54 protein-coding genes and 1 pseudogene (1 of these 55 only partly in view) are annotated in these 57,081 nt (G+C 61.2%); 33 read left to right on the top strand and 22 right to left on the bottom strand.

The features are described from left to right. From BFQ03_RS24040 to BFQ03_RS24025, 4 genes are all read right to left on the bottom strand, one after another. On the bottom strand, nt 1-217 hold the start of the coding sequence (locus BFQ03_RS24040; protein WP_065944174.1) for a DUF1120 domain-containing protein. Its footprint begins 407 nt before the window's first position; the window shows 217 of its 624 coding nt (coding positions 1-217); its start codon is at nt 215-217; its stop codon lies off the left edge, out of view. 89 nt (nt 218-306) lie between these two features. Further along, on the bottom strand, nt 307-927 hold the full coding sequence (locus tag BFQ03_RS24035) for a DUF1120 domain-containing protein (RefSeq protein ID WP_065944173.1): 621 nt from the start codon (nt 925-927) through the stop codon (nt 307-309). A 38-nt stretch (nt 928-965) separates the two neighbouring features. Further along, nucleotides 966-1,586, bottom strand: a complete 621-nt coding sequence (locus BFQ03_RS24030) for a DUF1120 domain-containing protein (RefSeq protein WP_032859982.1) — start codon at nt 1,584-1,586, stop codon at nt 966-968. A 32-nt stretch (nt 1,587-1,618) separates the two neighbouring features. Next, nucleotides 1,619-2,239 carry a DUF1120 domain-containing protein gene (locus tag BFQ03_RS24025; protein ID WP_032859981.1) on the bottom strand — a complete coding sequence of 207 codons (621 nt, stop codon included), beginning with the start codon at nt 2,237-2,239 and terminating at the stop codon, nt 1,619-1,621. 413 nt (nt 2,240-2,652) lie between these two features. Between BFQ03_RS24025 and BFQ03_RS24020 the strand changes: the two genes are divergently transcribed. The 4 genes from BFQ03_RS24020 to BFQ03_RS24005 all read left to right on the top strand — a co-directional run bounded on the left by BFQ03_RS24020 (nt 2,653) and on the right by BFQ03_RS24005 (nt 5,186). Continuing rightward, nucleotides 2,653-3,462 (top strand): response regulator, encoded by an 810-nt coding sequence (locus tag BFQ03_RS24020; protein ID WP_065944172.1) that lies wholly within the window; start codon nt 2,653-2,655, stop codon nt 3,460-3,462. 202 nt (nt 3,463-3,664) lie between these two features. Continuing rightward, nucleotides 3,665-4,300: a response regulator gene (locus BFQ03_RS24015; protein WP_032859979.1), complete on the top strand. Its 636-nt coding sequence runs from the start codon at nt 3,665-3,667 to the stop codon at nt 4,298-4,300. Nucleotides 4,301-4,394: 94 nt separating this feature from the next. Beyond that, complete coding sequence (locus tag BFQ03_RS24010; protein WP_032859978.1) at nt 4,395-4,865, top strand: nuclear transport factor 2 family protein; 471 nt, start codon at nt 4,395-4,397, stop codon at nt 4,863-4,865. 36 nt (nt 4,866-4,901) lie between these two features. Further along, nucleotides 4,902-5,186, top strand: coding sequence for a GIY-YIG nuclease family protein (locus BFQ03_RS24005; RefSeq protein WP_065944171.1), 285 nt, complete (start codon nt 4,902-4,904; stop codon nt 5,184-5,186). A gap of 205 nt (nt 5,187-5,391) precedes the next feature. Here the strand turns inward: BFQ03_RS24005 and BFQ03_RS24000 are convergent, their stop codons facing one another. Beyond that, the gene (locus BFQ03_RS24000) at nt 5,392-5,745 is read right to left on the bottom strand and encodes a glutaredoxin family protein (RefSeq protein WP_032859976.1); all 354 of its coding nucleotides are present in this window, start codon (nt 5,743-5,745) and stop codon (nt 5,392-5,394) included. Next, entirely contained in the window at nt 5,745-6,749 is a 1,005-nt protein-coding gene (gene yejK / locus BFQ03_RS23995; protein ID WP_065944170.1) for a nucleoid-associated protein YejK, read from the bottom strand. Before yejK ends, BFQ03_RS24000 begins: the two co-directional genes overlap by 1 nt. A gap of 396 nt (nt 6,750-7,145) precedes the next feature. Here yejK and BFQ03_RS23990 point away from each other — a divergent pair, with 396 nt between their 5' ends. Further along, entirely contained in the window at nt 7,146-7,427 is a 282-nt protein-coding gene (locus BFQ03_RS23990; protein WP_032859974.1) for an HU family DNA-binding protein, read from the top strand. Between the two features lie 196 nt (nt 7,428-7,623). Here BFQ03_RS23990 and rlmF read toward each other — a convergent pair whose 3' ends face one another. From rlmF to BFQ03_RS23965, 5 genes are all read right to left on the bottom strand, one after another. Continuing rightward, complete coding sequence (rlmF, locus tag BFQ03_RS23985) at nt 7,624-8,640, bottom strand: 23S rRNA (adenine(1618)-N(6))-methyltransferase RlmF (RefSeq protein ID WP_032859973.1); 1,017 nt, start codon at nt 8,638-8,640, stop codon at nt 7,624-7,626. A 227-nt stretch (nt 8,641-8,867) separates the two neighbouring features. Next, the gene (locus BFQ03_RS23980; RefSeq protein WP_032859972.1) at nt 8,868-11,714 is read right to left on the bottom strand and encodes a valine--tRNA ligase; all 2,847 of its coding nucleotides are present in this window, start codon (nt 11,712-11,714) and stop codon (nt 8,868-8,870) included. 147 nt (nt 11,715-11,861) lie between these two features. Next, nucleotides 11,862-12,245: a hypothetical protein gene (locus BFQ03_RS23975; protein WP_032859971.1), complete on the bottom strand. Its 384-nt coding sequence runs from the start codon at nt 12,243-12,245 to the stop codon at nt 11,862-11,864. A 7-nt stretch (nt 12,246-12,252) separates the two neighbouring features. Further along, a complete protein-coding gene (locus BFQ03_RS23970) occupies nt 12,253-12,681 on the bottom strand; it encodes a DNA polymerase III subunit chi (protein WP_032859970.1) in 429 nt (142 codons plus the stop codon). Between the two features lie 157 nt (nt 12,682-12,838). Further along, nucleotides 12,839-14,329: a leucyl aminopeptidase gene (locus BFQ03_RS23965; protein ID WP_032859969.1), complete on the bottom strand. Its 1,491-nt coding sequence runs from the start codon at nt 14,327-14,329 to the stop codon at nt 12,839-12,841. Nucleotides 14,330-14,611: 282 nt separating this feature from the next. On the opposite strand from BFQ03_RS23965, the gene lptF reads away from it, so the two are divergent. The 11 genes and pseudogenes from lptF (at nt 14,612) to tadA (ending at nt 25,091) form a co-directional block, all read left to right on the top strand. Continuing rightward, entirely contained in the window at nt 14,612-15,730 is a 1,119-nt protein-coding gene (gene lptF, locus BFQ03_RS23960; protein ID WP_032859968.1) for an LPS export ABC transporter permease LptF, read from the top strand. Continuing rightward, nucleotides 15,723-16,802 carry an LPS export ABC transporter permease LptG gene (gene lptG / locus BFQ03_RS23955; protein WP_032859967.1) on the top strand — a complete coding sequence of 360 codons (1,080 nt, stop codon included), beginning with the start codon at nt 15,723-15,725 and terminating at the stop codon, nt 16,800-16,802. The genes lptF and lptG overlap by 8 nt, the downstream gene beginning before the upstream one ends. Before the next feature lie 152 nt (nt 16,803-16,954). Beyond that, nucleotides 16,955-18,754, top strand: a complete 1,800-nt coding sequence (gene lepA, locus BFQ03_RS23950; RefSeq protein ID WP_032859966.1) for a translation elongation factor 4 — start codon at nt 16,955-16,957, stop codon at nt 18,752-18,754. A gap of 5 nt (nt 18,755-18,759) precedes the next feature. Further along, complete coding sequence (lepB, locus tag BFQ03_RS23945; protein WP_032859965.1) at nt 18,760-19,614, top strand: signal peptidase I; 855 nt, start codon at nt 18,760-18,762, stop codon at nt 19,612-19,614. A gap of 154 nt (nt 19,615-19,768) precedes the next feature. Next, a complete protein-coding gene (gene rnc / locus BFQ03_RS23940) occupies nt 19,769-20,458 on the top strand; it encodes a ribonuclease III (protein ID WP_029297476.1) in 690 nt (229 codons plus the stop codon). Beyond that, entirely contained in the window at nt 20,451-21,353 is a 903-nt protein-coding gene (gene era, locus BFQ03_RS23935; protein WP_029297473.1) for a GTPase Era, read from the top strand. Before rnc ends, era begins: the two co-directional genes overlap by 8 nt. A gap of 166 nt (nt 21,354-21,519) precedes the next feature. Beyond that, nucleotides 21,520-22,209, top strand: a complete 690-nt coding sequence (recO, locus tag BFQ03_RS23930; protein WP_032859964.1) for a DNA repair protein RecO — start codon at nt 21,520-21,522, stop codon at nt 22,207-22,209. Between the two features lie 51 nt (nt 22,210-22,260). Continuing rightward, nucleotides 22,261-23,004: a pyridoxine 5'-phosphate synthase gene (pdxJ, locus tag BFQ03_RS23925; protein ID WP_032859963.1), complete on the top strand. Its 744-nt coding sequence runs from the start codon at nt 22,261-22,263 to the stop codon at nt 23,002-23,004. Continuing rightward, nucleotides 23,001-23,123 (top strand): annotated as a pseudogene (locus BFQ03_RS30860) (outer membrane lipoprotein carrier protein LolA); the annotation flags it as partial. The gene pdxJ and the pseudogene BFQ03_RS30860, both read left to right, overlap by 4 nt. A gap of 94 nt (nt 23,124-23,217) precedes the next feature. Further along, on the top strand, nt 23,218-24,600 hold the full coding sequence (locus BFQ03_RS23920; RefSeq protein WP_065944169.1) for a multicopper oxidase family protein: 1,383 nt from the start codon (nt 23,218-23,220) through the stop codon (nt 24,598-24,600). Next, the gene (gene tadA / locus BFQ03_RS23915; RefSeq protein ID WP_032859961.1) at nt 24,600-25,091 is read left to right on the top strand and encodes a tRNA adenosine(34) deaminase TadA; all 492 of its coding nucleotides are present in this window, start codon (nt 24,600-24,602) and stop codon (nt 25,089-25,091) included. Before BFQ03_RS23920 ends, tadA begins: the two co-directional genes overlap by 1 nt. 58 nt (nt 25,092-25,149) lie before the next feature. Here the strand turns inward: tadA and cmoB are convergent, their stop codons facing one another. The 6 genes from cmoB to BFQ03_RS23885 form a co-directional block, all read right to left on the bottom strand. Further along, the gene (gene cmoB, locus BFQ03_RS23910) at nt 25,150-26,106 is read right to left on the bottom strand and encodes a tRNA 5-methoxyuridine(34)/uridine 5-oxyacetic acid(34) synthase CmoB (RefSeq protein ID WP_032859960.1); all 957 of its coding nucleotides are present in this window, start codon (nt 26,104-26,106) and stop codon (nt 25,150-25,152) included. Next, entirely contained in the window at nt 26,103-26,846 is a 744-nt protein-coding gene (gene cmoA, locus BFQ03_RS23905; RefSeq protein ID WP_029297461.1) for a carboxy-S-adenosyl-L-methionine synthase CmoA, read from the bottom strand. Before cmoA ends, cmoB begins: the two co-directional genes overlap by 4 nt. Before the next feature lie 35 nt (nt 26,847-26,881). Further along, on the bottom strand, nt 26,882-27,538 hold the full coding sequence (locus BFQ03_RS23900; RefSeq protein ID WP_032859959.1) for a lysoplasmalogenase: 657 nt from the start codon (nt 27,536-27,538) through the stop codon (nt 26,882-26,884). 1 nt (nt 27,539) lies between these two features. Then, nucleotides 27,540-27,932, bottom strand: a complete 393-nt coding sequence (locus BFQ03_RS23895) for a protease inhibitor I42 family protein (protein WP_032859958.1) — start codon at nt 27,930-27,932, stop codon at nt 27,540-27,542. Nucleotides 27,933-28,115: 183 nt separating this feature from the next. Beyond that, a complete protein-coding gene (gene lon / locus BFQ03_RS23890; RefSeq protein WP_065944168.1) occupies nt 28,116-30,536 on the bottom strand; it encodes an endopeptidase La in 2,421 nt (806 codons plus the stop codon). A 108-nt stretch (nt 30,537-30,644) separates the two neighbouring features. Then, complete coding sequence (locus tag BFQ03_RS23885) at nt 30,645-31,634, bottom strand: GntR family transcriptional regulator (RefSeq protein WP_032859956.1); 990 nt, start codon at nt 31,632-31,634, stop codon at nt 30,645-30,647. Nucleotides 31,635-32,011: 377 nt separating this feature from the next. On the opposite strand from BFQ03_RS23885, the gene BFQ03_RS23880 reads away from it, so the two are divergent. The 8 genes from BFQ03_RS23880 to BFQ03_RS23845 all read left to right on the top strand — a co-directional run bounded on the left by BFQ03_RS23880 (nt 32,012) and on the right by BFQ03_RS23845 (nt 40,985). Further along, entirely contained in the window at nt 32,012-32,890 is an 879-nt protein-coding gene (locus tag BFQ03_RS23880) for a polysaccharide deacetylase family protein (protein ID WP_032859955.1), read from the top strand. A 159-nt stretch (nt 32,891-33,049) separates the two neighbouring features. Then, nucleotides 33,050-34,390 carry an MFS transporter gene (locus BFQ03_RS23875; protein ID WP_032859954.1) on the top strand — a complete coding sequence of 447 codons (1,341 nt, stop codon included), beginning with the start codon at nt 33,050-33,052 and terminating at the stop codon, nt 34,388-34,390. An 11-nt stretch (nt 34,391-34,401) separates the two neighbouring features. Further along, a complete protein-coding gene (locus BFQ03_RS23870) occupies nt 34,402-35,163 on the top strand; it encodes an SDR family NAD(P)-dependent oxidoreductase (RefSeq protein WP_065944167.1) in 762 nt (253 codons plus the stop codon). A 42-nt stretch (nt 35,164-35,205) separates the two neighbouring features. After that, a complete protein-coding gene (locus BFQ03_RS23865; protein WP_032859952.1) occupies nt 35,206-35,955 on the top strand; it encodes an SDR family NAD(P)-dependent oxidoreductase in 750 nt (249 codons plus the stop codon). 13 nt (nt 35,956-35,968) lie between these two features. Next, nucleotides 35,969-36,277 carry a hypothetical protein gene (locus BFQ03_RS23860; RefSeq protein WP_032859951.1) on the top strand — a complete coding sequence of 103 codons (309 nt, stop codon included), beginning with the start codon at nt 35,969-35,971 and terminating at the stop codon, nt 36,275-36,277. 15 nt (nt 36,278-36,292) lie between these two features. Further along, nucleotides 36,293-37,273: a CobW family GTP-binding protein gene (locus BFQ03_RS23855; RefSeq protein ID WP_065944253.1), complete on the top strand. Its 981-nt coding sequence runs from the start codon at nt 36,293-36,295 to the stop codon at nt 37,271-37,273. Further along, a complete protein-coding gene (locus BFQ03_RS23850) occupies nt 37,270-38,469 on the top strand; it encodes an ABC transporter substrate-binding protein (protein ID WP_032859950.1) in 1,200 nt (399 codons plus the stop codon). Before BFQ03_RS23855 ends, BFQ03_RS23850 begins: the two co-directional genes overlap by 4 nt. A gap of 179 nt (nt 38,470-38,648) precedes the next feature. Continuing rightward, nucleotides 38,649-40,985 carry a putative bifunctional diguanylate cyclase/phosphodiesterase gene (locus BFQ03_RS23845; RefSeq protein ID WP_065944252.1) on the top strand — a complete coding sequence of 779 codons (2,337 nt, stop codon included), beginning with the start codon at nt 38,649-38,651 and terminating at the stop codon, nt 40,983-40,985. A 199-nt stretch (nt 40,986-41,184) separates the two neighbouring features. On the opposite strand, the gene BFQ03_RS23840 is transcribed toward BFQ03_RS23845, so the two are convergent. The 3 genes from BFQ03_RS23840 to BFQ03_RS23830 form a co-directional block, all read right to left on the bottom strand. Beyond that, nucleotides 41,185-43,596, bottom strand: coding sequence for a glucose/quinate/shikimate family membrane-bound PQQ-dependent dehydrogenase (locus BFQ03_RS23840; protein ID WP_032859949.1), 2,412 nt, complete (start codon nt 43,594-43,596; stop codon nt 41,185-41,187). A 100-nt stretch (nt 43,597-43,696) separates the two neighbouring features. After that, nucleotides 43,697-45,034 carry a carbohydrate porin gene (locus BFQ03_RS23835; protein WP_065944166.1) on the bottom strand — a complete coding sequence of 446 codons (1,338 nt, stop codon included), beginning with the start codon at nt 45,032-45,034 and terminating at the stop codon, nt 43,697-43,699. Nucleotides 45,035-45,257: 223 nt separating this feature from the next. After that, nucleotides 45,258-47,276 carry a TonB-dependent receptor gene (locus BFQ03_RS23830; protein ID WP_032859947.1) on the bottom strand — a complete coding sequence of 673 codons (2,019 nt, stop codon included), beginning with the start codon at nt 47,274-47,276 and terminating at the stop codon, nt 45,258-45,260. 295 nt (nt 47,277-47,571) lie between these two features. Here BFQ03_RS23830 and BFQ03_RS23825 point away from each other — a divergent pair, with 295 nt between their 5' ends. Continuing rightward, entirely contained in the window at nt 47,572-47,805 is a 234-nt protein-coding gene (locus tag BFQ03_RS23825) for a VF530 family protein (protein WP_032859946.1), read from the top strand. Then, nucleotides 47,802-48,425 carry a Pr6Pr family membrane protein gene (locus BFQ03_RS23820; protein WP_065944165.1) on the top strand — a complete coding sequence of 208 codons (624 nt, stop codon included), beginning with the start codon at nt 47,802-47,804 and terminating at the stop codon, nt 48,423-48,425. The genes BFQ03_RS23825 and BFQ03_RS23820 overlap by 4 nt, the downstream gene beginning before the upstream one ends. Nucleotides 48,426-48,461: 36 nt before the next feature. Here the strand turns inward: BFQ03_RS23820 and BFQ03_RS23815 are convergent, their stop codons facing one another. Together BFQ03_RS23815 and BFQ03_RS23810 are read right to left on the bottom strand one after the other, a co-directional pair. Continuing rightward, nucleotides 48,462-49,229, bottom strand: a complete 768-nt coding sequence (locus BFQ03_RS23815) for a siderophore-interacting protein (protein ID WP_065944164.1) — start codon at nt 49,227-49,229, stop codon at nt 48,462-48,464. Next, nucleotides 49,226-49,798 (bottom strand): PadR family transcriptional regulator, encoded by a 573-nt coding sequence (locus tag BFQ03_RS23810; protein WP_065944163.1) that lies wholly within the window; start codon nt 49,796-49,798, stop codon nt 49,226-49,228. Before BFQ03_RS23810 ends, BFQ03_RS23815 begins: the two co-directional genes overlap by 4 nt. Before the next feature lie 500 nt (nt 49,799-50,298). Here BFQ03_RS23810 and BFQ03_RS23805 point away from each other — a divergent pair, with 500 nt between their 5' ends. The 7 genes from BFQ03_RS23805 to BFQ03_RS23780 all read left to right on the top strand — a co-directional run. Continuing rightward, nucleotides 50,299-50,799, top strand: a complete 501-nt coding sequence (locus BFQ03_RS23805) for a CS1 type fimbrial major subunit (protein ID WP_065944162.1) — start codon at nt 50,299-50,301, stop codon at nt 50,797-50,799. A 118-nt stretch (nt 50,800-50,917) separates the two neighbouring features. Beyond that, nucleotides 50,918-53,437, top strand: coding sequence for a CS1-pili formation C-terminal domain-containing protein (locus tag BFQ03_RS23800; RefSeq protein ID WP_065944161.1), 2,520 nt, complete (start codon nt 50,918-50,920; stop codon nt 53,435-53,437). Nucleotides 53,438-53,931: 494 nt separating this feature from the next. Then, nucleotides 53,932-54,684 carry a hypothetical protein gene (locus BFQ03_RS31115; protein ID WP_345788467.1) on the top strand — a complete coding sequence of 251 codons (753 nt, stop codon included), beginning with the start codon at nt 53,932-53,934 and terminating at the stop codon, nt 54,682-54,684. A 74-nt stretch (nt 54,685-54,758) separates the two neighbouring features. Then, a complete protein-coding gene (locus BFQ03_RS23790; RefSeq protein ID WP_032859939.1) occupies nt 54,759-55,520 on the top strand; it encodes a pilus assembly protein in 762 nt (253 codons plus the stop codon). Between the two features lie 5 nt (nt 55,521-55,525). Further along, entirely contained in the window at nt 55,526-56,011 is a 486-nt protein-coding gene (locus BFQ03_RS23785) for a CS1 type fimbrial major subunit (RefSeq protein WP_032860151.1), read from the top strand. Nucleotides 56,012-56,042: 31 nt separating this feature from the next. After that, nucleotides 56,043-56,171, top strand: coding sequence for a hypothetical protein (locus BFQ03_RS31040; RefSeq protein ID WP_262975312.1), 129 nt, complete (start codon nt 56,043-56,045; stop codon nt 56,169-56,171). Nucleotides 56,172-56,194: 23 nt separating this feature from the next. Beyond that, a partial coding sequence (locus BFQ03_RS23780; protein ID WP_239695279.1) for a hypothetical protein occupies nt 56,195-57,081 on the top strand: 887 nt, incomplete at its 3' end.

Here is a 57,081-nt window from a genome sequence, read left to right as displayed (position 1 = left end):
CCAGTAAGCGGCTGGGCAGCATGGTGAACTCATTGGGGTTGAGGGTATGAGCAGGAATTTTTCCGTAATCGACCATACCCTCGTCTGATAGCTCGACGTGACAGGCATCCGGCGTCAGCCGCCCGGTCACGGTGATTTCGACAAAAGATGCGGCGAAGGCCGTAGTGACGTTGCTCAGCAAAAGCACTATCGCCAGGAGGCGAGGGTAGGTATTCATCGGTTGGCGCCACTGGCCGAGGTGCAGACGGCCGCTACGGAAAAAATACCCATGCCTGCCTGTTCCAGCCAGGCATGGGCGCCCAAGGCTTACAGGTACTTCACTTCAAGGGTGGCCGAGCCGTCGAGCGTGACCTCGTTGCTCAGGTCCAGGCCATCGGTGCGGGCGATGGAGGTGTCTACCACCAACTCGGTTACCAGTTCCTTGATGGCGGCCGGTTGGGTGGCATCGTCCAGAGTGGCCAGCGCCATGTACAAGCCGGCGTCCCAGAGCTTTTCGCTGTACCAGGTATTGCCGCCATCGGACGAAGCGATTGTTTGCATCTGTGCCCCATCGGCAACGGCGTTGCGTAGCATCAGTTGGAACCAGCCCAGCTTCTGGGTGCCGTTGATCAGGCCCAGGCCATAGTCGGAAGACATGATGGATGAACCGGCACGGTTATCGATGGAGTGCAGGGCAAACTGGATGGGGGCTTCGCATACCACCACCAGGGTCATGACGTGTGTACCGATCAATGTGGGATTGTCCGGACGCAGGTCTTTTGCGGAGATCTTGCCGTGGTCGATGATCCCGCCACTGCTCATGTTCGGTGTGCAGGCGCTGGGCACGATCAGCCCCTTGACGGTCAGGTCCACGGTGGAGGCAGCATAAGCGGTGGTGGAACCGAGGAACATCAGGCCGGTGGCGATGGCCGTAAACAGGGGCTTCATGGCGGCGAATTCCTTTTGATAGCGTTTATGTGTGGCGCTTAGAGGTAGTTGACCTGGACCGTGGCGTGCCCGTCGACGGGGACTTCATCGGTCAGGGTCAGGTCGTCGGCGGGGGCGATATGGGCGTACAGGCGGATCTCGGCGTCGAAATTCTGTACCGCGATGGGTACCAGTTGGTTACCTATTGCGACGGCCGTCAGCATGGTGTGGGTGAGCAGGCTGGTCGGCAGCCACGTCACGCCGCCGTCTTGTGAGGTGATGGTGCGTACAGCGACACCATCAGCCACAGGGGCATACAGATGAAAGGCGGTACCGCCGAGCTTTTCGCCTTCCGGTGTCATCCCCAGTCCATGCCAGAAGTCGTGATTGGCGGAGGAGCCTGCGCGGTTATCGATGGTGGTCAGGGTGAAAAACGTCGGTGCTTCACAGCGCACGCTCAATTGTATGGATTGGTTGGGCAGTGAGGTGTACTGCTCGGCGTTCAGGTCTTTGACCGCCAATTTTCCGAAGTCGACCATGCCTCCTCCGGAGATCAGTGGGGCACAGGCGCTGGGGGTGATACTGCCTTTGACCGTGAGGTCGGTATTGCTGGCGGCCATTGCGATTGACGATACGCCGGCTAGGCAGGCAACCAAGGGGATGCTGCGAAGAAAGTGCATTGTGTGAGCCCTCCTGGCGTTCTGGTTTGGCATTACAGGTACATCACTTCCAGCGTTCCGGAACCGTCGATAGGCTGCTCTTCGCTGAAATCAAACTGATCCGCGCGAGCGATTTGGGTGGCTACTTCAAGGTCCATGACCAGATCCTTTACCGGGATCAGCGCCGTGGCATCATCCAGGGCACCCACACCCCACAGGGTTTGCAGTTCCCAGAGCCTCTCTGCATACCAGGTACTGCCACCATCGCTAGACGCGATGGGTTGTACAGCGACGGCATCAGCCACCATGTTCAGAGGCGTCAGATAAAACCTGCCGAGTTTCTTGTTCTCATTGATCAGGCCCAGGCCGAAATCGCTGCTGCCGGTGGATGTTCCGGCACGGTTGTCGATGGGCCTGATGGCCATGGCGGTGAGGCCTTCGCAATTGATCGTCAGTTGCAGCGTGAACCTGGGAAGGGATGTCGGGTTGTTCTGTACCAGGTCCTTGGAGGCGATCTTTCCATGGTCGACAACACCGCCGCCGGAGAGGGTTGGTGTGCAGGCGTTGGGTGTGATCAGGCCCTTTACCGTCAGGTCCACGGAGCTGGCGGCAAAGGCAGATGCAGAGCTGGCGAGCAACAGGGCAGTGCCCAGCAGGGTTAGGGATTTGTTCATTTTCAGGTTGTTCCAGTGCAAGGTCGGCTGTTGAAGCGCGCAGGGCAATGCCTTTCCCTGGACAGGGGCAGGTTGCAAGGCGGCTTGGCGTATCTGTTTCAGGTCTGCCGCAGTGCGGCATCCCTGTTCCCTCTGGTTGGGGTGGGCGCAATTTATCGAGAGGCGGGGACTGGGGGAATACAACTATTACGACAATGGCGGGGCGGATAAAAAACCGCTTGTGCCATGTCGGAATAGTTTGTTTGGCATGTAGGACAAGTGGTTTTTTCGTAGTAGTTGCATCGTCACCAAGGCGTTCATAGCGATATTTTTAGGTGGCGATGGCGGTCATATGAGTGTTTGTGATGCGCTCTCTGACCGTTGCGTCAGTGCCAGCCGGGCGCTGTAGAACTGATCGCAACACTGAGGTGAACATGGAGACTGGCGTATCGTTGAACGCAGTGCTTTCCCGTGAACTGAGACCCTCGACCGTTCCGCCACCGCATTGGCAACATCTGAAGGTATTGGTGGTGGAGGACCACTCTGCCTATCGCGCCTTGATGGGGTGGTTTCTGAAGAAGCTAGGGTTGGGCCATCAATTGGTTGGCGATGGGCTACACGGGCTGGCGGCCCTCGCCGAATGCCCTTTCGATCTGGTCATCAGCGATTGCCAGATGCCACTGATGGACGGCTACAGCATGAGTCGTGCTATCCGTCGTCGTGAGTGTGCCAACGACCTGGCGCGAGTGCCGATCATTGCATTGACGGGTAACCTGGTACACGACGATCCCCAACGCTGTCGCGATGCGGGTATGGACGCCTGGTTGCTCAAGCCGTTGTCCCTTGAGCAACTGCATAGCGTATTGGCATTGTGGCTGCCCGGCCCGGCCGATGCGAAGCTGCACGCGCCGGTCTCGGAACTCTGGCCGAGCCGTATTGACCTGATCGAAAGCTTTGGTGATGCCCGCGTGGTGAATCAGATGCTCGCCAGTCTGCTTTGTGAGGCCCGGGAAGACAGTGCAGCCCTGGATCACGCCCGCATGACCCTGAATGTGCCGCTGACTGCCGAACGCCTGCATCGCCTGGTGGGAAGTCTGGCCTTTCTCGGCGTCGCAGAGTTGGAGTTGCGCGGGATGCGCCTGATCGAGCATGTCCATACCCAAGGCATTGTGTTGACAAAACCGCAGCTGGAAGCGTTCCAGACGGACCTGCGGGCCTACCTCGTTTACCTGGGCTCGTTGTGATGTGCTCGGCGATTTGTAGGGGGATGGAGTTCTGTGTTGAAGGCTTTGGATGTAGGTGTTTTCTTTTTATTTTGTAGGTTTTGGTTGGGTAACTACCAAACATTGATCTCGGCGAAAAAAGCGCGGGACTTAGGCGGTTGTTGAGGGCGGCTGGCGGAGGTATTTTGCGCGGACTCAAATTGCCATCATTCGTGGGTACCTAATGCTTCGCGTAATTATTGCTGACGATCATCCCATTGTACGTATCGGGCAGAGAGTGGTGATCGAGGCGAATAGCAGATGCAAAGTGGTGGGGGAAGCCGAGGGCCCGGATGAATTGCTTCGGCTGCTGGAAAGCACTTCTTGTGATGTGCTGGTGACTGATTTCGCTATGCCGGGAGGCCAGCAGGCCGACGGCTATGGCTTGCTGAGCCTGCTGCGCCGCCAGTATCCGAAGTTGCCCGTGATTCTGGTGACCATGTTTGCCAATGTCGCCACCTTGCGTGCCTCCTTTGCCCATGGCGCCCAGGCCATTGTCGCCAAAAGTGCCTCGGCCAAAGAGTTGCCCCAGGCGATCAAGGCGGTGAGCGCTGGGCAGACCTTTGTCAGCGAATGCCTGCGGGTTCAACTGGTGGAGGCTGGCACGGGGGATCAGTCGCAGCAGCCACAGTTGTCCGGCAAGGAGCGGGAAGTGGTGCGTATGCTCGCCAGCGGCATGACGGTCAGTCAGATCGCCGTACGGGTCAATCGCAGCATCTCCACCATCAGCAAACAGAAAAGCACGGCGATGAACCGGCTATGTATTTCCACCGATGTGGATCTATTTGCCTATGCCCGCAGCTGCGGCATGGTGCCATAGGGGCACACCCTTGGCATTTCGGGCGTCAATATCGATGGTGCTCCAGGTCTTTGCACACTATCGTGACTTTCCAAGCCTTTGCTGGATGCTGCCCATGCGCGATGCCCATAACGCCCTGATTACCGAGTTCTACAGCGCCTTCAAGCGCCTGGATGCCGAGGCCATGAGCGCCTGCTATACCGACGACGTGGTGTTCAGCGACCCGGCGTTCGGCGAACTACGTGGACGTGATGCCGGTGACATGTGGCGCATGCTCACCACCCGGGCCAAGGACTTTTCCCTGACCTTCGACAGCGTGCGCAGCGATGACGCCACCGGCAACGCCCACTGGGTGGCCACCTACCTGTTCAGCCAGACTGGCAACACTGTGGTCAACGATATCCAGGCGCGCTTTGTGTTTCGCGATGGCAAGATCTGCGAGCACCACGATCACTTCGACCTGTGGCGCTGGTCGCGCCAGGCGCTGGGTACCAAGGGCCTGTTGCTGGGCTGGACGCCGTTGGTGCGCAATGCGGTGCGTAGCCAGGCATTAAAAGGGTTGAAGGCGTTCCAGGCCAGTCGTTGATAAGATCAGCGTTTCTTTGCTTGGCCAGAGTCCGTTGTGAACAATCCTTCTGAACCCGTCGTTCCCAAGCCTTGGTTTGTCTACTTGGTGCGTGCGGCCAATGGCTCGCTCTATTGCGGGATCAGTAACGACCCGGTACGCCGCTTTGCTGTGCACCAGAGCGGCAAGGGTGCGCGGTTTTTCCTGTCCAGCCCCGCCGTGGCACTGGTCTACACCGAAGCCTGTGCCAGCAAGGGCGAAGCCCTGCGCCAGGAGCGGCTGATCAAAAAACTCAGGAAAAGCGCCAAGGAGTGTCTGGCGCGGGCTTATCAATCTGATTGATCAGTTCCCATCAGGCCCAACGGTAGGCCGCCGGCCTGGTATGCGCGGGTATTGAGCTTCGGCCGTGGCACTTCCCGCGCCAGGGGTATCCCACTGTAGGAGCGAGCTTGCTCGCGAAGAACGTCAACGATAACGCAGCGCTAACAGTTAACCTGCGTCGCCTGTACGTTTTTCGTCGGAACGCCGCCCGGAGACAAGCTCGCTCCTACGGGGTTAGTGCCGACAGGATGGCCTCGGGGTTGTATTCGCGAATCAGCGTGCCGTTCACATCCACAAACGGAATCCCGCCGCCGCCCAGCGCTTGATAGGCCTTGCGGCCTTCGGGATCCTGGTCGATATCGACGCTCTTGTAGGGAATGCCCTTCTGATCCAGGAATCGCTGGATCTGCTTGCAGTAGCCGCACCACTGGGTGGCATAAAGCACCACCCGCGCTGACGCCCGGGTCTGCTCCGAGACCACCTGCGAGGGGTTGAACACCCGCTGGATCTTGCCCCAGTTCTGGAACACCACCACCACCAGCAACACCAGCAGGACTTTTTTCAGGACCCCGCCAAGCATCAGTTGCGGCGCTTGAGCTGGTCGGTCAGTTGGGTCGGCAGGCCCTTGATGATCAGGGTGCCGGCGGCCTCGTCGTACTCGATCTTGTCGCCCAGCAAATGCGCTTCAAAGCTGATGGACAAGCCTTCGGCGCGCCCGGTGAAGCGGCGGAACTGGTTGAGGGTGCGCTTATCCGCCGGGATTTCCGGGGACAGGCCGTAATCCTTGTTGCGGATGTGATCGTAGAAGGCCTTTGGCCGATCTTCATCGATCAAGCCCGAAAGTTCTTCCAGGCCCATCGGTTCGCCGAGCTTGGCCTGGCTGCTGGCGTAGTCCACCAGGGTCTTGGTTTTCTCGCGGGCGGACTCGTCCGGCAGGTCTTCGCTCTCGACGAAGTCGCTGAAGGCCTTGAGCAGGGTACGGGTCTCGCCCGGCCCATCGACCCCTTCCTGGCAGCCGATAAAGTCGCGGAAGTACTCCGAGACCTTCTTGCCGTTCTTACCCTTGATAAAGGAAATGTACTGCTTGGACTGCTTGTTGTTCTGCCATTCGGAGACGTTGATCCGCGCCGCCAGGTGCAACTGGCCCAGGTCCAGGTGACGCGACGGGGTCACGTCGAGCTGATCGGTCACGGCCACGCCCTCGCTGTGGTGCAGCAGGGCGATGGCCAGGTAGTCGGTCATGCCCTGCTGGTAGTGGGCAAACAGCACGTGGCCGCCGACAGAGAGGTTGGACTCCTCCATCAGTTTCTGCAGATGTTCCACCGCGATCCGGCTGAAGGCGGTGAAATCCTTGCCGCCGTCGAAATACTCCTTCAACCAGCCACTGAACGGGTGCGCGCCGGACTCGGCATGGAAGAAACCCCAGGCCTTGCCTTGTTTGGCGTTATAGCTCTCGTTGAGATCGGCGAGCATGTTCTCGATGGCGGCGGACTCGGCCAATTCGGAGTCACGGGCGTGGAGAACTGCGGGCGTGCCGTCGGGTTTTTTGTCGATCAGGTGGACGATGCAATGACGGATCGGCATGGGCTTCTCGGCTGGTTGGGCGGGAGCGGTCGGCCTCCCGGAAAAAGTTGCCAGTGTACCGCACCCGTTGGTCCCGGCGTCGTTTGAAGCGGTTTCGGGAGCCCTCTGACGGCTCATATGCCTTTTTTTCACGGTTTAGAGCGATAAAGCTGACCAAATGGGTAGGTAGAAGCGGATATTTCCCCGTCTCTGTGCTAGTTTTGCCCCGTCTTACGCGATGTATCGGCGTTAAGCGTGCATTCAGCATTTGTCAGGTCGAACCAAACCCCGTTTCAGGCATCTATAACCCCGATCTCTCGCGGTTATGGCCAGGGGTGCCAGGCCATGATGGTCGGGCTCGATGGCTGACACTGCACTCTGCAATCCAAATGAATTTGATAGGGAAGGAACACCACAATGGCTTTGACTAAAGACCAACTGATCGCTGATATCGCCGAATCCACTGACACCACCAAGGTTCAAGTACGTGCAGTACTGGAGCAACTGGCTCAGATCGTTGGTGACCAGCTGGACAACGGCGGCGAAATCACTCTGCCAGGTGTTGGCAAACTGAAAGTGACCGAGCGTCCAGCCCGTACCGGCCGTAACCCTTCGACTGGCGCTGCCATCGAAATCGCTGCCAAGAAAGTGATCAAGCTGGTTGTGGCCAAAGGCCTGACCGATTCGGTCAACAAGTAAGACGCAGTAAAAAAACCGTGCTCCGGAGCGATCCGGGCACGGTTTTTTGTTGCCTGCGTTTTTTGCTTTATCTGTAGGAGCGAGCTTGTCTCCGGGCGGCGTTCCGACGAAGAACTAAAGCACACCGCGTTAAACCAGGGAGAACACGTGATCGTTGGCGTTCTTCGCGAGCGAGCTCGCTCCTACAGGAGCGAGCTTAGCGCACCCAGCGCTGGCGCCAGAGCTGCTGCTCGTTCTTGGTCTGGAAGGTCCAGGCCACAAAACGGCTCTGTTTCTGGCCCTGGGACATCTCCACCACCTGGCTTTCCAGCACACCGGCTTTTTTCAGCGCAGTCTCGATGGCGGGCAGGTTGGAGGCTTTTGACACCAGGGTGCTGAACCACAGCACTTTATGGGCAAAGTGCGCACTTTCGGCGATCAACTGCGTGACAAAGCGTGCTTCACCGCCTTCACACCACAGCTCTGCCGATTGGCCACCGAAGTTCAGCACCGGCAACTTGCGCTTGGGGTCGGCCTTGCCCAGGGCACGCCATTTACGCTCGCTGCCTTTGGTCGCTTCGTCCATGGACGCATGGAAGGGCGGGTTGCACATGGTCAGGTCAAACCGCTCACCCGGCTCCAGCAGGCCCAGCAGGATGTGCTTGGGATTGGTTTGCTGGCGTAGCTGGATCACCTTGCTCAGGTCGTTGGACTGCACGATGGCCTTGGCCGCGGCGACCGCTGTCGGGTCAATCTCGGAGCCGAGGAAATTCCAGCGGTAGTCCATGTAGCCGATCAGCGGGTAGACGCAGTTGGCGCCCATGCCGATGTCCAGCACCTTGACGATCGAGCCACGGGGAATCTTGCCGTCATTGACACTGGCCAGCAGGTCGGCGAGGAAGTGCACGTAATCGGCACGGCCCGGCACCGGTGGGCACAGGTAGTCAGCCGGGATATCCCAGTGCTGCACGCCATAGAACGCCTTGAGCAACGCCCGGTTGAATACCCGCACCGCATCGGGGCTGGCGAAGTCGATGCTTTCCTTGCCGTAAGGGTTAAGGATCACGAACTGGGCCAGTTCCGGCGTGGTCTTGATCAGCGCCGGGAAGTCGTAACGGCCCTGGTGGCGGTTGCGTGGGTGCAGAGTGGCCTCTTTGCGTGGCACGACGGGCTTGGCCGTGGCGGCGGTTTTCGGCTTCTTGCGCGGAGGTTTTGGCGTGCTGGGGGCGGTCATGGGCTACGTCGATTCTGGGGTTGCTTCAAAAGTGGTGAGTATTGTCACACATTCCGAAGTTGATCTCGGTTAAATGTGGGAGCGGGCTTGCTCGCGAATGCAGTGTGTCAGTTATTGGGTGTGTGTCTGATATACCGCATTCGCGAGCAAGCCAGCTCCCACATTGATTGGGTTTCAACACCAAAAAAAAGAGACCCGAAGGTCTCTTTTTTAACGCAGGCCGGCCCTTACAGGCTGGAAATCCGCGCATGTTGCTCCGCCAACTTGCCCAAGGCCTGCTCGGCCTCGGCCAGCTTGGCGCGTTCCTTGTCGATGACTTCGGCCGGGGCCTTGTCAACGAAGGCGGCGTTGGACAGCTTGCCGCCGACGCGCTGCACCTCGCCTTGCAGGCGCAGGATTTCCTTGTCCAGGCGCGCCAGTTCGGCATCTTTGTCGATCAGGCCGGCCATCGGCACCAGCACTTCCATCTCGCCAACCAGTGCGGTAGCGGACAGCGGTGCTTCGGCGCCAGCGGCCAATACGGTGATCGACTCCAGCTTGGCCAGCTTCTTGAGCAGGGCGTCGTTCTCGGTGAGACGGCGCTGGTCCTCGGCACTGGCGTTCTTCACGAACACCGCCAATGGCTTGCCCGGGCCGATGTTCATCTCGGCGCGGATATTGCGCGTGCCGAGCATCAGGGCCTTGAGCCATTCGATATCGCTTTCGGCCGCCTCGTCGATGCGGGCTTCATTGGCCACTGGCCAAGGTTGCAGCATGATGGTCTTGCCTTCGATACCGGCCAGCGGCGCCAGGCGCTGCCAGATTTCTTCGGTGATGAACGGCATGAACGGGTGCGCCAGGCGCAGCGCCACTTCCAGCACGCGCACCAGGGTGCGACGGGTGCCGCGCTGGCGTTCGATCGGGGCGTTTTCGTCCCACAGCACCGGCTTGGACAGTTCCAGGTACCAGTCGCAATACTGGTTCCAGATGAACTCGTACAAGGCCTGCGCGGCCAGGTCGAAACGGAACTGGTCGAGTTGGCGGGTCACTTCGGCTTCGGTGCGCTGCAACTGCGAGATGATCCAGCGATCGGCCAGGCTCAGTTCAAAGGCTTCGCCGTTCTGGCCGCAGTCTTCGCCCTTGTCCAGCACGTAGCGCGCCGCGTTCCAGATCTTGTTGCAGAAATTGCGATAGCCTTCGACGCGGCCCATGTCGAACTTGATGTCGCGACCGGTGGACGCCAGCGAGCAGAAGGTGAAGCGCAGGGCGTCGGTGCCGTAGCTGGCGATGCCGTCGGCAAACTCGTCGCGGGTCTGCTTCTCGATCTTTTTCGCCAGTTTCGGCTGCATCAGGCCCGAGGTGCGTTTTTGCACCAGGGTTTCCAGGTCTATGCCGTCGATGATGTCCAGCGGGTCGAGGACGTTGCCCTTGGACTTGGACATCTTCTGGCCCTGGCCGTCGCGGACCAGGCCGTGCACGTACACGGTCTTGAACGGCACCTGCGGGGTGCCGTCCTCGTTCTTCACCAAATGCATGGTGAGCATGATCATCCGGGCAACCCAGAAGAAAATGATGTCGAAACCGGTGACCAGCACGTCGGTGGAGTGGAATTTCTTCAGGAACTCGGTCTGCTGCGGCCAGCCCAGGGTCGAGAAGGTCCACAGGCCCGAACTGAACCAGGTATCCAGTACGTCGTTGTCCTGTTGCAGCGTCACGTCTGCGCCGAGGTTGTGCTTGGCGCGCACTTCGGCCTCGTCACGGCCGACATAGACCTTGCCCGACTCGTCGTACCAGGCCGGAATCCGGTGGCCCCACCACAGTTGACGGCTGATGCACCAATCCTGGATGTCGCGCATCCACGAGAAATACATGTTTTCGTACTGTTTGGGCACGAACTGGATACGGCCATCTTCCACGGCAGCAATCGCAGGTTCTGCCAGCGGCTTGGTGGAGACGTACCACTGGTCGGTCAGCCATGGCTCGATGATGGTACCGGAGCGGTCGCCTTTCGGCACTTTCAGGGCGTGGTCATCCACGCTGACCAAAAGGCCAGCAGCGTCGAAGGCAGCAACGATTTGCTTGCGCGCTTCGAAACGATCGAGACCGGCGTATTCGGCCGGGATCTTGCCATCGATGCTGTCATTGAGCGTACCGTCGAGGTTGAACACCTGGCAGGCCGGCAGAACGGCGGCATTCTTGTCGAAGATATTCAGCAGCGGCAGGTTGTGGCGCTTGCCGACTTCATAGTCGTTGAAATCGTGGGCCGGGGTGATTTTCACGCAACCGGTACCGAATTCAGGGTCGCAGTAGTCATCGGCGATGATCGGGATGCGACGACCCACCAGCGGCAGTTCGACGAACTTGCCGATCAGTGCCTGGTAGCGCTCATCGTTCGGGTTAACGGCCACGGCGGAGTCGCCGAGCATGGTTTCCGGACGGGTGGTGGCGACGATCAGGTAGTCGTTGCCCTCGGCGGTCTTGGCGCCGTCGGCCAGTGGGTACTTGAGGTTCCACAGGAAACCTTTCTCGTCGTGGTTTTCCACTTCAAGGTCGGAAATCGCCGTGTGCAGCTTGGTGTCCCAGTTGACCAGGCGCTTGCCGCGATAAATCAGGCCATCTTCATGCAGGCGCACGAAGGCTTCCTTCACCGCTTCCGACAGGCCATCGTCCATGGTGAAGCGCTCGCGGCTCCAATCCACCGACGAGCCCAGGCGACGGATCTGACGGCTGATATTGCCGCCGGACTGGTCCTTCCATTCCCAGACCTTCTCCAGGAACTTTTCGCGGCCCAGGTCGTGACGGTTTTGGCCGGTGGCTTCCAGTTGGCGTTCCACCAGCATCTGGGTGGCGATACCCGCGTGGTCGGTGCCCGGCTGCCACAAGGTGTTGCGACCCTGCATGCGGCGGAAACGGATCAGGGCGTCCATGATCGCGTTGTTGAAACCGTGACCCATGTGCAGGCTGCCGGTGACGTTCGGCGGCGGGATCATGATCGTGTAGGAATCACCCGCGCCTTGAGGGGCGAAGTAATTCTCGGATTCCCAGGTGTTGTACCAGGAAGTTTCAATGGCGTGCGGCTGGTAGGTCTTATCCATGCGCGGCGGGACCCTAGTTGGCATTTATTCAGGAAAGCCGACAAGTATAACGGGGGATAGGGGAGAGGGCGAGATGAAGAGGGGCTTAAGACTTGCGCTGACCAAATGTGGGAGCGGGCTTGCTCCCACAGGGGGTATCTGCGTGGCTTAAGACTGGTACTGGCTGAGCAACCGCTCCATGCGCGCATCCATCCGGCGCTTGATCTCGGTTTCGATATGCGGGGCAAAATCGTCGATCACGTCCTGCATGATCAATTGCGCAGCGGCGCGCAGTTCGTTGTCCAGGTGCAGCAGCAGGGCGTCGGGGGCCTTTTCGGCGACGGGTTCGGCTTGGACGGTGGGCGGCTCGACTGGTTCGGCAGCGGCGGGTTTGGCGCCGACCATATCGAACAGCAGGGGAATCTGTACCTCTTCTGCGACGGTATCGGTCAGCAGCGGCGGTTGCAGGTTGTCATCACCCAGCAACTGGCGGATCGATTCAAGGTCGTCCAGCAGGTGGTCATCTTTTTTAATCGGGTTGGGAGTGTCCATCGTGTGCTCAGAGTCGCTGTAATCGGTGATCTTGCAGAGAATAGCCCTGTTCGCGGTAGAAACGGAAACTCTCCCGCGCGGCCTGACGAATAGCCGGATCTTCCACCACCACTTCCGCCACGCGGGCGAAACCCTTGGCGAAGGCCGGCACTTTCAGGTCCAGGTTGACCAGCAGGTCATGGTGATCGCCGCAACTGTCGCCCAGGCCCAATGCCACCAAACCGTCTGGCTCTGATTCTGCAGGGCCATGGGGCACGAAGCTCTCGCCCTTGAAGCGCCACAGGCGGGCATCGAGGTCGTCACGCTGGGCGGCATCGCTGCAATGCAGGTAGATGCGGTGGCCCATGCGCCAGGCCTTTTCCGTGAGCTTGCAGGCAAAGTCCAGGCGAGCGGATGGATCGGCGCTGGGCAATATATAGAAGTCGACTTGGGTCATTACATTTCCTGGAGCAGCCTTGCCTGCTTTCCCCTGTAGGAGCGAGCTTGCTCGCGAAGAACTCAAGAGCAACGCGTTTATTCAGGCTGTACGCGTTATCGTTGACGTTTTTCGCGAGCAAGCTCGCTCCTACAGGGTCAAGCAGTGGCCGTGAGGTTTAGGCCTTGGCGCGATCCAGCAAGTACTGGGTCAGCAGCGGAACCGGACGACCGGTAGCGCCCTTGTCCTTGCCGCCGCTGGTCCAGGCAGTGCCGGCGATATCCAGGTGGGCCCAGTTGAAGTTCTTGGCAAAGCGCGACAGGAAGCAAGCGGCGGTGATGGTGCCGGCCTTTGGCCCGCCAATGTTGGCGATGTCGGCGAACGGGCTGTCCAGTTGCTCCTGGTACTCATCGAACAGCGGCAATTGCCAGGCGCGGTCGTCGGCAGCCTTGCCGGCGCTGAGCAGTTGCTCGACCAACTCGTCGTTGTTGCCCAAAAGGCCCGAGGTGTGGGAACCCAGGGCAACGATGCAGGCGCCGGTCAAGGTGGCGATGTCGATCACCGCCTGCGGCTTGAAGCGCTCGGCGTAGGTCAGGGCATCGCACAGCACCAGGCGGCCTTCGGCGTCGGTGTTGAGGATTTCCACGGTCTGGCCGCTCATGGTGGTGACGATATCGCCAGGGCGCGCAGCACCGCCGCTCGGCATGTTCTCGGCGCAGGCCAGGATGCACACCAGGTTGATCGGCAGCTTGAGTTCGAGCACGGCACGCAGGGTACCGAAGACACTGGCGGCGCCGCCCATGTCGTACTTCATTTCGTCCATGCCGGCGCCAGGCTTGAGGCTGATGCCGCCGGTATCGAAGGTGATGCCTTTGCCAACCAGGGCGAACGGCTTGTCGGCTTTCTTGCCGCCGTTGTATTGCATGACGATCAGGCGTGGTGGTTGGTCGCTGCCCTGGCCCACGGCATAGAACGAGCCCATGCCCAGTTCCTTGATCTTCTTCTCGTCCAGGACCTCGACCTTCAGGCCCTTGAACTCTTTGCCCAGTGCCTTGGCCTGTTCGCCGAGGTAGGTCGGGTGGCAGATGTTTGGTGGCATATTGCCCAAGTCGCGGGTGAACGCCATGCCGGCGGCGATGGCCTGGGCGTGGGTCGCGGCACGCTGGACTTCAGCCTGTGCGGCCTTGATGGTCAGCAGGGTGATTTTCTTCAGGGCGCGGGGTTCGGCTTTCTGGCTCTTGAACTGGTCGAAGGTGTAGCCGCCATCCAGCAGGGTTTCGGCCAGCAGGCGGGTCTTGCCATAGCTGTCGCGGCCCTTGACCACGATTTCGTCCAGCGCCAGTGCCGCATCGCTGCCGCCCAGGCCCTTGAGGGTGCTGAGGATGGCGCTGATGATCTTGCGGAACGGGCGGTCGCCCAGTTCAGCGTCCTTGCCCACGCCTACCAGCAATACGCGGTCGGCTTTGAGGTTAGGCAGGCTTTGCAGCAGCAGGCTTTGCCCGACCTTGCCGGCCAGGTCGCCACGCTTGAGCACGGCGCTGATGGCGCCACCGCTCAGTTCGTCGACTTGCTTGGCGGCGGCGCCGAGCTTGCGGCCTTCGCCGACGGCGACCACGAGGGTGGCGGTCTTCAACGTTTCGGGGCTAACGCTTTTTACAACCAATTCCATGTTCGGGTCCCTTATATAAGGTCAAAGAGCCTGGAGTCTGTACTCCGGCCTGTAGGCTGGGCCACCTGTAGGCGACCGCGACAAAGCCCGCAGTTTGTACCGCGCCGCCCAGGCCTGACAACCCTTGACGCCAGCTTTGTGCACCGGTGTGAGCAAGCTCCGTGACAGGCGCGGACAATCACAGGATAATGCGCCATCTTTTTCGCCGGCCCGTGTCAACGGGGCGACTTGATATGCTTGCTTGTTTGGCCGCCTTAGCCTGACAACCCTGGAGTGTCTGGTTTGATCGTCTTCCGTTATCTGTCCCGCGAAGTTCTGCTGACCCTGAGTGCCGTGAGTGCGGTATTGCTGGTCATCATCATGAGTGGTCGTTTCGTCAAATACCTGGCCCAGGCCGCCTCGGGTGCCCTGGATCCGGGCTCGCTGTTCCTGATCATGGGCTTTCGCCTGCCAGGCTTTTTGCAGTTGATCCTGCCGTTGGGCCTGTTTCTCGGGATCCTGCTGGCCTATGGCCGGCTCTACCTCGAAAGCGAGATGACCGTGCTGTCGGCCACCGGCATGAGCCAGCAGCGCCTGCTGGCGATGACCATGGTCCCGGCCACCGGCGTGGCGCTGGTGGTGGCCTGGCTGAGCCTGAGCCTGGCCCCCCAGGGCGCCATGCAGTTCCAACTGGTGCTCAATAAACAGGACGCCATGACCGAGTTCGACACCCTCGAACCGGGGCGCTTCCAGGCCCTCAACGATGGCACCCGCGTGACCTACACCGAGCGCATGACCGATGATCGGGCCAACCTCGGCGGTGTATTCATCTCCGAGAAGCGCCTGGGCCAGGACAAGAAAGACCGTGGCATTTCCGTTTTGGTGGCCGATAGCGGGCGCCAGGAAGTGCGTCCGGACGGCAGCCGATACCTGATCCTGGAGAACGGCTATCGCTACGACGGCAGCCCCGGCCAGGCCGACTACCGCGCCATCAAGTACGACACCTACGGGGTCATGCTGGCCCGGCCGGATGTGAGTGGCGAGGTTACCGACCGCGATGCCATCCCGACCCAGGCCCTGATCGGCAGCAAGGAATTACGCTCGATTGCCGAGCTGCAATGGCGTATTTCCCTGCCGCTGCTGGTGTTTATCGTCACCTTGATGGCGGTGCCGCTGTCCCGGGTCAACCCGCGCCAGGGCCGCTTCCTCAAGTTGCTGCCGGCGATCCTGCTGTACATGGCCTACCTGACCATCCTGATTTCCGCCCGTGGCTCCCTGGAGAAGGGCAAGCTGTCGCCGACCCTGGGGTTGTGGTGGGTCCACGGCATCTTCCTGATGATTGGCCTGGGCCTGCTGTACTGGGAACCGATTCGTTTGAAAATGCAGAGCCGTCGCGGCATGAAGGAGATGGCTCGTGGGTAAGTTGGATCGCTACATCGGTAGCAGCGTACTGGTCGCCATCCTGGCGGTATTGGGCATCATCCTCGGCCTGGCGTCGTTGTTTGCCTTCATTGATGAAGTGGGCAACGTCACCGATACCTATACGGTCACTGACGTACTGAGCTACGTGGCGCTGACCGCGCCGCGCCGCCTCTACGACATGATGCCGATGGCCGCGCTGATCGGTTGCCTGATCGGCCTGGGCAGCCTGGCCAGCAACAGCGAACTGACCATCATGCGTGCGGCGGGGGTGTCCGTTGCCCGTATCGTCTGGGCCGTGATGAAACCCATGCTGCTGCTGATGGCTGCCAGTGTGCTGATCGGCGAGTACGTGGCGCCACCGGCGGAAACCACGGCCCAGGCCAACCGTGCGCTGGCCCAGGGTTCGGGCGATGCCCAGAGCTCCAAGCGGGGCCTGTGGCACCGCCAGGGTGATGAATTTATTCACATCAACGCGGTACAACCCGGCGGCCTGTTGGTCGGTGTCACCCGTTATCGTTTTGATGAAGAACGCCACATGCTGTCGTCGAGCTTTGCCAAGCGGGCACAGTTCAGTGATAACCAGTGGGTGTTGAGCGATGTGACCACCACGCATTTCCGCAACCCTGGTAAAGGCACCGAGGCCAGCACCGAGGTGATCAACGAGCCGACACAGGCCTGGGACATCGCGCTCAAGCCGGAACTGCTCAATACGGTGGTGATGATCCCCGAAAGCCTGCCGATCTCCGGTCTGTGGAGCTATATCCACTACCTCAAGGAGCAGGGCCTGAATAACGGCCGCTACTGGCTGGCATTTTGGGTCAAGGTGTTGCAGCCGGTGGTGACCGCCGCGCTGGTGTTGATGGCGATTTCGTTTATTTTCGGCCCGTTACGCTCGGTGACCCTGGGTCAGCGCGTATTTACCGGGGTGCTGGTCGGTTTCACCTTCCGCATTGCCCAGGATCTGCTGGGGCCGTCGAGCCTGGTATTCGGCTTCTCGCCGCTGTTTGCGGTGCTGGTGCCAACCGGCATCTGTGCCCTGGCCGGGTTCTGGCTGCTGCGGCGGGCCGGTTGATCCGCTGTTGTTGAGCAAAAAATGCCCCGTTCGCAAGAGTGGGGCATTTTTGTTATTGGTCGCCAAAGATGACGTCTGGCCCGAGCATCAGGTACAATTCCCGGCTATTTTTCAGCGGGCAATCTGCCTGCAGCCTTTTTGAGTGTTGATCCGTGAGTGATTTGAGTCATATCCGCAATTTCTCCATCATCGCCCACATTGACCATGGTAAGTCGACGCTGGCCGATCGATTCATCCAGATGTGCGGCGGCCTTGCCGAGCGTGAAATGGAAGCCCAGGTCCTGGACTCCATGGACCTCGAACGCGAGCGCGGGATCACCATCAAGGCCCACAGCGTTACCCTGTACTACACCGCCAAAGACGGTATCAAGTACCAGCTGAACTTCATTGATACCCCGGGCCACGTCGACTTCACCTACGAAGTCAGCCGTTCCCTGGCGGCCTGTGAAGGTGCGCTGCTGGTGGTGGACGCGGGTCAGGGCGTAGAAGCCCAGTCCGTGGCCAACTGCTACACCGCTATCGAGCAGGGCCTGGAAGTCATGCCGGTGCTGAACAAGATCGACCTGCCACAGGCCGATCCGGACCGCGTGAAAGAAGAAATCGAAAAAATCATCGGCATTGACGCCACCGACGCCGTCGAGTGCAGCGCCAAGACCGGCCTGGGTGTCGACGAAGTGCTCGAACGCCTGGTCAAGACCATTCCCGCACCAACCGGCAACTACGAAGATCCGCTGCAAGCGTTGATCATCGACTCCTGGTTCGACAATTATCTGGGCGTTGTGTCCCTGGTACGTGTGCGCCATGGCCGGGTGAAGAAGGGCGACAAGATCCTGGTCAAGTCCACCGGCAAGATCCATCTGGTGGACAGCGTCGGTGTATTCAACCCCAAGCACACCGCTACCACTGATCTGAAAGCCGGTGAAGTAGGCTTCATCATCGCCGGTATCAAGGACATCCACGGTGCACCGGTCGGTGACACCCTGACGCTCAGCTCCACGCCGGACGTCGATGTGCTGCCAGGCTTCAAGCGCATCCAGCCACAGGTCTACGCCGGCCTGTTCCCGGTCAGCTCCGACGACTTCGAGGATTTCCGCGAAGCCCTGCAAAAGCTGACCCTCAACGACTCGTCGTTGCAGTACACCCCGGAAAGCTCCGACGCCCTGGGCTTCGGCTTCCGCTGCGGGTTCCTGGGCATGCTGCACATGGAAATCATCCAGGAGCGCCTGGAGCGCGAGTACGACCTGGACCTGATCACCACCGCGCCAACGGTTATTTTTGAGCTGTTGCTCAAAACCGGTGAAACGATTTACGTCGACAACCCGTCCAAGCTGCCGGATCTGTCGTCCATCGAAGACATGCGCGAACCGATCGTGCGGGCCAATATTCTTGTGCCGCAAGAGCACCTGGGTAACGTCATTACCCTGTGTATCGAAAAGCGTGGCGTGCAGCACGACATGCTGTTCCTCGGTACCCAGGTACAAGTGACCTATGATTTGCCGATGAACGAAGTGGTCCTGGACTTCTTTGACCGCCTCAAATCCACCAGTCGCGGCTATGCTTCGCTGGATTACCATTTTGACCGCTACCAATCGGCCAACCTGGTGAAGCTCGATGTATTGATCAACGGTGACAAGGTTGATGCCCTGGCGCTCATCGTCCACAAGGACAATGCGCACTACAAAGGTCGCCAACTGACCGAGAAGATGAAAGAACTGATTCCGCGCCAGATGTTCGACGTCGCGATCCAGGCCGCCATTGGCGGGCAGATCATTGCGCGGACCTCCGTCAAGGCACTCAGAAAGAACGTACTGGCCAAATGCTATGGCGGCGACGTCAGCCGTAAGCGCAAGCTGCTTGAGAAGCAAAAGGCCGGTAAAAAACGCATGAAGCAAGTGGGCAACGTGGAAATTCCACAAGAAGCCTTCCTTGCGGTGCTCAGGTTGGATAGTTAGGTCCTATGTCACTAAATTTCCCGCTGTTGCTGGTCATCGCCGTTGCCGTCTGTGGTCTCTTGGCGCTGCTCGATCTGCTGTTCTTCGCCCCGCGTCGTCGGGCGGCCATCGCGTCCTATCAGGGCAGCGTCAGCCAGCCCGATGGCGTGGTGATCGAGAAGCTCAACAAAGAGCCCTTGCTGGTTGAATACGGCAAGTCGTTCTTCCCGGTGTTGTTCATCGTGCTGGTGCTGCGCTCGTTTCTGGTGGAGCCGTTCCAGATCCCTTCGGGGTCGATGAAGCCAACCCTGGATGTCGGCGACTTCATCCTGGTGAACAAGTTTTCGTACGGGATCCGCTTGCCGGTGATCGACAAGAAAATCATCGAGGTGGGTGATCCGCAGCGCGGCGATGTGATGGTGTTTCGCTACCCAAGCGACCCGAACGTCAACTACATCAAGCGTGTGGTTGGCCTGCCGGGTGACGTGATTCGCTACACCAGCGACAAGCGCCTGTTCGTCAATGGCGAGTCGGTGGCCGAGAAACTCATCGGCTCCGAGCCGAACACCCTGGGCAGCGCCGAGCTGTACGAGGAAAAACTCGGGGCGGTAGAGCACCAGATCCGCAAGGAAATGAGCCGCTACCGTTCGCCGCCCGACAACCAGTGGACAGTGCCTGCCGGGCATTACTTCATGATGGGCGACAACCGCGACAACTCCAATGACAGCCGCTACTGGGATGATCCAAGCATTCCCAAGGAGCTGCTGGGCATGGTTCCCGACCAGAACATCGTCGGCAAGGCCTTCGCGGTCTGGATGAGCTGGCCGGAACCCAAACTCAGCCACCTGCCGAACTTCTCGCGGGTGGGGCTGATCAAGTAATCCATGCGGCGCTGTGAACACAGCGCCGAATGCTTTTCTGGGGCTTGGACATTGGTCCGGCTTCGAGCAATACGCAGCATTGCCAGGATTTGAATTTGAACACAGCGTTAATCGTCGATGGCCTTTGCCGCCACGTACTGAAAGTAGGTAAACCGTGAGCGTTTCTTTGAGTCGTCTTGAGCGTCAGCTCGGCTACACCTTCAAGGACCAGGAATTGATGGTCCTTGCCCTCACACACCGCAGTTTTGCCGGGCGCAACAATGAACGCCTGGAATTCCTCGGTGATGCCATCCTTAACTTCGCCGCTGGCGAAGCCCTGTTCAACCGCTTCCCCCTGGCCCGTGAAGGCCAGCTGTCGCGCCTGCGCGCGCGCCTGGTGAAGGGCGAGACCCTGGCCGTACTGGCCCGTGGTTTTGACCTGGGCGAATACCTGCGCCTGGGTTCCGGTGAGTTGAAGAGCGGCGGTTTCCGTCGCGAGTCGATCCTGGCCGATGCCCTGGAAGCCCTGATCGGTGCGATCTACCTGGATGCCGGGATGGAAGTGGCCAAGGAGCGGGTCATGGCCTGGCTGGCGTCGGAAATCGACAGCCTGACCCTGGTGGATACCAACAAGGATCCCAAGACCCGCCTGCAGGAATTTTTGCAGTCGCGCGGCTGCGAACTGCCACGCTACGAAGTGGTGGATATCCAGGGTGAACCGCACTGCCGTGTGTTCTTCGTCGAATGCGAAGTCACCTTATTGAACGAAAAAAGCCGAGGTCAGGGTGTGAGCCGTCGTATTGCCGAACAGGTAGCGGCCGCTGCAGCACTGATTGCCCTGGGCGTGGAGAATGGCCATGACTGATTCAACCGCAACACGCTGTGGCTATGTTGCCATCGTCGGCCGTCCCAACGTGGGCAAGTCCACGCTGCTGAACCATATCCTGGGGCAGAAGCTGGCGATCACCTCGCGCAAGCCGCAGACCACCCGCCACAACATGCTGGGCATCAAGACCGAAGGCAACGTGCAAGCGGTCTACGTCGACACCCCGGGCATGCACAAAGGCGGCGAGAAAGCGCTGAACCGCTACATGAACAAGACCGCTTCGGCCGCGTTGAAAGACGTCGACGTGGTGATCTTCGTGGTCGACCGCACCAAGTGGACCGATGAAGACCAGATGGTGCTGGAGCGTGTGCAGTACGTCACCGGGCCGTTGATCGTCGCGTTGAACAAGACCGACCGCATCGAAGACAAAGCCGAACTGATGCCGCACCTGAGCTGGTTGCAGGAACAACTGCCGAATGCCCAGATCATGCCGATCTCGGCCCAGCACGGGCACAACCTCGAAGCCCTGGAGCGCGTGATCGCAGGCTACCTGCCGGAGAACGAGCACTTCTTCCCGGAAGACCAGATCACCGACCGCAGCAGCCGTTTCCTCGCCGCCGAGCTGGTACGCGAGAAAATCATGCGCCAGATGGGCGCCGAGTTGCCGTACCAGATCACCGTCGAAATCGAAGAGTTCAAGCAGCAGGGCAAGACTCTGCATATCCATGCGCTGATCCTCGTCGAACGTGACGGCCAGAAGAAAATCATCATTGGCGACAAGGGCGAACGCATCAAGCGCATCGGCACCGAAGCGCGCAAGGACATGGAGTTGCTGTTCGATTCCAAGATCATGCTTAACCTGTGGGTGAAGGTTAAGGGTGGCTGGTCCGATGACGAGCGTGCGCTGCGCTCCCTGGGCTACGGCGACCTGTAATCAGTCTCCAGTAACGCCGCAGGACAAAATGTGGGAGCGGGCTTGCTCGCGAATGCAGTGGATCAGTCACCGGATGCTTTGGCTGACCCACCGCATTCGCGAGCAAGCCCGCTCCCACATTGGATCGTCGTAGTTTTCAAGACCGTGTTCCGTCAGCGAGAACCCAATGTCCCAATCCCCACCCCCCAGCCAACCCGCCTACGTCCTGCACAGCCGCGCCTACCGCGAGACCAGCGCCCTGGTGGATTTCCTCACGCCTCAAGGCCGCCTGCGCGCGGTGTTGCGCAGCGCGCGGGGCAAGGCGGGGACGCTGGCGCGGCCATTCGTGGCGCTGGACGTGGAGTTTCGCGGCAAGGGTGAGTTGAAAAACGTCGGGCGCCTGGAAAGCATCGGCACCTCGGCCTGGCTCAATGGCGAGGCGCTGTTCAGCGGGCTCTACCTCAACGAGCTGCTGATCCGCCTGCTGCCCGCCGAAGACCCGCACCCTGCGGTCTTCGATCACTACGCCGCCACCTTGTTGGCCCTGGCCGAAGGCCGCCCACTGGAGCCGCTGCTGCGCGCCTTCGAATGGCGCCTGCTCGACGACCTGGGCTACGGCTTTGAACTCAACAACGACTTGCACGGCGAGCCCATCGCGGCCGATGGCATGTACCGCCTGCAAGTGGACGCCGGCCTGGAGCGCGTCTACCTGCTGCAACCCGGTCTGTTCCAGGGCACCGAGTTATTGGCCATGGCCGAGGCCGACTGGAGTGCCCCCGGTGCCCTGTCGGCTGCCAAGCGCCTGATGCGCCAGGCCCTGGCCGTGCATTTGGGCGGTCGGCCGTTGGTCAGTCGCGAGTTGTTTCGAAAGCCCTGACATCCCCGTGTATGCTGTGCGCCGATTCTTTCCCTTTTCAGGAGCGCTTCCGTGACCACCAGCAATCGCATTCTTCTTGGCGTCAACATCGACCACGTTGCTACCCTGCGCCAGGCCCGGGGCACCCGTTACCCTGATCCGGTCAAGGCCGCACTGGACGCCGAAGAAGCAGGCGCCGACGGGATCACCGTGCACCTGCGCGAAGACCGCCGGCACATCCAGGAGCGCGATGTGCTGGTGCTCAAGGACGTGCTGCAAACCCGCATGAACTTCGAAATGGGCATCACCGAAGAAATGATGGCCTTCGCCGAGCGCATCCGCCCGGCGCATATCTGCCTGGTCCCGGAAACCCGTCAGGAACTGACCACCGAAGGCGGCCTGGACGTGGCCGGCCAGGAAGCGCGGATCAAGGCGGCGGTCGAGCGCCTGTCGCAGATTGGCAGTGAAGTTTCGCTGTTTATCGACGCCGATGAGCGGCAGATCGAAGCCTCGCGCCGTGTGGGAGCGCCGGCCATCGAGTTGCATACCGGCCGCTACGCCGATGCCACCACCCCGACCGAGGTCGCCGACGAACTGCAACGCATCATCGACGGTGTGGCCTGCGGCTTGCGCGAGGGCCTGATCGTCAACGCCGGCCATGGCCTGCACTACCACAACGTCGAAGCCGTGGCGGCGATCAAGGGCATCAACGAACTGAACATCGGCCACGCGCTGGTCGCCCATGCGCTGTTCGTCGGTTTCAAAGGTGCGGTTGCCGAGATGAAAGCGCTGATCCTGGCCGCCGCCAAGCACTGACCGTCGATCAACCTGTAGGAGCGAGCTTGCTCGCGAAGGTCGTCAACGATGACGCGGGGAGTCTGGTTCCCCGCGCTGTTCTCAGGTTTTTCGCGAGCAAGCTCGCTCCTACGGGTTTCATGCGGCAATGCGAAGCCTTACTGTTTAGCCGGCGGGGGTGTATCGTATTTGCCCTTTGCGGGCCTTGCGCCCGCGCAGATACGTGAGGTTGTTGTGTCCCGATCCTTTTCCCGTCGACAAATCCTTGGTGGCCTCGCCGGCCTGGCAGTGGTGGGCGTCGGTGCCGGTGGCGCCTATCGCTACTGGCTGGGGAAAGTCGCGGACGCCAGCGCCGGGCGCGATTACGAGCTGATCGCCGCGCCCCTGGATGTGGAACTGGTGCCAGGGCACACAACCCAGGCCTGGGCATTCGGCCCATCGGCACCGGGTACCGAGTTGCGTGTGCGCCAGGGGGAGTGGCTGCGGGTGCGTTTTATAAACCACCTGCCGGTTGCCACCACCATCCACTGGCACGGCATCCGCCTGCCCCTGGAAATGGACGGCGTGCCGTACGTTTCGCAATTACCGGTGTTGCCCGGCGAGTATTTCGACTACCAATTCCGCGTGCCGGATGCCGGCAGCTACTGGTATCACCCCCATGTGAGCAGCAGCGAAGAACTGGGCCGCGGCCTGGTCGGCCCGTTGATTGTCGAAGAGCGCGAGCCCACCGGCTTCAAGCATGAGCGCACCCTGAGCCTGAAAAACTGGCACATCGACGAGCAGGGTGAGTTTGTCGAATTCAGCATCCCCCGCGAAGCAGCCCGTGGCGGTACGGCTGGACGGCTGTCGACCATCAACGGTGTACCGCAGGCGGTCATCGACCTGCCGGCCGGGCAAATCACCCGTGTGCGCCTGCTCAACCTCGACAACACGCTGACCTATCGCCTGAATATCCCCAATGTTGAAGCGCAGATCTATGCGCTGGATGGCAACCCTATCGAGCCACGGCCGCTGGGCAAGGACTATTGGCTGGGCCCGGGCATGCGCATTTGCCTGGCGATCAAGGCTCCGCCGGCTGGCGAAGAACTGTCGATCCGCAATGGCCCGGTGCGCCTGGGTACCTTCCGCTCGGTGGCCAATACGGATGCGCCCGGTGAGTGGCCGCCCGCCTTGCCGGCCAACCCGATTGCCGAGCCGGACCTGGCCAATGCCGAAAAGCTCAACTTCAATTTCGAATGGGTGGGCTCGGTCTCGGTCAACGTCGAGAACGGCAAACCGCCAAGCCTGTGGCAGATCAACGGCCAGGCCTGGGACATCACCGACAAGACCTGCGCCGACCGCCCGATTGCCAAGCTGGAACTGGGCAAGAGCTATATTTTTGAATTGAAAAACATGACCCAGTACCAGCACCCGATCCACCTGCATGGCATGAGCTTCAAGGTGATCGCTTCGAACCGCCACAAGGTCACGCCGTATTTCACCGACACTTACTTGCTGGGCAAGAACGAACGCGCCCGCGTGGCGTTGGTGGCGGATAACCCTGGGGTGTGGATGTTCCACTGCCATGTGATCGACCATATGGAAACCGGCCTGATGGCCGCCATCGAGGTGGCGTGATGCGCCAGATTCGCCCGACGGCGATTATCGACCGCAGCCGCGACCAGGACTTCATGCGCGAGGCCCTGGCCCTCGCGGCCCAAGGCGCGGCCCTCGGTGAAGTGCCGGTGGGCGCGGTGTTGGTGCAGGACGGTGAAATCATCGGCCGCGGCTTCAATTGCCCGATCAGCGGCAGCGACCCGAGCGCCCACGCCGAAATGGTCGCCATCCGCGCCGCCGCCCAGGCCATCAGCAACTACCGCCTGCCGGGCAGTACGCTGTATGTGACCCTGGAACCGTGCAGCATGTGCGCCGGGCTGATCGTGCATTCGCGCATCGCCCGGGTGGTGTACGGCGCACTGGAGCCCAAGGCCGGGATTGTGCAAAGCCAGGGGCAGTTCTTTACCCAGGGCTTTTTGAATCATCGGGTGTTGTATGAAGGCGGGGTGCTGGCCGAGGAGTGTGGGGCGGTGTTGAGTGAGTTCTTCAAGGCGCGCCGGGCTAAACCCTGACCTCATGTAAAAACCCAATCAATGTAGGAGCCGGCTTGCCGGCTCCTACAGGGATGGGTTATTTCTTGGCGATGATCACCGCCCGCATCGGCGCCGGCAGCCCTTCAATCGTCTTGCTGTGATCCTCAGGGTCGAGGAAATCACTCAGCGACTGATACTTCATCCACTCCGTCCCGCGTTGTTCCTCGACCGTGGTCACGCTGACATCCACGCAACGTACATCGCTGAAACCCGCACGGCGTAGCCACAACATCAGTGCCGGCACGGATGGCAGAAACCACACGTTGCGCATCTGCGCATAGCGGTCTTCCGGCACCAACACCTGCTGCTGGTCACCCTCGATCACCAAGGTTTCCAGTACCAGTTCGCCACCCTTGACCAGGCAATCCTTGAGTGCCAGCAAGTGCTCGATCGGCGAGCGGCGGTGGTAGAACACGCCCATGGAGAACACGGTGTCGAAACCTTCCATGTTCGGCGGCAGGTCTTCGAACGGGAAGGGCAGGTGCCAGGCGTTGGGGGCCGACAAGTAGCGCTGTACCGCCTGGAACTGGCAGAAAAACAGCCAATTGGGATCGACGCCAATCACGCTGTCGGCACCGGCGCCGAGCATGCGCCACATGTAATAGCCGTTGCCACAGCCGACATCGAGGATGCGCTTGCCTTTGAGGTTCAGGTGCGGCGCGACCCGCGACCATTTCCAGTCCGAGCGCCATTCGGTGTCCACATGCACCCCGAACAGGTTGAACGGCCCCTTGCGCCACGGGCTCAGGCCCATCAGCGCGGCATGCATCTGCGTGCGGGTTGCGTCATCGCAATCGGTGTCGAGGGTCAGGCCGTTCAGCAGGTCGATTTCGCTGGGCAGGATCTTGGGCAATGCGTCCAGCGCACTTTGCCAGCGCGCGAGGTCGCCATGGCCCTTTTCCATTTTTGCATCGAGTTGCGCTTGCACGCCTTGGGCCCAAACGGCCAGGGGAGTGCCGACCAGATGGCGGGCGAGGGGAGACAGATCAATCATGGCAAGGCAATCAACGAGGCAAAGTTAAGACACTGGAACCACGGCACGACTTTCGAGAACCCGGCCGCCAGCAGGCGCTCGCGGTGTTCTTCGAGGCTGTCGGGCTTCATGACGTTTTCGATGGCGCTGCGCTTCTGGGCGATTTCCAGCTCGCTGTAGCCGTTGGCGCGCTTGAACGCCACATGCAGGTCGGTGAGCAGCGCATGCTCTTGGGGATCATTGAAGCGCAGTTTTTCCGAGAGAATCAGCGCGCCACCTGGCAGCAGCGCCTGGCGAATCCGCCCAAGCAATGCCAGGCGCTCTTCAGGGGCGATAAATTGCAGGGTGAAATTCAGCGCCACCACTGAGGCCGGCTGGAACTGCAGGGCGAGGATATCGCCGTCGATCACCTCCACCGGCAACAGCTCCTGGAACATCGAGTCCTGGCCGTTGAGGTATTCGCGGCAGCGCTCGACCATCGCCGCCGAGTTATCCACAGCGATCACCCGGCAACCGTCGGTGCGCACGTGGCGGCGCAGGGCCTGGGTCACCGCGCCGAGGGACGAGCCCAGGTCATACAGCACGCTATTGGGCTGGGCAAACTGCGCGGCGAGCACACCGAGGTTCTCGACAATGGTCGGGTAGCCGGGCACCGAACGCTTGATCATGTCCGGGAATACCCGCACCACGTCCTCGTTAAAGGCGAAGTCCGGCACCTGGGGCAAGGGCTGGGCGAATAGGCGATCGGGTTCTTTGCTCACGGCTGTTCCGGCGACAAGGGGAAAAGGCCGGCATTTTAGCCAACTTGCTCCTTGGATGCGCGGGTTGTCTGATGGAACGCCGACGCGGTGATCCCCCATTGCCCCAGCCAGTAGGTAATGATCAGCAAATACGGCGCAGCATCAAAGGTCACCACAAAGCGGTTGATCCCGATCAGCGTGTCGGAAAACACAAACAACGCCGCGCCAATGGCCGCCAGTTGTGCCGAGCGCTTGGGCACATCGCTGCCCAGCCGGGCCAACGCACGCCAGAGCATGGCGCTGATCACCAGCGCATACACCACCACCGGAATCAACAAGTCGCCCAGGCCATGGGAAATCAGGATGCTCAGCAAGATCGCGCCCACCACCAGCGCCAGTATCAAGGCCGGCAGCGCTGCACGGCGGCAGTCGCTGAAATAGGCCTTGAGGTACGCCAGGTGCGCAAACAGAAACGCACCGAGGCCAAAGATAAACAGGTCGCCGGGCCAGGCCAGCAACACATCGCCCACCAGGGAAAAAATCAACCCGAGGCTGATCCAGCGTCGATAGTCGCTGGGTGGCGCATCATGCAGCCAGCCCAACATCGCCAGTACCGGCAGCGGCTTGACCAACAGGCAAAGCAAGGTGGCGTGCGTGCTCAGGCCGTAGATAAAGGTACCCGCACCCATCAACGCAAGAATCATCCATGGCATATCAGTTCACCGTAATGGCGCAGTCAAAGGTGTCCACCGGATTCACTTCCGGGGCCCAGGGTTGTTGGGAGGTCAGGCGTAGGCGGCCGCTACCGGCGGTAAACGCCTGGAAACGCCAGGTCGATTGCCCGGCGGCCCCGACCACGCCGGCATCCTCGGGATTGCTGTAGACCTCGGGACTCAGGCTGCGCAGCACGCCGCCAGCCGAATCCTGGATCGCCCAGCGGTAGCCGGTGGTGGGGTTGCTGGGCAAGGTCAGGATCAGGTTTTGCCCGGTCTTGAGCACCAGCGGGCAGGCGCTCTGTTTTTCCACGGTGACGTTTTGCTTCGGTGCACTGGCGCAAGCCGCGAGCAGGGCGAGGCTTAACGGAAGAAGCAGGCGGGCAGCGGTCATGAAAGCTCCGTTGATTGACGACGAAGAGCGAGCATAACCGAAGATGAGACAAGGTGTTACAGCAGGGGATTTATGTTGGCCGTGCTGGCCCTATCGCGGGCAAGCCCGCTCCTACAGTTGGAATGCGTACCCTGTAGGAGCGGGCTTGCCCGCGATGAGGCCAGTGCAGGCGCTACAGATCTATCAGAACAACACCTTCGCCACATCCGCAAAGCGCTTGGCAAAGTGCACCGTCATGCCCTCTTTGAGGTAGTCCGGCAACTCTTCAAAGCTCCCGCGATTAGGCTCCGGCAGGATCAGTTCATGAATCTTCTGGCGCCGTGCCGCAATCACTTTCTCACGCACGCCGCCAATCGGTAGCACATGCCCGGTCAGGGTCAGTTCACCGGTCATGGCCACGCCTTTTTTCGGCGGCTGGTTGCGTGCCAGCGACAGCAGGGCACTGGCCATGGTCACCCCGGCACTCGGGCCGTCCTTGGGCGTGGCGCCTTCCGGTACGTGCAGGTGGACGAAGGCTTCATCGAAGAACTTCGGATCACCGCCAAACGACTTCAGGTTGGAGCTGATGTAGCTGTAGGCGATTTCGGCGGATTCCTTCATCACTTCGCCCAACTGCCCGGTGAGTTTGAAGCCGCGATTGAGCGTGTGGATGCGCGTCGCTTCGATCGGCAAGGTCGCGCCGCCCATGCTGGTCCAGGCCAGGCCGGTGATGACGCCGGTGCCCGACAGCACTTGCTCGTTGCGAAACACCGGCATGCCCAGGGAACCTTCCAGGTCCTTGTTGCCGATCTTGATCACCGAGTCCGGCTCGTCCAGCAGCTTGACCACGGCTTTGCGCACCAGCTTGCCCAGCTGTTTCTCCAACTGGCGCACCCCGGCTTCGCGGGCGTAGCCATCAATCAGGGCGCGCAGGGCGCTGTCGGTGATGCCCAGGCTGTTCTTGGTCACACCGGCCTTTTCCAACTGTTTGGGCCACAGGTGACGCTTGGCGATGGCGACTTTCTCTTCAGTGATATAGCCCGACAGGCGAATCACTTCCATCCGGTCCAGCAGGGGGCCGGGGATTGAGTCCAGGGTGTTGGCGGTACACACGAACAGCACTTTGGACAGGTCCAGGCGCAGGTCCAGGTAGTGATCGAGGAACTCGACGTTCTGCTCCGGGTCGAGGGTTTCCAGCAGCGCCGAGGCCGGGTCGCCCTGGAAGCTCTGGCCCATCTTGTCGATCTCGTCGAGCATGATCACCGGGTTCATCACCTCCACATCTTTAAGCGCCTGCACCAGCTTGCCCGGCAGGGCGCCGATGTAGGTGCGGCGATGGCCCTTGATCTCGGCCTCGTCGCGCATGCCGCCGACGCTGAAGCGGTAGAACGGCCGGCCCAGGGACTCGGCAATGGATTTGCCGACGCTGGTCTTGCCCACGCCCGGCGGGCCCACCAGCAGTACGATGGAACCGGCGACTTCGCCTTTATAGGCGCCGACGGCGAGGAATTCGAGGATGCGGCTCTTGATGTCATCCAGGCCGGCGTGGTGTTTGTCCAGGACCTTGCGTGCGTGCTTGAGGTCGAGTTTGTCCTCGCCATACACACCCCACGGCACCGAGGTGGCCCAGTCCAGGTAATTGCGCGTGACCGCGTATTCCGGCGAGCCGGTTTCCAGGATCGACAGTTTGTTCAGTTCTTCATCGATGCGTTTCTGCGCCTGGGCCGGCAGCACCTTGCCTTCCAGGCGTTGCTCGAACTGCTCGACGTCGGCGCTGCGATCGTCCTTGGTCAGCCCCAGCTCCTGCTGGATCACCTTGAGCTGTTCCTTGAGGAAGAACTCGCGCTGGTGCTCGCCGATCTTGCGGTTAACTTCGGCGGAGATCTCCTTTTGCAGGCGCGCGACTTCAACCTCTTTGCGCAGCATCGGCAACACTTTCTCCATGCGCTTGAGCATGGGCACGCAGTCCAGCACTTCCTGCAACTCGTTACCCGTGGCCGAGGTCAGCGCGGCGGCGAAGTCGGTCAGGGGCGATGGGTCGTTGGGGCTGAAGCGGTTGAGGTAGTTCTTCAGCTCTTCGCTGTACAGCGGGTTGAGCGGCAGCAGTTCCTTGATCGCATTGATCAGCGCCATGCCGTAGGCCTTGACCTCGTCGGTCGGCTCGCTGGGCTGGTGCGGGTATTCGACTTCCACCAGGTACGGTGGGCGATGGTGCTTGAGCCAGGTCTTGATCCGCACACGGGTCAGGCCCTGGGCGACGAATTGCAGCTTGCCGTTTTCGCGGCTGGCGTGATGGACCTTCACCAGGGTGCCGTACAGCGGCAGGGCGGAGGTATCGAAATGCCGTGGGTCTTCAGGTGGCGTGTCCATGAAGAACAGGGCCAGGGAGTGATGGTCGGATTTGCTTACCAGCTCCAGGGTCTCGGCCCAGGGCTCTTCATTGACGATCACCGGCAATACTTGCGCCGGGAAGAACGGCCGGTTGTGGATCGGGATGATATAGACCTTGTCCGGCAGGTTCTGCCCAGGCAGGGCGAGGCCAGTGTTGGACGACGGAGCTTGGGCGTTTTCGGGGTCGGCGTAGTCGTTGAGGTCGATATCGGGGAATTCTTGCTGGTCGCTCATGGGGCACCTGCATAGTGAAGTATGCAGGTTAGATGGGGCAGGTGAGCGGTGGTTTCAATGGCGCGGCGTGGTTAGCAACAAATTGCATGATATTAACCAACCTGTAGGTCAGCTGATTTTGTGCAGGTAGGCGGGCAATGGTTGCTCCGGCAGCACCGACAACACCTTCAACCGCTGCAACATGCGCTGGCGTGCCCGCTGCAAATGCTCGCGCAGGTTCAGCGCCGCGGCATCGAAGGCCCCGTGCAGCAGCAGTTCCAGGATCAGCCGGTGTTCGGCGAGCATCGCCGGGTCTGCGCCGATCCCCAGCAAACGGTAGAAGATCCGGCTGATGATCATCGGGCTCTGGCCCTGGCGGATCAGCGCGGCGATCTTGCGGTTCTGCAGGCCCGCCAGGCAGTGCTGGTGCAGGTCGGCTTCGAGTTGTTCGATGTCTTCAAGGCTGCAGTGGGCGCTGTTTTGCGCGTCGATCACCCGCTGCAACATGGCTTCGAGCACCTCGCGGGCCAGGCCCGGCGCGCTCTGGCGCAAGGCTTCCGGCTCCAGGCAGGCGCGTAGCTCGTAGTCTTCAGTGACTTCCCGGGCGGTCAGCGGGCCTGCCAGCCATTGCGAGTACGGCTCCTTTTCCACCAGGCCGCGGTCGCGCAGGCGCATCAAGGCTTCACGCACCACCGCGCGGCTGACGCCGTAGTGATCGGCGGCGGCCTGTTCATCGAGGCGGTAGTGGCCGAAGGCAATGCAGGTGGACAGCGCCGCGCCGATTTCCTCGACGATGCGTTCACCCAGGGGGCGGGTGTCCACCAGTTCATCTTCGCCGTTCAGGCCCAGGTGCGCATGGCTCAGGGGCAGGCGCAGCGGCTCCAGGTCCAGGCCTTCGGGGTTGATCAGGTAACCCCGGCCATCGAAACGGCAGATCAACCCTTCTGTGTGCAGCAGGTCCAGCGCCTTGCGCACCGGCACGCGGCTGGTGCCGAACAGTTCGGCCAGCGGCGCCTCCAGCAGGACCAGCCCGTGGCGCGCGGTGCCGCTGACGATCGCATCACGCAACAACTGGTGAATCATCGCGTAGCGGGAGGCCGAGGCGGACACTGCTTTCATTGCTTTCTCTGAGGCATGTAGGACGGTGGCCGGGGATTCTCTCATAGATGCGCCTGTCACTCTGCGCCACATCGGCGGCACTTTTTTGGGGCCTGGAATGTTGGGGTGTTACCTTTCTGCACCAAAATGTATTTATTAATAAAAGATACATTATTTCATTGAAGGCCTATCGCGAATGCGGTGCAAGATTTTTTCCCCGGACTCAACACCATCTATCCCGTAGGTCTTGGCCGGGTCGTCCGATCCTGGGCTTGAGTGCGCAGACAGGCTGGCACGAAATCTGCCTTTGTTAAATGTACATTTTATTAATATGTACGTTTTTGTGGTGGGCCGCCCTGGCCGTTGAAACCGCAATCAACCTTGAAGGGAGATACCCCATGGCTAAAGACATCCTCTGTGCATTTGGCGTCGACGTCGACGCGGTCGCCGGCTGGCTCGGTTCCTATGGCGGCGAAGACTCCCCGGACGATATTTCCCGTGGCTTGTTCGCCGGTGAAGTCGGCGCGCCGCGCCTGCTCAAGTTGTTCGAGCGCTATGGCCTGCGCACCACCTGGTTTATCCCTGGTCACTCGATGGAAACCTTTCCTGAGCAGATGAAGGCCGTGGCCGATGCCGGCCACGAAATAGGTGTGCATGGCTACAGCCATGAAAACCCCATTGCCATGACGGCCGAGCAGGAAGAAATCGTCCTCGACAAGTCCATCGAACTGATCACCCAGGTCACTGGCAAGCGCCCCACCGGCTACGTCGCGCCCTGGTGGGAGTTCAGCAAGGTCACCAATGAGTTGCTGCTGAAAAAAGGCATCAAGTACGACCACAGCCTGATGCACAACGACTTCCATCCCTACTACGTGCGCAAGGGCGATACCTGGACCAAGATCGACTACAGCCAGCACCCCGATACCTGGATGAAACCCCTGGTGCGCGGCGAAGAAACCGACCTGGTGGAGATCCCGGCCAACTGGTACCTCGACGACCTGCCGCCAATGATGTTCATCAAGAAAGCGCCCAATAGCCATGGCTTCGTCAACCCGCGCCATCTGGAAGAAATGTGGCGCGACCAGTTCGACTGGGTCTACCGCGAGCACGAGCACGCGGTGTTCACCATGACCATCCACCCCGACGTGTCCGGTCGCCCGCAAGTGCTGTTGATGCTTGAACGCTTGATCGAACACATCCAGGGCCATGCCGGTGTGCGCTTCGTCACCTTCGACGAGATCGCCGACGACTTTATCCGCCGCCAACCCCGTACCTGACCTGGCCCCCCTGTAGGCGCGAGCTTGCTCGCGAAAATCGCTGACGATGACGCGGGCATCCTGGATGTACGCGGCGCACTTGGGTTTTTCGCGAGCAAGCTCGCTCCTACAGGGGGCCCCATGCGTACCTGACCCTTTGCCCCCATCGAGGCGCGATCCATGTCTATCTATAACAAGCTCGACCTGACTGGCTGGAAACCCCGGCAACTGACGTCCAAGGAGGTGCGTTTCGCCACCTGGATTGCGTTTTTTGCCTGGGTGTTTGCGGTGTATGACTTCATCCTGTTCGGCACGTTGCTGCCGGAAATCGGCCGGCATTTCGGCTGGGGTGAGGTGGAGCAAGCCGAGATTGCGACCTGGGTGGCGGTGGGGACTGCCGTGGTGGCGCTGGCCATCGGCCCGCTGGTGGACAAGCTGGGACGGCGCACCGGGATTATCTTCACCGTCGCCGGCTCCGCCGTGTGCTCGGCCCTGACGGCCATTGGCGGCGCGTGGGGCAAGTCACCGTTGATCTTTATCCGTTCCCTGGGTGGCCTGGGCTATGCCGAGGAAACGGTCAACGCTACCTATTTGAGCGAGCTGTACGCCGCTTCCGACGACCCGAAACTGGCCAAGCGCCGTGGCTTTATCTACAGCCTGGTACAAGGCGGCTGGCCGGTGGGCGCGCTGATCGCTGCGGGCCTGACTGCGCTGCTGTTGCCGATCATCGGCTGGCAGGGCTGCTTCATCTTCGCGGCCATCCCGGCCATCGTGATTGCGATCATGGCGCGCAAGCTCAAGGAGAGCCCGCAGTTCCAGATCCACCAGCGCATCACCCAACTGCGTAAAAGCGGCGCGGTGAGCGAGGCGCAGAACGTCGCCCTGACCTACGGCGTGGACTACGATGAACACAGCAAGGCCGGCCTCAAGGCGGCCTTCCGTGGTCCGGCACGCCGGGCGACCCTGGTGATCGGCGCGGCGATCCTGCTCAACTGGGCGGCGATCCAGGTGTTCAGCGTGCTTGGCACCTCGGTGATCATCAGCGTGCACCACATCTCGTTCGAGAACTCGCTGATCATCCTTGTGCTGTCCAACCTGGTGGGCTACTGCGGCTACCTGACCCACGGCTGGCTGGGCGACAAGATCGGTCGGCGCAACGTGATCGGCCTGGGCTGGATGCTTGGCGGCCTGGCATTCGCCGGCATGCTGTATGGGCCGAGCAATATGCCCATGGTGGTCGGGCTGTACAGCCTGGGCCTGTTCTTCCTGATCGGCCCGTACTCGGCGGCGCTGTTTTTCATCAGTGAAAGTTTCCCTACCAGCATCCGTGCCACCGGCGGCGCGATCATCCATGCCATGGGCCCGATTGGCGCCGTGGTCGCCGGCTTTGGCGCGACCCAGGTGTTGTCTGCCGGCAGTGATTGGCAGACCGCCGCCCTGTATTTCGGTGCGCTGCCGTGCTTCCTCTCCGGCGCGCTGATGTTTGCCGCACGCCACGTGCGTCCGGAAACTGTCCAGTAAGGAGTGTATTGATGAGCCGTAAAGTTGCCTTGATTACCGGTGCCGCCAGTGGCATCGGCCAAGCCCTCGCCGTGGCTTATGCGCGCAGCGGCGTGGCGGTGGTGGGCGGGTATTACCCGGCCGATCCCCATGACCCGCAAATCACCGCAGACCTGGTGCAAGCGGCCGGTGGTGAATGCGTGATGTTGCCGCTGGACGTGGGGGATACCACCTCTGTGGATAACCTGGCGGCGCAGGCGATCCAGTATTTTGGCCGCCTCGACTATGCGGTGGCCAACGCCGGCCTGTTGCGCCGAGCGCCATTGCTGGAGATGACCGACGCGCTGTGGAACGAGATGCTCAACGTCGACCTGACGGGGGTGATGCGCACCTTCCGCGCGGCGACCCGGCAGATGAAAGAGGGTGGGGCGCTGGTGGCGATCTCGTCGATTGCCGGTGGCGTGTACGGCTGGCAGGAGCACGCGCATTACGCGGCGGCCAAGGCGGGCGTACCGGGTTTGTGTCGCTCGCTGGCGGTGGAGTTGGCGCCGCTGGGGATCCGTTGCAACGCCGTGATCCCGGGGTTGATCGAGACGCCGCAGTCGCTGGATGCAAAGAACTCCCTCGGCCCCGAAGGCCTGGCGAAAGCCGCGCGGGCGATCCCGCTGGGCCGGGTTGGGCGGGCGGATGAGGTGGCATCGCTGGTGCAGTTCTTGACCAGCGATGCCTCCAGCTACCTGACCGGGCAGAGCATCGTCATCGATGGCGGCCTGACCGTGCGCTGGCCCGATTAACCCTATGGGACGCTCACCCGTCTCAGGAACAGGAGAATCTATATGCCTCAACTCAGCAACCGCCGCGCCGTGATCACCGGCGCCGGCAGCGGTATCGGCGCTGCCATCGCCCGCGCCTACGCCATCGAAGGCGCACGCCTGCTGCTGGCCGACCGCGACGCCGCGAGCCTGGCCGAAACCGCCATCACCTGTCGCAACCTTGGTGCCGAGGTGTTTGAGTGCATCGCCGATGTCGGCACCGTCGAAGGCGCCCAGGCCAGTGTGGACAGTTGCGTCGCCCGTTTCGGCGGCATCGACATCCTGGTCAACAACGCCGGCATGCTGACCCAGGCGCGCTGTGTCGACCTGTCCATCGAGATGTGGAACGACATGCTGCGCGTGGACCTGACCAGCGTGTTTATCGCCAGCCAGCGTGCCTTGCCCCATATGCTCGCCCAGCGTTGGGGGCGGATTATCAACGTCGCTTCGCAACTGGGGATCAAGGGCGGCGCTGAACTCACCCACTACGCGGCGGCCAAGGCCGGGGTGATCGGTTTTACCAAATCCCTGGCCCTGGAAGTGGCCAAGGACAACGTACTGGTCAACGCCATCGCCCCCGGCCCGATTGAAACGCCGCTGGTGGGCGGCATCAGTGACACCTGGAAGCGCGCCAAGGCCGCCGAGTTGCCCCTGGGGCGCTTCGGCCTGGCCGATGAAGTGGCGCCCACGGCGGTGCTGCTGGCCAGTGAGCCGGGTGGCAACCTGTTTGTTGGCCAGACACTGGGGCCGAACTCCGGCGATGTCATGCCATGAGCGGAGCTTAAGCATGTGCGGACTCTGTGGACTGCTGGGCGAAGACCTGCACTGGAGCGATCCTTTGGGCGACGAGCTGCCACGGCGCCGCGAACGCCTGCGCCGGATTGCCGCGATCAACCAGGTGCTGGCGGTGTTCCGGCTCAAGGTCGAAGACTTCCAGGGCGCCTCTTACCTGCTGCTCGGCGCCACCGGCAAGCAGGAACTGGCCAGCGGCCTGGATCAGCTATGGCGTGCCGCAGAAAGCATGCTGGGGCGCCCGCTGGATCCTCTGGACCCAACCTTGCTCAACCATCTGGAAGTTGCCCCGGACCGCCTTTGAATGTGGGGGATGAATATGAGTATTGCGCTGAATGTGATCACCGGCTTCCTCGGCAGCGGCAAGACCACCTTGCTCAAGCGCCTGTTGCAAGGCGAAAGCCTCGGTGACACGGCGCTGCTGATCAATGAATTTGGCGATGTCGGCATCGACCATCTCCTGGTCGAAGAAGTGGCGCCCGACACGGTATTGCTGCCCAGCGGTTGCATCTGCTGTTCCATCCGTGGCGAATTGAAAGACGCGCTACTGGGCCTGCTGCAACGCCGCGAACGTGGCGAAATCCCGGCCTTCAAGCGGGTGATCCTGGAAACCACCGGCCTGGCCGACCCGGCGCCGATCCTCGCCACCTTGAACAACGATGTGCAACTGCGCGGGCGTTTTCATATCGGCCTGGTGGTGACCCTGGTCGATGCCAGCCACGCCGCCCTGCAAGAGCGCCTGCACCCGGAGTGGCTGGCCCAGGTGGCGGCGGCCGATCGCTTGCTGTTGAGCAAGACCGACCTGGTGGATCACTGCGATGACTTGCGCCAACACCTGGCCGCGCTGAACGCCGGCACGCCGATCCTCAACACGGATGAGGTCCACAGTGGCGACCAATTGCTGCTGGGTGAAGGTCTGCGCAGCGCCACGCCAGCGCTGGAAGTGGGGCGCTGGAAATTGCATCAGGCAGCTTCCACACCCTCGACCCACGGCGCGGCGCAAGTGTGTTGCCTGACCTTCGACCAGCCCCTGGACTGGGTGGGCTTCGGGGTCTGGTTATCGATGCTGTTAAGATGCCACGGCGAACGCATTCTTCGCGTCAAAGGACTGCTCAACGTGAACGCCAGCTCAGCCCCCATCGTCATTCATGGCGTGCAGCATTGCCTGTATGCCCCGGTTCATTTGCCTGCATGGCCGGGCACGGAGCGTCAGTCGCGCCTGGTGTTTATCTTGCGCGGCCTTGACCCGGCGTTGCTGCGCCGCTCCTTTGATGTGTTCTGCCGCAGGTTCGCCCCATGATTACCCTAAGAGTGCTGGGCACCTCGGTGACCCTGTTGGAATGTTTGCGCGTGCGCGCCGAACAGGAGCTGGGCATTCGCCTGGTGTATCAGGTCCACGATGTCGAGCAGGCGCAGCGCATCGCGGTGATGCAGCCGGACAGCTATGACCTCTATGACCAGTGGTTTCACAACGTCGACTTTGTGTGGCCGGCACGGGCGATCCAGCCAATCGATACCCGGCGCATCGCCCTGTGGCACGAGATCAACGACCTGCCCAAGCGCGGGCGCCTGAGTGCTGATGATCGCCTGGGCGGCGGCAGCGTGCCCAGCGAACGCCTGTTCGTGCAGCACGATGGCAGCCTCGGCAGCACCGTCAGCGAGCGCATCAGCATGTTGCCCTTGACCCACAACGCCGACAGCTTTGCCTATCGTCCCGAGCGCTTGCCCGAGGGCTTTTGCCGCAGCAATGAAAGCTGGGGCTGGCTTTTGGACCCGGCCTGGAGCGCACGCACCGCGCTGCAAAGCGACGCGGCCATCGGCGCCCTGGATGCGGCGCTGGCGGTGCAGGGCGCGGGGCTGGCCGACTTCAATGACATCGGCAATATGAGCATCGAAGAGATCGATGTGCTGGCCGACATTCTTGTGCGCAAGCAGAAGGAAGGCCATTTCGCCGCGTTCTGGTCCGACGATGAGGAAGCGGCGCAATTGATGCTCAGCCCCAGCATCGATATCCAGAGCCTGTGGTCGCCGACCTTGATGCGCCTGCATCGGGCCGGGGTCAAATACCGTCTGGCTGTGCCCCGCGAAGGCTATCGCGCCTGGTTCGGCGGCCTGTCGCTGTCGCGCCATGCCAAAGGCCCGGTGCTGGACGCGGCCTATGCCTACCTCAACTGGTGGCTGTCGGGTTGGCCCGGTGCGGTGATGGCCCGCCAGGGTTACTACATCGGCAACCCGGCGCGCAGCCGCGACCACCTGAGCAGCGCCGAGTGGGACTACTGGTACGCAGGAAAACCCGCCCGCGAAGAGTTGCTGGGCAGCGATGGCCTGCCACTGATCGACGTCGGCGAAGTCCGCGATGGTGGCTCCTACGAGCAGCGCATGGGGCATATCGCGGTGTGGAATTCGGTGATGGACGAGCACAACTACCTGGTGCGCCGCTGGGGCGATTTCATGCGGGCCCGCTGCCGTTTAGGCGGTGATTTGTCGTCAAAATAATGTCATCGAACCGCCCGCATTTATTAGGTTTTACTTCTGCCCGGCGAAGACTAATCTGGATGTCCAAATGCCCTGAATGAAAGGGCATTTTTTTGACGTCAGGGTTGTAGTCGCGAGGGATGCGTATGACAAAAGGACGCTTGAGCTGGGGTGGGCGAACGCTGCCGGAGGGCAAGCGGATTGGCTGGCGCCACGCCTTCCAGACGCGCCTGGCTGGGGTGTTGGCGTTACTGCTGCTGGTTGTGGTGGGCGCGGTGTATTTCGCCGTCCAGGGCGCCACCACCCGGGCGGTGGAAAACCAGGCCCAGGTGCAGCTGGAAACCGGCAGCCGGGTATTCGAGCGTTTGCTGGACCTGCGCGGGCGGCGCTTGCAATACGGCCTGGACTGGCTGACGGTGGACGCGCAGTTCCGCCGGGCCGTTGCCGCCGGCCAGCCGTCACAGATTATTGCCGCCTTGCAGCGCCATGGCACAGGGGTCCGCAGCAGCGAGGTGTTTGTGCTGGGACTCGACGGGCAGGTCATCGTCAGTACCCTGGCTGGCGTTCCCCGCCAGCAAGTCTTCCCTTACGCCCATGCCCTGCGCCAGGCCCGGCGCAACTCCCTGCAGATTCTGATCGTCGCCCTGGCTGGCCAGCCGTTCCTGCTGGTCGAGGAAGAGGTCCTCGATCCGTTGCCCGTGGCCCGGGTGGTCATGGGGTTCTCCATGGATGAGACGTTTGCCAGCGAGTTGCGCTCCCTGAGCAACCTGGAAGTGTCATTCATGAGCCTGGACAACGGTGAGCCGGGTACCTTGTTCAGCACTCAGCCGATGGAGGATCGCCCGGCGATCATCCAGGCGCTGCAAGATTCAAGTACTACCGCGCGGGGGCAGATGATCGAGTTTCGCGGCCAGCGTTTTCTCAGCCAGGTGCTGCCCCTGGCCAACAGTGGGGAGGGCGGGCAAGTCATGGCCTTGTTGCAAAGCCCGCTGGACCACGCCCTGCAATCCTTTGCGCCGCTGGACCGGCAATTTCTCGGCATCGCTCTGGCCGCATTGCTGGTGTCGTTGGTGGGCGCGCTGTTGATGGCGCGCCGGGTGTCGCGCCCACTCAATGCCCTGGTGCAGGCGGCCGAACGGATTGGCGCCGGCGATTACCGCACACCGGTGGCGGTGCGTGGCAAGGATGAGTTCGGCCTGCTGGCCCGCGCCTTCAACGCAATGCAGAGCGGCATCGCCGTGCGCGAACGGCAACTGGCCCATAACGCCTTGCACGATGCCCTGACCGGGCTGCCCAACCGCGCCCTGGCCATGGAGCGCCTGGGCAGCGCGATCAGCGCGCGGCGCCCGGTGGTGTTGCTGTACCTGGGGATTGAAAACTACCGCGTGATCAACGAAGGCTTTGGCCCGCAAGGCGTTGAAGAAATGCTCCGCGAAGCCAGCCGCTGTCTGCTGTCGAGCCTGGCCGCTGGCGACACGGCGGCCCGTATCACGGGCAGCGAGTTCCTGGTGCTGCTGGAAAATACCCGGATCGACAGCGCGGTGGCCCGTGCCGACCGCTTGTACGCGCTGCTGACCGAACCGCAGCGGGTCGGCGGTGATGAGTTGCGGCACGAAGTGAGCATGGGTATTGCGACCTACCCTGAAGATGGCCGGCAGGTCGAAGAACTGATCAGCCGCGCGGCCATTGCACGCCACGATGCCGCCGCGCAGCCCGGCTATCTGCAGATCTATCAACAGGACCGAGACCTCGCCCATCAACGCCAGATCAGCCTGATCCGCGACCTGCGCCGCGCCGCCATCGAGGGTGAGTTATACCTGTGTTATCAACCCAAGCTCGACCTGCGCCATGGCTACGTGCGCCAGGCCGAAGCGCTATTGCGCTGGCAACACCCGACCCTGGGGCTGGTATCGCCCGCCGAATTCATTCCCCTGGCCGAACGCTCCGGCAGCATGTCCAGCCTGACCCACTGGGTGATAGAAGAGGCCATCCGCCAATTGGCAGAGTGGAGCGTGCGTGGGCTGGAGGTGCAGCTGTCGGTGAATATTTCGGTGGATGACCTGGGCGACGAAGGGCTGGCGCCACGGGTGACCGAGTTGCTGGAGATACACGGGGTGCTGGCCGGGCAATTGATCTTTGAAATCACCGAAAGCGCAATCATGCACAACCCGGAACAGGCCTTGCGCATCCTTGAGCAACTGCGCGGGTGTGGCATCAGCCTGTCGGTGGACGACTTCGGCACCGGCTACTCATCCCTGGCCCAGTTGCAGCGCCTGCCGGTGCAGGAACTGAAGATCGACCAGTCGTTTGTGCGCAACCTCGACAGCACCAGCGGCGATGCGGTGATCGTGCGCTCGACCATCGAGATGAGCCACAACCTGGGGCTCAAGGTGGTGGCCGAAGGGGTGGAGTTCGAGCCGAGCCTGAGGCTGCTCAAACAGTGGAATTGCGACACGGCCCAGGGTTACCTGATCAGCCGGCCGTTGAATGCCATGGCGTTTGAAATGTGGATGCGTCGAGATCGCAGCACGGTCTGACTGATTCAACACAACCTCATGTGGGGACTGGCTTGTGTGGGAGCTGGCTTGCCTGCGATGGTCGTTAACGATGACGTTGGGTAACTGACACCCTGCGGCGCTCTTACAGACGCCATCGCGGGCAAGCCCGCTCCTACATTTGGACTGTATTTCAAATAAAAAACCCCGGAATTCCGGGGTTTTTTATTGCAGCTGCCGCTTAATCCGCCAGCTTGAACGCCATCACATAGTCACCCTGCTTGGTCCCCAGGGAACCATGACCGCCCGCCACGACCAGCACGTATTGCTTGCCGTCCTTGCCGGTGTAGGTCATCGGGGTGGTCTGTGCGCCTGCAGGCAGGCGACCTTCCCACAGTTGCTTGCCGTTTTTCACGTCATAGGCACGCAGGTACTGGTCGAGGGTACCGCTGAGGAAGGACACGCCACCGGCGGTGGTGAAGGTCCCGCCCAGGCTTGGCACGCCCATGCTCAGGGGGATGGGAACCGGCGAGCTGTCACGCACGGTGCCGTTCTTGTGCATCCAGATGGTCTGGTTATTGGTCAAGTCCACGGCAGCCACATAACCCCAGGCCGGAGCCTGGCACGGCAGGCCCATGGGCGACAGCATCGCTTCGAGGACCACGCCGTACGGCGTGCCTTTGTTCGGCTGCACGCCTTCGGTTTCGCTGACGCGTGGGCCCATGGCGGCGATTTTTTCCGCCGGGATCATGGTCGATTTGAACGCCATGTAGCTCGGGTTGACGAACGCGATCTGGCGCACCGGGTCAACCGAGATGCCGCCCCAGTCGAACACGCCGAAGTTGCCTGGGTAGACGATCGAGCCTTGCAGCGATGGCGGGGTGAACGGGCCGTCGTAGCGCAGGGACTTGAAGTCGATCCGGCACAGCAGTTGGTCGAACGGGGTCACACCCCACATGTCACGTTCCTTGAGGGGCGGTGGCATGAAGTTGAGGTCGGACTTGGGCTGGGTTGGCGAGGTGTGATCACCGGCCACCGCGCCTTGCGGCACAGGGATTTCGTTGATCGGCACGACAGGCTCGCCGGTCGCACGGTCCAGCACGTAGATGCTGCCTTGCTTGGTCGAAGTCATCACCGCTTGCTTCACGCCGGCTGCGGTCTTGATGTCGATCAGGCTTGGCTGGCCGCCCACGTCCATGTCCCACAGGTCATGGTGGGTGAACTGGTAGTGCCAGCGCACTTTACCGGTGTCGATATCCAGCGCTGTCAGGCCGGCAGCGTGCAGCTCCGACGCAGGCGTGCGGTAGCCACCGAACTGGTCCGGGGTCTGGTTGCCCATCGGCAGGTAGAGCATGCCGAGTTTTTCATCGACGGCGAACATGGACCACATGTTCGGCGAGTTGCGGGTGTAGGTCTTGCCCTCGGCAATCGGCGTGGTGTCGTCCGGGTTGCCGCTGTCCCAGTTCCACACCAGTTTGCCGGTGTGTACGTCGAACGCGCGGATCACGCCGCTTGGTTCGTCGGTGGAGACGTTATCGGTGACGTGACCACCAATCACCACCAGGTTCTGGGTGACGGCGGGCGGCGAGGTGGAGTAGTAGCCACCTGGGGCGAAGGCGCCGATATTGGCACCCAAGTCGATCTGGCCTTTGTCGCCGAAGTCTTCGCACATCTTGCCGGTGTCGGCGTTCAGGGCGATCAGGCGGGTGTCGGCGGTCGGCAGGAAGATCCGGCGCGGACAGGCGTTGGCAGCCGGCGCAGCGGCGTCAGTGGCCGGGCTTTGCGCGGTGGCGGCGTAGGCGGCGTCATCGTGATAGGTCACGCCACGGCAGGTCATGTGCGCCCAACCCTTGAAGTTCGCGGCTTTTTGCGTCGAGAGCTTAGGGTCGAAGCGCCAGATTTCCTTGCCGGTGTCCGGATCAAGGGCAATCACCTGGCTGTGCGGCGTACACACGTAGAGCATGCCGTTGACTTTCAGCGGGGTGTTTTCCGCGGTGGTTTCACCGGGGTCGCCCGGGCCAGGCAGGTCGCCGGTGCGATAGGTCCAGGCCGGCACCAGTTTGTGCGCATTCTCAGGGGTGATCTGCGCCAGGGGCGAGTAACGATCACCGAAGGCCGAGCGGCCATAGGAGTTCCAGTCGCCATCGGCCTGGGCCGGGGCGGCATTGGTCATGCCCGGTACCGCATCACGGTCCAGTTGGCCCTTGATTTCACCGGGGTTGGTGAACTGGCTGGCCACGGCGGTGGCGCCGGCCAAGACCACGGCCACGCTCAGTGCGCCAGTGCCCAGTGGGGCAGGTTGGCCACGCAGCAAGGGGCGACGGAACCACGGCAGCAGCATGACGATGCCCAGGCCGAACAACAGGGCCAGGCGCGGCACCAACTGCCACCAGTCCAGGCCGACTTCCCACAGGGCCCACACGGTACTGGCGAACAGCACCACCGCGTACAAACCCAGCGCCGCGCGGCGCGTGGCCAGCAGCAGGAGGCCGGTCAGGGTGATGCCGATACCGGCCAGCAGGTAGTACAGCGACCCGCCGAGCATGCTCAGCTTGATGCCCCCGGCCAACAAGGCCAGGCCCATGATCAGCAGCAAGATCCCCAGCAGCCTGGGCAGCAGGCGGCTTGGACTTGAAGCACCATCAGTGCTCATAGTGTGATTCTCCGTGACGTTTAAGGTAGTCCCGCGCATGTTCACTGTAGATGACGTTTGCGCGCAGGCTTGGTTCAGGGCTAATTGCGTTTATTCAGATTTAGAAGGACGCTTGCAGCTTGATCCCGCCGACCAGCGCGTCATCCACCTGGGCGACGGCCCCCGGATGACGGATGTACTGCAGGTTCGGGCGCACCGTCAGCCAGTGGCTGACGTGCACGCCGTAATAGAGTTCGGCGCTGTACTCGGTGTCTTGCACCGGCAGGTAGGCGGCGTCGTCAAAGTCGTAGACCGCGCGGGCCTGGTTGCTGGCCTGGGCGTTCTTGCGGTACGCCGGGTTGACGTGGACGCGGGCCACGGCAAAGCCGATATCGTCTTTGGCACGAGCATCGAACGGGCCTTTGTAGACCACGCCGGCCTGGACATAGTTATCCACAGCGTTGGTTTTCTTATCGTGCATCGTCGCGTTGGCGAACACGCTCAAGCCCCGGGTGTTGTCGCTGGCCAGGCTGCTGACTTGCTGCTGCACGCCCAGCCAGATGCCGTGCTTGCTGGAGGCGCTGCGATAGGCCTCGCCACTGAGGGCCGCGGGCTGGTCGTTGCGGTCCTTGTACACATCGCTGGCCTTGGCGCTGCTGTAGTAATACCCGGCGCGGTATTCACCCGGCAGGCCGTGGACCTTTGGCGTCCATACCAGCTCCACCGGCAACAGGGCGCCCTGGGTGCCGCTGCCGCTGAGCTTGAAGCCATTGCCGCGATCGAGGTTGGACGGGTTCTGCTCATAGGCGCCGATTTGCGCGTACAACTCGGGCGTCAGGTGGTATTTGACCCGCAGCGCCCATTGGCTTACCGGCCAGTTGTACCAGATGCCACCGACCCAGTTGCCCACCTGTGAGCCGCAGAACGCCAGGTTCTGGAAGTCGCAGGGGAAGCTGTTGAAGTCTTCGCCTTCGCCAAAACGCCCAGCCTTGATATCGAGCTTCTGGTCGAAGAACTTCTGCTGGTACCACATCTGCGTCAGGCGCCAGGTCTGGCCACGGCCCCAGACCTCCTGGGACGAAGTAAAGCCGCCAACCCGCGGATCGTTGATGCGATCGTTCGTGATGTTGTTGCCACTGCGTTCGGTGATCGTCAGTTGGAACTCGGCATCCTGCCAGCCGAAAATCTTCTGCAGGTCCAGGTGGCTGCCGAAGGCCCATTGATCGCTGTAGCGCGCAGTGCGGTCGTGGTTCGAGCCGCCGTGCAGGTTACTGCCCATCTCGCCGGTGTAGTCGATCTTGAAGTCGTAGCCCAGTTGAGACAGCGCTGTCCGGGAACCGCCGAAATCACCCAGCATCCACGGGGACTCACGGTCAAAGGCCGGCGCGGCCTGGGCGCAGGTGATCAGGCACAAAGGCAGCAGCGCAGCGCACAGGCGCAGTGTTGGGAAAGCAGGCATAGGCAAGGGCAGGTCTTAATAGTTTTTGGTTTTGGGTACGCAAACGGCAGCCGGGGGTGGGCGTTCGTCAGGTTTGGCTGAAAGGTGAAACGTTTCAGTTTGTTGCAGACAAGGATAAAGCGCTGGCTCGGGGAGAGAAAGCGCTAATCGCAAGATGGATTCTTTCGGATTTGGTAACAGTGCGACAGAACACCGCTCCCACAGGGTTGAACAGCAGTGTCTGTTAGAAGGTCGTGCGCAGGCCCACTTGCACACTACGCCCCGGAGCCGGCGCAATATCGCGCAGGATCGAGCTGGCATAACGCACGGTCTGGTTGGTCAGGTTCTCGCCATTGACGAACGCCAGCCATTGGCTGCCGCCCAGGTTGAAGCGATAACCGGCGCTGGCGCCCAAGGTGGTGTAGCCGTCGGTCCCGCTTTCGTTGCGCGGTACACGGCCCTGGCCGGTAGCGTGCTCGACATCAATGCGCGCCTGCCAGCGGTCCAGTTCCCACAACAAACCGCTGTTCAAGCGCAGTGGGGCGATGCGCGGCAAGGCTTCGCCGGTATCCAGGTTGGTGGCGCGGGTGTAGTCGCCCGACAGCTCCAGGGCGAATTTGCCGTAGGCGCCTTCGCCGAGTTTCCAGTGGTCCTGGGCTTCGAAGCCGACGAAACGTGCGCGCACGCCCGAGTAGGTGTACTCCGGGATACCATCGGCGTCTTCTTCGCCCTCGTCATTCAAGGTGCGGCCGCTGTTCAGCAGGCCGATGTAATTGGAGAAGTGGCTGTAGAACACGCCGAAGCTGCCCTTGTGGGTGCCATTGTCAAAGCGCAGGGCCAGGTCGCTGGCTACCGCTTTTTCCTTCGACAGCTTGGCATCGCCCACTTCATAGGTACCGGTGGCGACGTGGGCGCCGTTGGCATACAGCTCGTAGAAGGTCGGCGCGCGCTCGGTGTAGCCCAGGGTCGCGGCCAGCGACCAGATGGGCGTCAGCGTATACACCGCGCCCGACGACAGGCTGCCGGCGGTGAAGCTGCTGGAGCTGTTGGCCTTGGCGAAACGCTCGTTGCCCTTGCCGTCCGGGTCGACGGTGGTGTGTTCCAGGCGTGCGCCCAGGCTGAGTTTCAGGCGCTCGGTGGCCTGCATTTCTTCGAGGATAAACAGCGCGCCAGCATGGGTATCGGTCTGTGGGACGAAGGCCTCTTCGCCCAATGCCGAGAATTCACTGCGGCTGACCTGCGCGCCGACAATGCCGTCGAACGGCCCCAAAGGTTGGTGCCGTGCTTCGACACGGGCTTCATAGCCTTTGTTCTTGAAGGTGGTACCGGTTTCGCCGCCTTCGATTTCGCGGTGTTCGTAATCGGTGTAGCCGGCATCGAGTTTCACCGAGGTAAACGGGCCTTGCAGGTTACGAATCTCGGACGCGAAGGCGTAGTGCTCCTGCTGCATGCGGATGCGCACGTCCTGTTCGGCGGGCGAGCCGTAGTTGCTGTCGGAGTTGCTGTAGGACAGCCCGGCGTAACCATCGTCCCACGTGTAGGAGCTGCCCACCGCGCCGCTGTCCTGGCGCCCGTTGCTGTTGCCCAGGCGGCCATTTTTACCGGGGCCATTTTCGCTTTCCGGGGCATGGCGGCTGCGGGCAAAGCCTGGGATTTTCAGGTCATTGAACTCGCGGGCGCTGGCATCCAGGTGCAGGGCGAAGGTGCCGTTGCCGGCCTCCAGCTTGCCGGCGCTGCTGCGGGTGGTGTCGGCGCCGCCGTAGCGCAGTTCACCGGCACCGTGGATGCCTTCGATGGCTTCGGTGGGGATGCGGTTGTCGAAGGTGTTGACCACGCCACCGATGGCGCTGCCGCCATACAGCAAGGCGGCCGGGCCACGCACGATCTCGATGCGCTCGACGTTGACCGGGTCCAGCGGCACCGCATGGTCATAGGACAGCGACGAGGCGTCCAGCGCGCCCACGCCATTGCGCAGGATACGAATGCGGTCGCCGTCCTGGCCACGGATGATCGGGCGGCTGGCGCCTGGGCCGAAGTACGACGACGACACGCCAGGCTGTTTGTTCAGGGTCTCGCCGAGGCTGCCTTTTTGTTGCAGGGTCAGGTCGTCGCCTTCCAGCACCGTCGTGGGCGAGGCCAGTTGCTGGCTGCCCAATGGGTTGCCGGTGATGACTTGGGGTTGCAGTTCCAGGGCGTGGGCCTGGGAGCCGATCAACAGGGCAGCGGCCAGCGGGGTCAGGCGCCAGAGAGGGGAGAGGGACATCGGGAGGTTCCTTGGTAAAGCAAGAGAGTTGGATATTTATAGTTACAATATAACATCTCTTTTCTGGCCGGGAGGTGGAACTTTCCATAAATCCTGTAGGAGCGAGCTTGCTCGCGAAAAAACTGAGCGCGCCGCGTTAAACCAGGTTTGGCGCGTTATCGTTGACGATTTTCGCGAGCAAGCTCGTTCCTACAGGGGGGCGGAGGTGGGGCTACAATCACGGCAATGCTTCCACCGGCCAGGCACCTCGGCTAAGGTGCGCGGCTTCTTCTTCAACTCTTGGCAAAGGCTTGGCATGACCGCACCGAACAACAACCCACTGCACGGCGTTACCCTGGAGCAGGTGCTCACCGCGCTGGTGGCGCACTACGAATGGGAAGGCCTTGCCGAGCGCATCGACATCCGCTGCTTCAAGAACGACCCGAGCATCAAGTCGAGCCTGACGTTCTTGCGCAAGACGCCGTGGGCGCGGGAGAAGGTCGAAGGGTTGTACGTCAAGCTGATGCGCACCAAACGCCCACTGGAATGAGGGCCTATGTGGCAGGGGCAGCCCTGGCCGGTTGGGCAGGCCTGGCGATTCAGCAGTACCTGATTGTCTATTCGCGCTGGATGGCCGATGCCAGCCTGTTAGGCGGCCTGGTGAATTTCTTCAGCTTCTTCACGGTGCTGACCAACACCCTGGCGGCAGTGGTGTTGAGTTATGCACTGGTGAGTCGCCCTTCTGCCGGGCGCCGGTTTTTCCTGCGGCCAGCGGTCAGCAGTGGGATTGCGGTGAGCATTGTTGTGGTAGGCCTGGCGTACAGCTTGCTGCTGCGGCATTTGTGGAGCCCCGAGGGCTGGCAGTTTATCGCTGACGAATTGCTTCACGATGTGATGCCGCTGCTGTTCCTGGGCTACTGGTGGTTCTGGGTACCCAAGGGCACCTTGCGCCTCAAGCACATCGGCTACTGGGTGATTTACCCGCTGGTGTACTTCGTTTATGTGCTGCTGCGCGGGCATCTGCTGGGGCAGTACCCATATCCGTTTATTGATGTGGGGACGCTGGGTTATCCACAGGTGTTCATGAACGCCGGGGGGATATTGTTGGGGTTTGTGTGTGTGGCGTTGGCGCTAGTAGGGCTGGACAAGATCCTGAAGCGGGCAGCGTAAAACTGTGGGAGCAAGCAAGCCCGCTCCCACAGGGTCTTATTCTTCGCTGCTGCCTTCGGCACGCCAGTAACCCACGGCCTTGACGAACTCATCGTTGAGTGTGTGCTCATCGAGCAGCACCCGCCGGACCTGGCGTGACAACTTGGTTTCTGTCGCGACCCAGGCATACAACGAACCTTGTGGAACCTGCAGTTCACGCACGGCGCCAAGCAAATCATCCCGGCCCCGCACTACCCAGATCACCTCTACATCCGCCGCACTGTCGAGTGCCTGCTGTTCATGCTCATCGGCAATCTCGATCACCGCCAGCACCTTGCGCCCAGCCGGCAGTTCTTCCAGGCGCCGGGCAATGGCCGGGAGGGCGGTTTCGTCGCCGACCAGCAGGTAGCTGTCGAAGATATCCGGCACGATCATCGAACCGCGCGGGCCGGCAATGTGCAGGTGCTGGCCGGGCTTGGCCTGTTCGGCCCAGGTAGAGGCCGGGCCATCGCCGTGCAGGACGAAGTCGATATCCAACTCACCGCTGCCCAAGTCAATACGGCGCGGGGTGTAGTCACGCATCGCCGGTTGCGGTCCCTCGCCCTTGACGCTGAAGGTTGGGCTTTCCAGGGCCGCCTGCTCGGCAGCATTCTGCGCGAACAGCAGCTTGATATGGTCATCGCTGCCCAGGCTGGCAAACCCGGCCAACTGCTCGCCACCCAGGGTGATGCGGCGCATGCGCGGGGTGATGTCGACCACGCGCAGCACCTCCAGGCGCCGGCGTTTGATCTCGTGGGTCACACGGTGAATGACAGGCGTACTCATACGTTTTTCCCCTGTACAGGTTGGACGGCCGGGCCATCCACAATGGCTTGGGCGGTACTGTTGAGCAGCGCCGCGACACGGGTGATTTCTTCCGGGCTCCAGCGCCCGTGGTGCAATTGCAGGGCATGGCGCAGGTTATGCACCGCCTCGTGGATTTCGGGTGGCCGGTCATGGCCGCGTAGCGAGCGTTTGCTCACATCAATGCGCATGCGCACACCGTCCAGGGCAATGGCTTGCTCTCTTAAGAACAGACGTCCGGCGTCGGTGATTGTGTAGCGTTTTTTGCCACCTTCGGCATCGCCGGTGATCAATTCGCTCTCTTCAAGAAAGGTCAGGGTGGGGTAGATCACCCCGGGGCTGGGGCTGTAGGCACCGTCGAACAGGCCTTCGATCTGGCGGATCAGGTCGTAGCCGTGGCAAGGCTGTTCGGCAATCAGCGCGGGTAGCAGCAGCTTCAGGTCGCCAGGGGCGAAGACCCGTGGGCCTCGGCCGCCACGTTCGCGACCGGGGCGTTTTTCGAAGCCGTCGCGGCCATCACCGTGTTCTCGGTGGGAATGAGGGTCTCTCATCGTCATGCTCTCTTTGTGTGATTTAGACATAACGTAAGATATATCTTAATGCCTGGGTAGGCTTGCCCGACCAACGGTCATCAGCAGCAGAGCCATGGATGGATTCACAAATAACGTAATGCAAATTTACGTATTTCGGTTTATGGCCGTTAACTTGAGTAGGCGCTCTAATTTTGCTTCTGGTGCTCGATGGTTTAATTGAGGTTGTGGTATCGTTCTTACGGAATATTCAACTAATAAGTTGTATTGCTAATCGTGTAGTCCAGATCTTACAGCTAGTGTTGAAGTTTTGGCAAAGTGCCATGTTTTTCCTGCGGTATATTTATTTATCGGCTACGAAGTTGTGGGAAGTGGATTGCATACTTGCATTCTAAGTTGGTGGATTATTGCTCGGGTGTTGTGCTGCTCCTTCACGGGCGGTAACGGCTCTCATTGTCAGTTGAGGTTAAGTCAACTTTCAGTGGTTCAATCCAATGCCCAAAATGAAACAGGTATCGACCATGTTCAAGAAGTTTGCGATTGCTGCTCCCCTGGCTCTTATGGCACTGAGCTCCTCGGTAGTGTTTGCCGCCGGTGAGGCCAGCCATACCGTCAATCTCAAGGCAAATATCCCAACTACTGTGTTTCACGCCCAACCCCGTGACCCGAACTTCGGTCGGGACGAAACCATGAACTACAACTTGGTCAGCGGTGAGCTGACTCCTCTTACTGCTATCTACGACCTGAAAAACACCAACGGCTCGGTTCACGCCTACATCGAAGGTGGCCCGGCGGTGTTGTTCAACGGTACCCCAGCGCAGAACATCCCACTGACCACCACCCTGCATGGCGTCACCCTGACCGGTACGCCAACCGAAGTGGTGAACGACGCTGATTCCACCCCAGGTGTCGGGGCGGAATTGCGCATCACGGCTGCCAAGCCTTCGGCCACCCAGCGTGGGGCGTACACCTCTGCTGTGGCGCTGGTGTTCGACGCGGTGCTGCCAACACCAGCACCTTGATGGTGTGAGTGCCCGTAAGGCCTTTGTGCCTGCGGGCATTTGCGTTCAGGCCGGCTGATTTTCCCCAGTGGCTGGCCTGGTTTTCATCTTGTCTCTTGGCCCTCAGAGTATTTCTTTCATGTTCCCGATGATGCCCATCGCGATTGCGCTTGCGCTTTTGGTGTGTACGAGTGCCTTGGCCGCGCCGACGCTCGGCGCTGTGACGTCGACCAACCTGCTGACCCAGGCCCAGGGTTTGCCTGCCGGGTTCAGTGATCATTTTTTCGACGTGCCACTGGCGGTACGGGTTGAGCTGGATCAGCAACTGTTGGGGGAGGCGCTGATTGTCTTGTCGCAGGATGAGCGTGTGACCCTGCTGGAATTTACCGATCCAGGCGAGAGCAAGGTTCCTGCCGCGACGCGCGATACCTGGCAGTCGGCGCTGGAAAAGGGCATAGCCCTTGGTTCGTGTACCCAGTCCTGCCCGCAGCAACTGGTATCCATGCACTACAACCTTGAAAACTCCCAGCTGTCGATCATCACCCAAAACGTCGAACACGCCAGTGACGCCCCGCGCTACTACCCACAGCCCGATGGCGGCAGCCGTGGCTTGATCATCAACAACCAGCTCAACCTCAACGGCGGTCAGGACGAAGACCTGGGCGGACGTTACGGTTTGCAGGCCAGCGCCAGCCTGGGCAACTGGACCCAAGTGTTCAACCTGCAACTGGCTCGCCAGAGTGGCGACGAAGAACAACTGCGCCACGCGATCCACGAGCTGTATACCCAGCGTGAACTGGAAGGCCAGTTTCTGCGCCTGGGCCATTTCACCCCCAATTCCGATGGCCTGACGCGTCAGTTACGCAGCTTTGGTACCAGCCCCGATACGGCCCTGGGCGTCATGTATGGCAGCTCTGACAGCCTGGCCATCAACAATGCCAAGGCCAGTGTTTACCCGATCTACGTCACTGCCAATCGCCAGGCCGCCGTGGAGATTTACCGCAATGGCCTGTTGATCAATACCCAGGCCGTGTCGGCCGGTTTGCAGACGTTGGACACGCGCCCCTTGCCTGGCGGTATCTACGAAGTAGAAGTGCGCCTGGTGGAAGACGGCCTGACCGTCAGCACCACCCAGGAACTGGTCTACAAACCCAGTAACTGGCGCAACGTCGATGACCGCTGGCGCTATAACGTATTCGCCGGGCGTGAAACCAAGTTGTTCAGCAACTGGGACGAACAGTCCACAGGTGCAATGACCGCCGGCGCTTCCGTCAACTACCTGGTGCACCCACGGGTGATTCTCGGCCTGTCGGCGCGCGAAGTGCGCGAGCAACTGCAATATGGCGGCTCGGTCGACTGGACCGTTGCCAACAACACCAGCCTTTACACCAACCTCTATCAGACCAAGGAACACGGCACCGGCATGGACCTGCAGGGGCTCTATACCTTCGGCGCCACCAACCTGGTATTGAGCCATAACCGCAGCTGGCTCGACACCCGCGACACCTACGAAACCCTGCCCGACGGTACACGCCTGCGACGCAATACCTTCGTCGGCCAAACCAGCAACTCGGCGGTCTCCGTCAACCATCGGGTCGATGCGAAAAATTCGTGGAACCTGCGACTCTCCCACAGCGAAGGCAACGCCGAAGGTGCCGGGCTGGACCTGGGCTGGAGCCGCCGCGACACTGTGATGGGCAGCGATGCCAATTGGCGTTTCTCGGTGTTCGATCGTCCCGGTAACGCCGGTACCGATGATCAGCGCAACCGTGGCGTCGATATCAGCTTGAGCCTGGCCCTGGGGAGTGATGGCCGGCAGATTTCCGGCAGCATCGGCACCCGTACTGCCCGTGATGGCGGTCGCGACAACAACGCTTCGGTCACCTACCGCCAGGACCTCACCGACCACCTGTTGCAAAGCGTCTCGGTTACGGCGATCACCGACACCTATGGCGCCGGTTTGTCGAGCATGGCCAGTTTCGACACCGACGTTGTCAGCGGTGATGGTTTTGTCCAGCGCAGTTCGTTCAACGGCAACTTCACCGGTGGTTTGAACCTGCACAGCACCTTTGTTGCCGGCGCCGACAAGATGCTGCTGACCAGCCAGTACCAGAGCAATGGCGCGGGCATGATCATCGATGTCGAAACCGATCTGGACAGCCTTGCCCTGCGGGCCGATGACTTCAACGGCGGCGGTGCGCTGCTGCGACCGGGGCGCAACTTTGTGCCGGTGTCGGCCTACAAGAGCAGCACCGTCAACTTCGACTTTGAAGGCAACCACCCACCGGCCGCGAACATCCAGCCGGCGCGCACCACCTATCACCTGAACAAGGGCGGGGTGGACTACCGGAAAATCACCGTGATGAAAACCGTCAGCGTGCTCGGGCGCCTGCTCGATGCCCAAGGGCAGCCGCTCAAGGGGCACCACGTGATCAACCACGCCAGCCGTGGGGTGAGCGAAGTGGATGGGTTCTTCTCCATGGAAATGAGCGCCAGTTCACCGACCCTGGAAGTGCGATACCAGAACCAGTTGCTCTGCCAGTTCCGCCTGGATCCGGCCACGACCGCCAATGAAAACGACGTGCTGATGATCGGTGACCTGCGCTGCACACCGGACACCCTGGCTGAAAACACTTCCAGCACTCAGAGCGCCGGTTAAGTGCAATGACGAGACTCTTCACGATGAAACGCGTCAAGACATTGATCATACAGATGGGGGCGGCGCTGTTGTTCAGTTCGTCGGCGCAGGCTGCGGTTCAGGAGATCCGGGCGACGTTTGTCCCGGATCCGTCTAACCCGATGGTCAACCGCTTTGAGAATAAAACGCCCCAAGCGGGTGTCTGCGCCTCCTTCATGCCTGCACGTTGCAAGGCGTTGGGTATTTTCAGCCTGAGGCTTCCAGAGCTTTCGTTCGTTACCGAGCAGGCGATTGAAGCTAATCATGAAAACCCGCGGCAGGGTTTCATGCTCACCCTGCCTTCAGATTGGCGGGATGTGGAGGTGCGCAACAGCCTAGGTGAGACGGAAGTCGTCCAGATACGCATTGCCGGTATCGGTGGTAGTTGGAACCTTTCTCGTCCACCCGGGGTGAGTGCCTGGGCCCGGCCTGGGGCTACCTGGCAATCAATGTGGCAATCGGCTCCCGCCCCCTGCATGAGTACCAATTTCATGTTGGCGGGTGCCTCTTTTGCCCAGTTTTTCTGGCTGGTACCCGAGGGTGCCGGGGCTTGCGCAAGAACGCCGTCGGTGACGATTCCTTACTTCCGTTGGAGTGGCATTGACTATGTGTATGAACTGCGTACCCCCAACCCGCTGAATATGCGCGCCGGTGAGTACCGTGGCTCGCTGTCTTATTCCATTGGGCGGGGGATGGACTTTGATATGGGGGATGTGCTGATCCCCAGCATCAACACGGTAGCCCTCAACTTTGTCCTGAGCGTGGAACACGCGCTCAAGGTCGATATTCCGCCCGGCGGCAATCGTATCGAGTTACTCCCCGAAGGCGGCTGGCAAGCCTGGCTTGATCGGGGGCGTACGCCGACCCGGCTGTACCGCGACCAGACCTTTCGTATCGCCGCCAGTTCACGGTTCAAGATGCAGTTGGAGTGCTCGATTGTCATGGGCAACACCTGTGGCTTGCGCAACGGCACGGGCGATGAAGTGCCGGTGCAGGTGGCGGTGACCCTGCCCGGCGGCATCGACGGCCAGGACGACCAGGCGGTGCGCAAACGCCCCCTGCGGCTGGATGGCACGGGCACTGAGTTGTTCCAGCCGCTGTTTTACGTGAATGACCGCCCCGGCACCCTGCACTTTGAAGTGCTCAGTGATGACATGCGCGAGATGCTCAGCCGGCCAGGCAGTACCTATTCGGGCGTGGTGACCGTGGTCTGGGACTCCGAGGTCTAGGCCGGCCCTACAACACCGGCGGCCGGGTACTTTTGCCCAGGCGCGCCGCGTTCAATCAATGAGGTGAAGTAAACATGAAGCATGCAGTGTTATGGATCGGGTTGTGCCTGATGTCGCTGACGGCCCACGCCGGGCCGTTGATCAATGTCGGGGTGGTGTACGACTACCTGGAAGGTGATCGCAGTTCTTACCTCAAGCGCGTGTTCAATGGCGGCACCAGCACCGCGTTCATCAAGGTCAATGTGCTGGAGATCCTCTACAACGCAGACGGCACCACCCGGGAAGTGCCTGTCGCCTCGATGACCGATGGCAAGGGCAACACCACCAGCCGCGACGGGCTGATGGCCAGTCCCGCACGGATGATCGTGCCGGCGAACGGACGTCAGGGCACCCGACTGTTGTACATGGGCGCGCGGGACACAGAGCGTTATTTCCGCCTGCGCTTCATCCCGGTGGTGCCGGAGAAAGACGACAACTTTGGTATCAGCGACGAAGAGCGGGCCGAATACAAAGACCATCTGGCTGCCGGGATCAACGTGATGGCCGGCTACGGCACGGTGTTTTTCGTGCGCCCCAAGCACACCCGTTTCGATACCCAAATCAATGAAACGAGCAGCGAGTACCAACTGCGTAACGCCGGCAACAGTGTGGTGGTGCTCGACGAGTTTTACGACTGTTCGGCGACCAGTGCGGCTGACTGCGTGCCCACCACCAAGCACCACATCCTTCCGGGGCGTCAGTTGACGTTCGAGAAGAAGCCGGACCGGCGTTACAGCTTCGTACTGGTCGAAGGGCAGGTCAAAAAGCCGATGAAGGTCGGGAACAATAACGGGTGATCATGATGTTCAAGCAACTGACAAGACTCGGTGTGCTGGCGGCCTTGATGCTGTCGGGCACCCAGGCTGGAGCGATCCAGGAGCGCCATTCCTTTGATGTGTCGGTGACCATTCCGGTCCATGAGGCCTATGTGCTGCCGTCCGAGCCAGACTGGATGGGCCAGGACCAGCTGTTGGCCTGGAACCTGGTGACGTCCCAGCTCAGCCATTTGCGCAAGAACTTCGATGTGAAGAACCTCCATGGCGGTGTCGCTGCCCGGTTGGGGGATACGCCGTACCTGTCCAACAACGGGCAGGGGCGCATCGATTTGCAGGTGCTGTTCAACCGTATCCCCTTGACCCTGGACGCGACGGAGGTGGTCAACGCCGAGGTGGCGCGCGTCGGCACCCGGGCCGAGCTGGACATCTCGGCGATCGAGCCCCCGGGTGGTTATAACGGCGGCGAGTATTACGGCACGGTGCACCTCGTGTTTGATTTTTTGGCACCGTGAGCAGGGCCCTCTTGCGTGTCAGGCCCAGGGATTGGGCAAAGGCCTGCTGTTCGCTCAAACCTCGGCGGCCAACGAAAACGACGTGCTGATGATCGGTGACCTGCGCTACACGCCGGACACCTTGGCTGAAAACACTTGCGGCACTCAGACCGCAGGTTAAGTGCAATGACGAGACCTTTCACAATGAAACGCATCAATACATTGATCATACAGATGGGGGCGATGGGCGCGGCGCTGTTGTTCAGTTCGTCGGCACAGGCCACTCAGGAGATCACGGCGCGGTTCCGGCCGGATGCCAGTAACCCGATGTTGAACAGATTCGAGAACACCACGCCGATCAGTACGATCTGTGCGGCGCACATCCCGGCCAGGTGCAAGGCATTGAATATTTTCAGCCTCCGGGACACTAACTTCAGATTGGCTGCCAATGCGCGGATCATGGCCAATCACGAGGATGAGCGACAGGGCTTCATGGTCAAGGTGCCGTCCGATTGGCGCGACCTGCAGGTGACCCATACCGTCACTGGCGAAACCGAGACGGTGCAACTGCGGATCGCCGGGATTGGCTCGTTATGGACTGTGCCCAGGCCACCGGGCGTGTCTGCCTGGGCGCAGCCCGGTTTTTCTTGGCAGGGACGATGGACGAATGCTCCAGCCCCATGCCAAAGCACCGGGCATCTGGCGGCAGGTGTCAACTTCGCTTCGTTTTTTTGGCTGACCCCTGAAAATGCTGGGCCTTGCAGTCGTCAACCATCGCAAGACCTGGCCTCCATGACCTTTAATACCATGGAGTACGCCTACGAACTCAGGACCCCCAATCCATTGGGAATGTCCAGCGGCCAGTACGTTGGCGGCATCACCTACAGCATAGGGCCAGGTGCTGATTATGATTTTGGCGACGTCATAGTCCCCTCGAAAAACGCCATTACCTTCAACTTTACCCTGAGCGTGGAGCACGCGCTCAAGGTCGATATTACGCCCGGCGGCAATCGTATCGAGTTACTCCCCGAAGGCGGCTGGCAAGCCTGGCTTGATCGGGGGCGTACGCCGACCCGGCTGTACCGCGACCA

The sequence above is a fragment of the Pseudomonas sp. 25 R 14 genome, from assembly GCF_900004755.1.
Lineage (GTDB): Bacteria > Pseudomonadota > Gammaproteobacteria > Pseudomonadales > Pseudomonadaceae > Aquipseudomonas > Aquipseudomonas brenneri.
The sequence above is the reverse complement of the archived record's forward strand: the minus strand, read 5'-3'. Positions and strand labels throughout refer to the sequence as shown.

Coding starts and splice junctions, on each gene's coding strand:
- BFQ03_RS24035 (WP_065944173.1), bottom strand. CDS start 927: ATGAAGCCCCTGTTTACGGCCATCGCCACCGGCCTGATGTTCCTCGGT.
- BFQ03_RS24030 (WP_032859982.1), bottom strand. CDS start 1,586: ATGCACTTTCTTCGCAGCATCCCCTTGGTTGCCTGCCTAGCCGGCGTA.
- BFQ03_RS24025 (WP_032859981.1), bottom strand. CDS start 2,239: ATGAACAAATCCCTAACCCTGCTGGGCACTGCCCTGTTGCTCGCCAGC.
- BFQ03_RS24020 (WP_065944172.1), top strand. CDS start 2,653: ATGGAGACTGGCGTATCGTTGAACGCAGTGCTTTCCCGTGAACTGAGA.
- BFQ03_RS24015 (WP_032859979.1), top strand. CDS start 3,665: ATGCTTCGCGTAATTATTGCTGACGATCATCCCATTGTACGTATCGGG.
- BFQ03_RS24010 (WP_032859978.1), top strand. CDS start 4,395: ATGCGCGATGCCCATAACGCCCTGATTACCGAGTTCTACAGCGCCTTC.
- BFQ03_RS24000 (WP_032859976.1), bottom strand. CDS start 5,745: ATGCTTGGCGGGGTCCTGAAAAAAGTCCTGCTGGTGTTGCTGGTGGTG.
- yejK (WP_065944170.1), bottom strand. CDS start 6,749: ATGCCGATCCGTCATTGCATCGTCCACCTGATCGACAAAAAACCCGAC.
- BFQ03_RS23990 (WP_032859974.1), top strand. CDS start 7,146: ATGGCTTTGACTAAAGACCAACTGATCGCTGATATCGCCGAATCCACT.
- rlmF (WP_032859973.1), bottom strand. CDS start 8,640: ATGACCGCCCCCAGCACGCCAAAACCTCCGCGCAAGAAGCCGAAAACC.
- BFQ03_RS23980 (WP_032859972.1), bottom strand. CDS start 11,714: ATGGATAAGACCTACCAGCCGCACGCCATTGAAACTTCCTGGTACAAC.
- BFQ03_RS23975 (WP_032859971.1), bottom strand. CDS start 12,245: ATGGACACTCCCAACCCGATTAAAAAAGATGACCACCTGCTGGACGAC.
- BFQ03_RS23970 (WP_032859970.1), bottom strand. CDS start 12,681: ATGACCCAAGTCGACTTCTATATATTGCCCAGCGCCGATCCATCCGCT.
- BFQ03_RS23965 (WP_032859969.1), bottom strand. CDS start 14,329: ATGGAATTGGTTGTAAAAAGCGTTAGCCCCGAAACGTTGAAGACCGCC.
- lepB (WP_032859965.1), top strand. CDS start 18,760: ATGTCACTAAATTTCCCGCTGTTGCTGGTCATCGCCGTTGCCGTCTGT.
- era (WP_029297473.1), top strand. CDS start 20,451: ATGACTGATTCAACCGCAACACGCTGTGGCTATGTTGCCATCGTCGGC.
- recO (WP_032859964.1), top strand. CDS start 21,520: ATGTCCCAATCCCCACCCCCCAGCCAACCCGCCTACGTCCTGCACAGC.
- tadA (WP_032859961.1), top strand. CDS start 24,600: ATGCGCCAGATTCGCCCGACGGCGATTATCGACCGCAGCCGCGACCAG.
- cmoB (WP_032859960.1), bottom strand. CDS start 26,106: ATGATTGATCTGTCTCCCCTCGCCCGCCATCTGGTCGGCACTCCCCTG.
- BFQ03_RS23900 (WP_032859959.1), bottom strand. CDS start 27,538: ATGCCATGGATGATTCTTGCGTTGATGGGTGCGGGTACCTTTATCTAC.
- BFQ03_RS23895 (WP_032859958.1), bottom strand. CDS start 27,932: ATGACCGCTGCCCGCCTGCTTCTTCCGTTAAGCCTCGCCCTGCTCGCG.
- lon (WP_065944168.1), bottom strand. CDS start 30,536: ATGAGCGACCAGCAAGAATTCCCCGATATCGACCTCAACGACTACGCC.
- BFQ03_RS23885 (WP_032859956.1), bottom strand. CDS start 31,634: ATGAAAGCAGTGTCCGCCTCGGCCTCCCGCTACGCGATGATTCACCAG.
- BFQ03_RS23880 (WP_032859955.1), top strand. CDS start 32,012: ATGGCTAAAGACATCCTCTGTGCATTTGGCGTCGACGTCGACGCGGTC.
- BFQ03_RS23875 (WP_032859954.1), top strand. CDS start 33,050: ATGTCTATCTATAACAAGCTCGACCTGACTGGCTGGAAACCCCGGCAA.
- BFQ03_RS23870 (WP_065944167.1), top strand. CDS start 34,402: ATGAGCCGTAAAGTTGCCTTGATTACCGGTGCCGCCAGTGGCATCGGC.
- BFQ03_RS23865 (WP_032859952.1), top strand. CDS start 35,206: ATGCCTCAACTCAGCAACCGCCGCGCCGTGATCACCGGCGCCGGCAGC.
- BFQ03_RS23860 (WP_032859951.1), top strand. CDS start 35,969: ATGTGCGGACTCTGTGGACTGCTGGGCGAAGACCTGCACTGGAGCGAT.
- BFQ03_RS23855 (WP_065944253.1), top strand. CDS start 36,293: ATGAGTATTGCGCTGAATGTGATCACCGGCTTCCTCGGCAGCGGCAAG.
- BFQ03_RS23850 (WP_032859950.1), top strand. CDS start 37,270: ATGATTACCCTAAGAGTGCTGGGCACCTCGGTGACCCTGTTGGAATGT.
- BFQ03_RS23840 (WP_032859949.1), bottom strand. CDS start 43,596: ATGAGCACTGATGGTGCTTCAAGTCCAAGCCGCCTGCTGCCCAGGCTG.
- BFQ03_RS23835 (WP_065944166.1), bottom strand. CDS start 45,034: ATGCCTGCTTTCCCAACACTGCGCCTGTGCGCTGCGCTGCTGCCTTTG.
- BFQ03_RS23830 (WP_032859947.1), bottom strand. CDS start 47,276: ATGTCCCTCTCCCCTCTCTGGCGCCTGACCCCGCTGGCCGCTGCCCTG.
- BFQ03_RS23825 (WP_032859946.1), top strand. CDS start 47,572: ATGACCGCACCGAACAACAACCCACTGCACGGCGTTACCCTGGAGCAG.
- BFQ03_RS23820 (WP_065944165.1), top strand. CDS start 47,802: ATGAGGGCCTATGTGGCAGGGGCAGCCCTGGCCGGTTGGGCAGGCCTG.
- BFQ03_RS23815 (WP_065944164.1), bottom strand. CDS start 49,229: ATGAGTACGCCTGTCATTCACCGTGTGACCCACGAGATCAAACGCCGG.
- BFQ03_RS23810 (WP_065944163.1), bottom strand. CDS start 49,798: ATGAGAGACCCTCATTCCCACCGAGAACACGGTGATGGCCGCGACGGC.
- BFQ03_RS23805 (WP_065944162.1), top strand. CDS start 50,299: ATGTTCAAGAAGTTTGCGATTGCTGCTCCCCTGGCTCTTATGGCACTG.
- BFQ03_RS23800 (WP_065944161.1), top strand. CDS start 50,918: ATGTTCCCGATGATGCCCATCGCGATTGCGCTTGCGCTTTTGGTGTGT.
- BFQ03_RS31115 (WP_345788467.1), top strand. CDS start 53,932: ATGAGTACCAATTTCATGTTGGCGGGTGCCTCTTTTGCCCAGTTTTTC.
- BFQ03_RS23790 (WP_032859939.1), top strand. CDS start 54,759: ATGAAGCATGCAGTGTTATGGATCGGGTTGTGCCTGATGTCGCTGACG.
- BFQ03_RS23785 (WP_032860151.1), top strand. CDS start 55,526: ATGTTCAAGCAACTGACAAGACTCGGTGTGCTGGCGGCCTTGATGCTG.